Source organism: Syntrophaceae bacterium (assembly GCA_013177795.1).
GTDB lineage: Bacteria > Desulfobacterota > Syntrophia > Syntrophales > UBA2192 > UBA2192.
This window is the reverse complement of record JABLXY010000003.1, coordinates 1-54,913: the sequence shown is the minus strand read 5'-3', so window position 1 is coordinate 54,913 and position 54,913 is coordinate 1. Positions and strand designations below refer to the sequence as shown.

The 54,913-nt window shown below is 64.5% G+C and carries 57 protein-coding genes and 4 riboswitches (1 of these 61 cut by a window edge); of the genes, 19 read left to right on the top strand and 38 right to left on the bottom strand.

All coding sequences use genetic code 11. The features are described from left to right. The 4 genes in view from aroD to aroF are tightly spaced (each overlapping or abutting the next) and all read right to left on the bottom strand, a layout consistent with a single transcriptional unit that may run on beyond the window. Positions 1-615, bottom strand: partial view of a type I 3-dehydroquinate dehydratase gene (gene aroD, locus HPY67_10160; protein NPV05081.1) — the 5' portion only. The gene continues 66 nt to the left of window position 1, outside the view; only the first 615 of its 681 coding nucleotides appear in the window; the start codon lies at positions 613-615; its stop codon lies off the left edge, out of view. Next, entirely contained in the window at positions 612-1,691 is a 1,080-nt protein-coding gene (pheA, locus tag HPY67_10155; protein ID NPV05080.1) for a prephenate dehydratase, read from the bottom strand. The genes aroD and pheA overlap by 4 nt, the downstream gene beginning before the upstream one ends. Then, positions 1,688-2,782, bottom strand: a complete 1,095-nt coding sequence (gene aroB / locus HPY67_10150; GenBank protein ID NPV05079.1) for a 3-dehydroquinate synthase — start codon at positions 2,780-2,782, stop codon at positions 1,688-1,690. The genes pheA and aroB overlap by 4 nt, the downstream gene beginning before the upstream one ends. Beyond that, entirely contained in the window at positions 2,779-3,804 is a 1,026-nt protein-coding gene (gene aroF, locus HPY67_10145) for a 3-deoxy-7-phosphoheptulonate synthase (protein NPV05078.1), read from the bottom strand. Before aroF ends, aroB begins: the two co-directional genes overlap by 4 nt. A 354-nt stretch (positions 3,805-4,158) precedes the next feature. Further along, positions 4,159-4,345, top strand: a riboswitch (cobalamin riboswitch). 96 nt (positions 4,346-4,441) lie between these two features. Here aroF and cobU point away from each other — a divergent pair. From cobU to trpD, 10 genes are all read left to right on the top strand, one after another. Continuing rightward, entirely contained in the window at positions 4,442-4,987 is a 546-nt protein-coding gene (cobU, locus tag HPY67_10140) for a bifunctional adenosylcobinamide kinase/adenosylcobinamide-phosphate guanylyltransferase (GenBank protein NPV05077.1), read from the top strand. A 31-nt stretch (positions 4,988-5,018) separates the two neighbouring features. After that, a riboswitch (cobalamin riboswitch) is annotated at positions 5,019-5,143 on the top strand. Between the two features lie 49 nt (positions 5,144-5,192). Further along, positions 5,193-7,238: a TonB-dependent receptor gene (locus HPY67_10135; protein ID NPV05076.1), complete on the top strand. Its 2,046-nt coding sequence runs from the start codon at positions 5,193-5,195 to the stop codon at positions 7,236-7,238. Between the two features lie 22 nt (positions 7,239-7,260). Then, the gene (locus HPY67_10130) at positions 7,261-8,106 is read left to right on the top strand and encodes an ABC transporter substrate-binding protein (GenBank protein ID NPV05075.1); all 846 of its coding nucleotides are present in this window, start codon (positions 7,261-7,263) and stop codon (positions 8,104-8,106) included. Between the two features lie 265 nt (positions 8,107-8,371). Then, positions 8,372-8,493, top strand: a riboswitch (cobalamin riboswitch). Between the two features lie 32 nt (positions 8,494-8,525). Next, positions 8,526-9,632, top strand: a complete 1,107-nt coding sequence (locus tag HPY67_10125; GenBank protein NPV05074.1) for an iron ABC transporter permease — start codon at positions 8,526-8,528, stop codon at positions 9,630-9,632. A 3-nt stretch (positions 9,633-9,635) separates the two neighbouring features. After that, positions 9,636-10,445 carry a heme ABC transporter ATP-binding protein gene (locus HPY67_10120; GenBank protein NPV05073.1) on the top strand — a complete coding sequence of 270 codons (810 nt, stop codon included), beginning with the start codon at positions 9,636-9,638 and terminating at the stop codon, positions 10,443-10,445. Positions 10,446-10,486: 41 nt separating this feature from the next. Beyond that, entirely contained in the window at positions 10,487-11,218 is a 732-nt protein-coding gene (locus HPY67_10115; GenBank protein NPV05072.1) for a TonB family protein, read from the top strand. Between the two features lie 63 nt (positions 11,219-11,281). Beyond that, complete coding sequence (cobT, locus tag HPY67_10110; protein NPV05071.1) at positions 11,282-12,346, top strand: nicotinate-nucleotide--dimethylbenzimidazole phosphoribosyltransferase; 1,065 nt, start codon at positions 11,282-11,284, stop codon at positions 12,344-12,346. Further along, entirely contained in the window at positions 12,343-13,095 is a 753-nt protein-coding gene (cobS, locus tag HPY67_10105; GenBank protein ID NPV05070.1) for an adenosylcobinamide-GDP ribazoletransferase, read from the top strand. The genes cobT and cobS overlap by 4 nt, the downstream gene beginning before the upstream one ends. Before the next feature lie 105 nt (positions 13,096-13,200). After that, a riboswitch (cobalamin riboswitch) is annotated at positions 13,201-13,427 on the top strand. 66 nt (positions 13,428-13,493) lie between these two features. Then, positions 13,494-14,507 carry an alcohol dehydrogenase catalytic domain-containing protein gene (locus HPY67_10100; GenBank protein ID NPV05069.1) on the top strand — a complete coding sequence of 338 codons (1,014 nt, stop codon included), beginning with the start codon at positions 13,494-13,496 and terminating at the stop codon, positions 14,505-14,507. A gap of 25 nt (positions 14,508-14,532) precedes the next feature. Next, positions 14,533-15,648: an anthranilate phosphoribosyltransferase gene (gene trpD / locus HPY67_10095; protein NPV05068.1), complete on the top strand. Its 1,116-nt coding sequence runs from the start codon at positions 14,533-14,535 to the stop codon at positions 15,646-15,648. Here trpD and HPY67_10090 read toward each other — a convergent pair. The 6 genes from HPY67_10090 to HPY67_10065 all read right to left on the bottom strand — a co-directional run bounded on the left by HPY67_10090 (position 15,645) and on the right by HPY67_10065 (position 21,883). Beyond that, the gene (locus HPY67_10090; GenBank protein NPV05067.1) at positions 15,645-16,460 is read right to left on the bottom strand and encodes a sugar phosphate isomerase/epimerase; all 816 of its coding nucleotides are present in this window, start codon (positions 16,458-16,460) and stop codon (positions 15,645-15,647) included. The two genes, trpD and HPY67_10090, sit on opposite strands and share 4 nt — an antisense overlap. Before the next feature lie 321 nt (positions 16,461-16,781). Beyond that, the gene (locus HPY67_10085) at positions 16,782-17,033 is read right to left on the bottom strand and encodes a hypothetical protein (GenBank protein NPV05066.1); all 252 of its coding nucleotides are present in this window, start codon (positions 17,031-17,033) and stop codon (positions 16,782-16,784) included. Between the two features lie 98 nt (positions 17,034-17,131). Next, positions 17,132-17,404, bottom strand: a complete 273-nt coding sequence (locus HPY67_10080; protein NPV05065.1) for a hypothetical protein — start codon at positions 17,402-17,404, stop codon at positions 17,132-17,134. 1,337 nt (positions 17,405-18,741) lie between these two features. Beyond that, positions 18,742-19,611: a hypothetical protein gene (locus tag HPY67_10075; protein ID NPV05064.1), complete on the bottom strand. Its 870-nt coding sequence runs from the start codon at positions 19,609-19,611 to the stop codon at positions 18,742-18,744. A gap of 11 nt (positions 19,612-19,622) precedes the next feature. Beyond that, positions 19,623-20,513 carry a hypothetical protein gene (locus tag HPY67_10070; protein ID NPV05063.1) on the bottom strand — a complete coding sequence of 297 codons (891 nt, stop codon included), beginning with the start codon at positions 20,511-20,513 and terminating at the stop codon, positions 19,623-19,625. A gap of 59 nt (positions 20,514-20,572) precedes the next feature. After that, positions 20,573-21,883, bottom strand: coding sequence for a hypothetical protein (locus tag HPY67_10065; GenBank protein NPV05062.1), 1,311 nt, complete (start codon positions 21,881-21,883; stop codon positions 20,573-20,575). A 153-nt stretch (positions 21,884-22,036) separates the two neighbouring features. Here HPY67_10065 and cobD point away from each other — a divergent pair, with 153 nt between their 5' ends. Continuing rightward, positions 22,037-22,993 (top strand): cobalamin biosynthesis protein CobD, encoded by a 957-nt coding sequence (gene cobD, locus HPY67_10060; protein ID NPV05061.1) that lies wholly within the window; start codon positions 22,037-22,039, stop codon positions 22,991-22,993. 59 nt (positions 22,994-23,052) lie between these two features. Beyond that, positions 23,053-24,438: a cobyrinate a,c-diamide synthase gene (locus HPY67_10055; protein NPV05060.1), complete on the top strand. Its 1,386-nt coding sequence runs from the start codon at positions 23,053-23,055 to the stop codon at positions 24,436-24,438. 57 nt (positions 24,439-24,495) lie between these two features. Here HPY67_10055 and HPY67_10050 read toward each other — a convergent pair whose 3' ends face one another. The 3 genes from HPY67_10050 to HPY67_10040 form a co-directional block, all read right to left on the bottom strand. Next, positions 24,496-24,750, bottom strand: a complete 255-nt coding sequence (locus HPY67_10050; protein NPV05059.1) for a hypothetical protein — start codon at positions 24,748-24,750, stop codon at positions 24,496-24,498. 346 nt (positions 24,751-25,096) lie between these two features. After that, complete coding sequence (locus tag HPY67_10045) at positions 25,097-25,741, bottom strand: fibronectin type III domain-containing protein (GenBank protein ID NPV05058.1); 645 nt, start codon at positions 25,739-25,741, stop codon at positions 25,097-25,099. Between the two features lie 390 nt (positions 25,742-26,131). Continuing rightward, on the bottom strand, positions 26,132-27,271 hold the full coding sequence (locus tag HPY67_10040) for an MFS transporter (GenBank protein ID NPV05057.1): 1,140 nt from the start codon (positions 27,269-27,271) through the stop codon (positions 26,132-26,134). A gap of 144 nt (positions 27,272-27,415) precedes the next feature. Between HPY67_10040 and HPY67_10035 the strand changes: the two genes are divergently transcribed. The 4 genes from HPY67_10035 (at position 27,416) to HPY67_10020 (ending at position 28,932) form a co-directional block, all read left to right on the top strand. Next, entirely contained in the window at positions 27,416-27,901 is a 486-nt protein-coding gene (locus HPY67_10035; GenBank protein ID NPV05056.1) for a peptidylprolyl isomerase, read from the top strand. A 22-nt stretch (positions 27,902-27,923) separates the two neighbouring features. After that, positions 27,924-28,262 (top strand): DUF1523 family protein, encoded by a 339-nt coding sequence (locus HPY67_10030; protein NPV05055.1) that lies wholly within the window; start codon positions 27,924-27,926, stop codon positions 28,260-28,262. Positions 28,263-28,334: 72 nt separating this feature from the next. After that, positions 28,335-28,634, top strand: coding sequence for a hypothetical protein (locus tag HPY67_10025; GenBank protein ID NPV05054.1), 300 nt, complete (start codon positions 28,335-28,337; stop codon positions 28,632-28,634). Between the two features lie 106 nt (positions 28,635-28,740). Further along, on the top strand, positions 28,741-28,932 hold the full coding sequence (locus HPY67_10020) for a hypothetical protein (GenBank protein NPV05053.1): 192 nt from the start codon (positions 28,741-28,743) through the stop codon (positions 28,930-28,932). Positions 28,933-29,006: 74 nt separating this feature from the next. On the opposite strand, the gene HPY67_10015 is transcribed toward HPY67_10020, so the two are convergent. The 3 genes from HPY67_10015 to HPY67_10005 form a co-directional block, all read right to left on the bottom strand. Then, positions 29,007-29,975: an MBL fold metallo-hydrolase gene (locus tag HPY67_10015; GenBank protein ID NPV05052.1), complete on the bottom strand. Its 969-nt coding sequence runs from the start codon at positions 29,973-29,975 to the stop codon at positions 29,007-29,009. Between the two features lie 24 nt (positions 29,976-29,999). After that, a complete protein-coding gene (locus tag HPY67_10010; protein NPV05051.1) occupies positions 30,000-30,599 on the bottom strand; it encodes a flavodoxin family protein in 600 nt (199 codons plus the stop codon). Between the two features lie 204 nt (positions 30,600-30,803). Beyond that, complete coding sequence (locus HPY67_10005; GenBank protein ID NPV05050.1) at positions 30,804-32,258, bottom strand: IS1182 family transposase; 1,455 nt, start codon at positions 32,256-32,258, stop codon at positions 30,804-30,806. Between the two features lie 331 nt (positions 32,259-32,589). Between HPY67_10005 and HPY67_10000 the strand changes: the two genes are divergently transcribed. After that, the gene (locus HPY67_10000; protein ID NPV05049.1) at positions 32,590-33,027 is read left to right on the top strand and encodes an EamA family transporter; all 438 of its coding nucleotides are present in this window, start codon (positions 32,590-32,592) and stop codon (positions 33,025-33,027) included. Between the two features lie 23 nt (positions 33,028-33,050). Here HPY67_10000 and buk read toward each other — a convergent pair whose 3' ends face one another. The 8 genes from buk to bfr all read right to left on the bottom strand — a co-directional run bounded on the left by buk (position 33,051) and on the right by bfr (position 41,969). Then, complete coding sequence (gene buk / locus HPY67_09995; protein ID NPV05048.1) at positions 33,051-34,121, bottom strand: butyrate kinase; 1,071 nt, start codon at positions 34,119-34,121, stop codon at positions 33,051-33,053. A 3-nt stretch (positions 34,122-34,124) separates the two neighbouring features. Further along, on the bottom strand, positions 34,125-35,030 hold the full coding sequence (locus tag HPY67_09990) for a phosphate butyryltransferase (GenBank protein NPV05047.1): 906 nt from the start codon (positions 35,028-35,030) through the stop codon (positions 34,125-34,127). After that, complete coding sequence (locus HPY67_09985; protein NPV05046.1) at positions 35,027-35,956, bottom strand: phosphate butyryltransferase; 930 nt, start codon at positions 35,954-35,956, stop codon at positions 35,027-35,029. Before HPY67_09985 ends, HPY67_09990 begins: the two co-directional genes overlap by 4 nt. A 160-nt stretch (positions 35,957-36,116) precedes the next feature. Next, positions 36,117-37,256, bottom strand: coding sequence for an acyl-CoA dehydrogenase (locus HPY67_09980; GenBank protein ID NPV05045.1), 1,140 nt, complete (start codon positions 37,254-37,256; stop codon positions 36,117-36,119). 132 nt (positions 37,257-37,388) lie between these two features. Continuing rightward, positions 37,389-38,033, bottom strand: a complete 645-nt coding sequence (locus tag HPY67_09975; protein ID NPV05044.1) for a flavodoxin family protein — start codon at positions 38,031-38,033, stop codon at positions 37,389-37,391. 332 nt (positions 38,034-38,365) lie between these two features. After that, a complete protein-coding gene (locus HPY67_09970) occupies positions 38,366-39,748 on the bottom strand; it encodes a sigma-54-dependent Fis family transcriptional regulator (GenBank protein ID NPV05043.1) in 1,383 nt (460 codons plus the stop codon). Beyond that, the gene (locus HPY67_09965; protein NPV05042.1) at positions 39,733-41,346 is read right to left on the bottom strand and encodes a GAF domain-containing protein; all 1,614 of its coding nucleotides are present in this window, start codon (positions 41,344-41,346) and stop codon (positions 39,733-39,735) included. Before HPY67_09965 ends, HPY67_09970 begins: the two co-directional genes overlap by 16 nt. A gap of 158 nt (positions 41,347-41,504) precedes the next feature. Beyond that, entirely contained in the window at positions 41,505-41,969 is a 465-nt protein-coding gene (gene bfr / locus HPY67_09960; GenBank protein NPV05041.1) for a bacterioferritin, read from the bottom strand. 172 nt (positions 41,970-42,141) lie between these two features. Between bfr and HPY67_09955 the strand changes: the two genes are divergently transcribed. Continuing rightward, positions 42,142-42,561 carry a response regulator gene (locus HPY67_09955; GenBank protein ID NPV05040.1) on the top strand — a complete coding sequence of 140 codons (420 nt, stop codon included), beginning with the start codon at positions 42,142-42,144 and terminating at the stop codon, positions 42,559-42,561. A gap of 59 nt (positions 42,562-42,620) precedes the next feature. On the opposite strand, the gene HPY67_09950 is transcribed toward HPY67_09955, so the two are convergent. Together HPY67_09950 and HPY67_09945 are read right to left on the bottom strand one after the other, a co-directional pair. Next, positions 42,621-43,826 (bottom strand): low-complexity protein, encoded by a 1,206-nt coding sequence (locus tag HPY67_09950; protein ID NPV05039.1) that lies wholly within the window; start codon positions 43,824-43,826, stop codon positions 42,621-42,623. Positions 43,827-43,951: 125 nt separating this feature from the next. Further along, positions 43,952-45,466 (bottom strand): hypothetical protein, encoded by a 1,515-nt coding sequence (locus HPY67_09945; protein ID NPV05038.1) that lies wholly within the window; start codon positions 45,464-45,466, stop codon positions 43,952-43,954. A 289-nt stretch (positions 45,467-45,755) separates the two neighbouring features. On the opposite strand from HPY67_09945, the gene HPY67_09940 reads away from it, so the two are divergent. Beyond that, positions 45,756-46,109, top strand: coding sequence for a hypothetical protein (locus HPY67_09940; protein NPV05037.1), 354 nt, complete (start codon positions 45,756-45,758; stop codon positions 46,107-46,109). Between the two features lie 174 nt (positions 46,110-46,283). Here the strand turns inward: HPY67_09940 and HPY67_09935 are convergent, their stop codons facing one another. From HPY67_09935 to HPY67_09880, 12 genes are all read right to left on the bottom strand, one after another. After that, positions 46,284-47,561: a TRAP transporter large permease gene (locus HPY67_09935; GenBank protein ID NPV05036.1), complete on the bottom strand. Its 1,278-nt coding sequence runs from the start codon at positions 47,559-47,561 to the stop codon at positions 46,284-46,286. 5 nt (positions 47,562-47,566) lie between these two features. Beyond that, positions 47,567-48,058: a TRAP transporter small permease gene (locus tag HPY67_09930; GenBank protein ID NPV05035.1), complete on the bottom strand. Its 492-nt coding sequence runs from the start codon at positions 48,056-48,058 to the stop codon at positions 47,567-47,569. 66 nt (positions 48,059-48,124) lie between these two features. After that, positions 48,125-49,102 carry a DctP family TRAP transporter solute-binding subunit gene (locus HPY67_09925; GenBank protein ID NPV05034.1) on the bottom strand — a complete coding sequence of 326 codons (978 nt, stop codon included), beginning with the start codon at positions 49,100-49,102 and terminating at the stop codon, positions 48,125-48,127. Positions 49,103-49,254: 152 nt separating this feature from the next. After that, positions 49,255-49,743: a GNAT family N-acetyltransferase gene (locus tag HPY67_09920; GenBank protein NPV05033.1), complete on the bottom strand. Its 489-nt coding sequence runs from the start codon at positions 49,741-49,743 to the stop codon at positions 49,255-49,257. A gap of 9 nt (positions 49,744-49,752) precedes the next feature. Continuing rightward, on the bottom strand, positions 49,753-50,082 hold the full coding sequence (locus HPY67_09915; GenBank protein ID NPV05032.1) for a DHCW motif cupin fold protein: 330 nt from the start codon (positions 50,080-50,082) through the stop codon (positions 49,753-49,755). 61 nt (positions 50,083-50,143) lie between these two features. Further along, entirely contained in the window at positions 50,144-50,638 is a 495-nt protein-coding gene (locus tag HPY67_09910; GenBank protein NPV05031.1) for a PaaI family thioesterase, read from the bottom strand. Positions 50,639-50,693: 55 nt separating this feature from the next. Next, positions 50,694-51,827: a PDZ domain-containing protein gene (locus tag HPY67_09905; GenBank protein ID NPV05030.1), complete on the bottom strand. Its 1,134-nt coding sequence runs from the start codon at positions 51,825-51,827 to the stop codon at positions 50,694-50,696. 130 nt (positions 51,828-51,957) lie between these two features. Then, positions 51,958-52,197, bottom strand: a complete 240-nt coding sequence (locus tag HPY67_09900) for a CopG family transcriptional regulator (GenBank protein NPV05029.1) — start codon at positions 52,195-52,197, stop codon at positions 51,958-51,960. Next, a complete protein-coding gene (locus HPY67_09895) occupies positions 52,169-52,459 on the bottom strand; it encodes a BrnT family toxin (GenBank protein ID NPV05028.1) in 291 nt (96 codons plus the stop codon). Before HPY67_09895 ends, HPY67_09900 begins: the two co-directional genes overlap by 29 nt. A 165-nt stretch (positions 52,460-52,624) precedes the next feature. Then, complete coding sequence (locus HPY67_09890; protein ID NPV05027.1) at positions 52,625-53,536, bottom strand: restriction endonuclease; 912 nt, start codon at positions 53,534-53,536, stop codon at positions 52,625-52,627. Positions 53,537-53,578: 42 nt separating this feature from the next. Continuing rightward, a complete protein-coding gene (locus tag HPY67_09885; protein NPV05026.1) occupies positions 53,579-53,773 on the bottom strand; it encodes a hypothetical protein in 195 nt (64 codons plus the stop codon). A 281-nt stretch (positions 53,774-54,054) separates the two neighbouring features. Beyond that, positions 54,055-54,648, bottom strand: a complete 594-nt coding sequence (locus HPY67_09880; GenBank protein NPV05025.1) for a DUF2284 domain-containing protein — start codon at positions 54,646-54,648, stop codon at positions 54,055-54,057. Positions 54,649-54,913 lie beyond the last annotated feature (265 nt).

The window sequence follows — 54,913 nt, the reverse complement described above, 5'->3', positions numbered from 1 at the left end:
GGCTCCCTTCTCGAGGCTCGCGTAGCTCCAGCAGGACCCGAGAAGCGGGGCCGCCACCCGGCTCAGGCGCCCCTGTTCGCCCATGCAGAAGGCGACGAGGTCCTGTCCCATCTCCCGGGCCTGCGGCAGGAGCCCCAGGACCCGGAGGTTGTCCTCCGCGCGGGTCGCAAGGGTCACGATCTTCACGACGTCGGCCCCGAGGGCCCGGCAGGCCCTCAGCCTTGCGGCCAGCGCCTTTGCGGAGGGCGTGCCCGCCAGGTCGTGGTGCGACACGATGAGCCCCGTCCTTCCGCCCCGGGACCGGACCGCATCGGCAAGCCTCCCCACGGCCTTTGCGCCCGTGCGCTGCTCGACGTCCACGAATCGGGCCCCCAGCTCGACGGCCTCGTGGAGCAGCTCCAGGCGGCGGGTCTCGCAGCTCGTGAAGAAGCCGCCCTCGTCGCGCCGGCGGTTCGTCACGACGATCCGTTCCCTTCCGGCATACAGCAGCATCGGGAGCTCCGGCTTTTCGATCCGGTCGATCCGCAGCTCGACGAGCTCGGCCAGGGGCAGGGCCCGTCCCAGCAGCGACAGGGCCTCCTCGTTGGTCGCGGGCACGACGGAGATGCAGATCATGAGGGCTCCACCTCCCGGGGGTACGACCCCAGCACCTTCAAAAAGGCCGTCTTGCGCCTGAGCTTGCGCAGGCTGTCCCTCACGGCCCGGTCCTCCGCGTGCCCCTCGAGGTCGACGAAGAACAGGTACTGCCACATCCGGTCCCGCGCCGGGTGGGACTCGATGCGCAGCAGGTTGATCCCCGCCGCCGCGAAGGGCCCCAGGGCCGCGTGCAGCGCCCCGGGCCGGTGCTGCGTCGAGAAGAGGACGGAAGTCTTGTCCCGGCCCGTCGGCCCGTTGGAGCCCGTCCCGATGACGATGAAGCGCGTCGTGTTGGCCGGGTGGTCCTCGATGCCCGCCTCGACGACGGGAAGACCGTGGATTTCCGAGGCCAGGCGGCTCGCGATGGCCGCCCCCTGCCGGTCGCCGCGCGCCTGCAGCACGGCCGCCGAGGTGCTCTCCGTCTCGACGGGGACGGCCAGGGGCAGGTGCCGCGCCAGCCACTGCCGGCACTGGGCCAGCGCCTGGGGGTGAGAGTAGACCCTGCGGATCCTCCCGCGGGGCACCTTTGCCAGCAGGCAATGGGAGATGCGCAGGCAGATCTCGCCGCGGATCGAGAGGGGCGTCGAGATGAGCCGCTCGAGGGTGGTCCGCACGGGCCCCTCCACGGAGTTCTCCAGGGGGACGACACCCAGGTTGCACCGCTGTTTCTCCACCGCGTCGAAGACGGCGCCGATCGTCACCTGCGGCGCCATGCGCGTGCTCCGCCCGAAGCGCTCGAGGGCCGCCAGGTGGGCGAAGGACCCCTCCGGGCCCAGGCAGGCCACCGCGAGGGGCGCCTGCAGGGCGCGCGAGGCCGACAGGATCTCGCGCCAGATGTTCCGCAGGGCTTCCGCGGACAGCGGTCCCTCGCCCAGTGACGCGACCCCATCGAGGACCCTGCGCTCCTGCACCGGGTCGAAGACGCCGAGCCCGGCGTCGGCCTTGATCCGGCCCATCTCGACGGAGAGCCGGGCCCGGTCGTTCAGGAGCATCACGAGCCGTCGGTCCGTGTCCCGGATCCCGCGCCGGATGTGTTCGATGTCCCTTCGTTTCATGACCGCATCGCCTCGACCGTCTCCCGCACCGTGTCGAGCGGCACGCCTCCGTTGACGAAGGGCATGCCGGGTTTCTTGAGCAGGACGAAGTGGATCCGCCCGTTCACCTTCTTCTTGTCCTTCTCCATCCGTGCAAGGATCCTGCCCGCGTCGAGCTCCCGGGGGATGCGGCGCGGCAGGCCCACGCGCTCGATGGCCCCCTCGATGCGCGCCCGGTCCTCGGCGCTGAGGTAGCGCAGGCGCTCCGAGATCGCCGCCGCGGCGGCCATGCCCATCGCCACGGCCTCTCCGTGGGAGACGGCGTACCCCGATTCCGCCTCGACGGCGTGGCCGACGGTGTGGCCGAAGTTGAGGATGCGGCGCAGCCCTTTCTCCGTCTCGTCGACCTCGACGATGCCCTTCTTGATGCGGCACGACGAGGACACGACCCGCTCCAGGAGGGCGGGGTCCCGCCCCTGCAGGGCTGCGGCGTTCTCCTCGAGGGTCGCAAGCAGGTCCGGGTCCTCGATGATCCCGTACTTGACGATTTCGGCCAGGCCGCTCGTGAACTCCCTCGCCGGCAGGGTCTCGAGAAAGGACAGGTCGATGAACACGGCCTTGGGCTGGCAAAAGGTCCCGAGCAGGTTCTTCCCGTCCCCGGTGTCCACGCCGGTCTTGCCCCCGATCGAGCTGTCCACCTGCGCCAGCAGCGTCGTGGGGACCTGCACGCAGGCGATGCCCCGCATGTAGATGGAGGCGAGAAACCCCGTCACGTCCCCCACCACGCCGCCGCCCAGGGCGATGAGCCCCGAGGCCCGGTCGGCGCCCCGTTCCAGCAGCTGCGCCGCGAGCCCGAGGCAGGTCGCGACGGTCTTGGCCCCCTCGCCGGGGGGAATCGTCAGGCGCTCGGCCGCGAGCCCCGCGCCGGCCAGCGCCGACAGCACGCGCTCCCCGTGCAGCCCGTCCACGGTCTCGTCGGTGACGACGAACCATCGCCCCGCCCAGTTGCCCTTGGCGAGGATGAGCGCCATGCGGTCGAGGATGCCGCGGCCGATGTGGATGTCGTAGCTTGCGCTCAGGCGCCTGTCGAGGTTCACGCGGATCCGGTTCATGCCTCGCCCCTCACGTCACGCATGGCCTTTTCGAGAATGACCAGGCCCTCCATGAGCTGGTAGAACTTCTCGGGCTTGAGGGACTGCATCCCGTCGCAGACGGCCTTCTCGGGCTCGGGGTGGATCTCGACGATGATCCCGTCGGCGCCGACGGCCACGGCCGCCCGGGCCAGGGGAATCACGTACTTCCAGTGGCCCGCCGCGTGGCTCGGGTCCACGATCACGGGCAGGTGGGAGAGCTGCTTGAGGACGACGACGGCCGAGAGGTCCAGCGTGTTGCGCGTGGCCGTCTCGAAGGTGCGGATCCCGCGCTCACAGAGTATCACGTCGGAGTTGCCCTCGGAGAGGATGTACTCGGCCGACATGAGAAGCTCCTCGATGGTCGTCATCATGCCGCGCTTGAGAAGGGCCGGCTTGCGGGCCTGCCCGACCCGCTTCAGCAGGGCGAAGTTCTGGACGTTGCGGGCGCCGATCTGGAGGATGTCGGCGTAGGCCTCCACGAGGTCCACGTCGGCGGGGTTGACCACCTCCGTCACCACGGGGAGCCCCGTGCGCTCGCGGACCTTCTTGAGAAGCTTGAGGCCCTCTTCCTCGAGGCCCTGGAAGCTGTAGGGCGAGGTGCGGGGCTTGAAGGCGCCGCCGCGCAGGATGTGGGCGCCCGCCTTCTTTGCCACCCAGGCCGATTCCATGAGCTGCTCCTCCGTCTCGACGGCGCAGGGCCCCGCCATGACGGTGAAGGTGCCGTTGCCGATTTCCACGCCGCCCACGCGGACGACCGTGTCTTCCTCCCGGAACTCGCGGCTGGCGAGCTTGTAGGGCTTGAGGATGGGAACGACGCTTTCCACGCCCGGCAGGTGGGCGACGGACTTGATCTGCTCGCGCCCGCGGGCATCCCCCACGGCGCCGATGATCGTTTTTTCCGTCCCGCGGGACAGGTGGGCACGGTAGCCGACCGATTCAATCCACTCGACGACCCGGTCGATCTGCCCGTCCGTTGCGTTTTTCTTCATCACGATGATCATGATCCCTCACCTCCAAATGAAAAAGGCCATGATGGCTGCCGCCCTCATGGCCCGGGGAGAAGAGAAATAAAAAAAGCCATGGGCAGCGTCCTTCGATCTACCCATGGCTTTGGTTTGGCTTATTGCGTGGTGCCTAAGTCCTCCTCAGCGACGGGCAGACCTGTCCGTAATAATAGAAGCTAAACCAGAAGCCGAAATTACGGATGCTCTTGCTGCCCATGACAAAGGGTCCCGTTAAAAATTTGGCACATAAAAACACGTTCGAGTGTTTCTGTCAACTGAATTTTTTCGCCCGCACTCCCGCGCCCCCGGAATCCCCGCACGGCGCGGGCGCCCGGCAAGACTCCTTTCCGCTTGACAACACCCCCCGTTTGGTCTATCGAAGGCTTGCAGGTGAAGGGAAGACGGTGAAAGACCGTCGCGGACCCGCCGCTGTAACCGGGGATGAAAGGCCGATCGCGCCACTGTCCGCAAGGACGGGAAGGCCGGCCCGTAAGACGATCCGGAAGCCAGAAGACCTCCCTGCAGTCCGCTGCAGACCGGACCTCGTGGGAAAGGGACGGGGCTGCATCAGCCACGGGTGAAAAACGGAATCCCTGGACAGATCCTGTCCGGGGATTTTTTGTTGGGTTCTGTTATGGGCCAAGTGATCCTTGTCACCGGCGGCGGGCGAAGCGGAAAAAGCACCTTCGCCCAAAAGCTGGCCGAGTCGATGAACGGAAAAAGGACCTTTATCGCCACCTGCCCCGTCATCGACGACGAGATGGCCGAGCGGGTGCGAAAGCACCGCGAGGCCCGGGCATCGGCGTCCTGGGAGACGATCGAGGAGCCGACCGCGCTGGCTTCTGCGCTCCGGCGCGGCGGCGGCCGTGATGTCTGCCTGGTGGACTGCCTGACGCTCTGGCTCAACAACCTCCTGTACGAGGCCGGGAAAGAGGGGCGCGACCTCACCGAGGAGGAGATCGCCCGGCGCTGCGGGGAGATTCTCGGTGCCTGCCGGGAAAGGCCGGGCGCCGTCATCTTCGTCACCAACGAGGTGGGACTGGGCATCATCCCCGACAACCCCCTGGCCCGGAAATACCGCGACTTGGCCGGCCGGTGCAACCAGGTCATCGCGGCCGGAGCCGACACGGTGGTGCTGATGGTCTCGGGGATCCCGATAACGATCAAGGGACGCCTATAAGGAGGAAACCGCGCAAGTCAGCCGCCCGATCAGAGGAAGCCGGTCAAAAGCCGGCGCTGCCCCGCACCTGTAGGCGGAACGAAATCCACAGCGTGCCACTGTCCCTCGAGCGGACGGGAAGGCGTGGAGAGTAGGAGGCCGCGAGCCAGGAGACTTATCCGGCGGCTTGATAATTCACTCCCGAGGGGGAAAGGAGAATTATCGTATGAGGAGGATCATTCAGTTCGGGGTCTCTTTGCTTCTGCTCTGCGGGATGAGCACTGCCGCTTCCGGCCAGGCGGTGCCGCCCGACAGAGGGTCCGTCCGGATGGACGAGGTGGTCGTCATGGCGACCCGGGACCGGCAGGAAGTCCGCAAGGTGCCCGCCAACGTCACGGTCATCACCGCCGAGGACATCGCCAATTCCGGGGCGACGAACCTGGCCGAGGTTCTCACCGGCTTCGAGGGCGTCTACGTGCGAAGCACGAGCGGCAACGCGGCCCAGGCGGCCGTCGACATGCGCGGCTTCGGCGAGAACGGGTTCGGCCGGACGGCGGTCACGATCGACGGCAGGAAGATCAACCGGCCCGACATGGCCTCCGTCAACTGGCTGGAAATCCCCCTGGGCGAGATCGACCGGATCGAGATCTCCCGTGGGGCTGCGAGCGTCCTCTACGGCGATGCGGCCATCGCCGGGACGATCAACATCGTCACCCGGCGGGGCGAGGGGCCGCCGAAGGTGGATGTCGGGTTCATCGGCGGCAGTTTCGGCTCCCACAACGAGCGGGCGACGGCGAAGGGATCGGTTGACAGGTTCTACTATGCCGTCAACGGCGAGAACCTGCACACCGACGGATACCGGGACCGCTCCAAGTTCACCTCCAGCAGCGGCCGGGTCAATCTCGGCTACGCCTTCAGCGAGCGGTTCGACGTGTCGCTCGGCACGACCCTCAACCGGACCGACTACCAGCTGCCCGGATATCTCACCCGGGCCCAGCTCGAGCAGGACCGCCGCCAGGCACAGCCCGGGGTGCAGAACGACGACGCCCGCAACGACTCGATGAGCACGAACCTCCTCATCAAGACGGCCCTGGGAGAGTACGGCCGGTTCGATCTCAACCTGATCTGGGGCACCCGCGAGGTGACCACGAAGTGGGATTCCTTCCTGTCCTACTCGATCGTGAACATCGACACCGTCGGCGCCTCGCCGAAATACGTCCTCGACAGAAAGCTCTTCGGCCGCGACAACAAGCTCACGCTCGGCGTCGACTTCTACCGCGATCAGTTCGACAAGGACGCCTACGCCGATGCCCGGTTCGCCGCGAAGAACAACACGGCGGAGATCGAGAGAAAATCGCTGGGCGGCTACATCCGGAACGATTTCAGCGTCCTGCCGGAGTTGATCCTGACCCTCGGGGCCCGCATGGAGCGGGTCGAGATCGACGGCAAATTCACGGACCTTCTCGCCGCGGCGACCGTCTTCGACTCGGAGAAGATCCACAAGGGCGAGGCCTACGAGGCGGCGCTGACCTATCTGTTCGGCGAGCGCTCCAAGGCCTTCGTCAAGTACGGACGGGTCTTCCGGATCCCCTTCCTCGATGAGCAGGCCTCCTACTATGGCTTCGGGACGGACGCCTTCTACACGGACCTCGAGAAGGAGACGGGAAACAGCTACGAGGCGGGCGTCGTCCTGTATCCGATGAAGGACCTGAAGCTGGCGGCGACCGTCTACCGCATCGACATGGAGGACGAAATCAAGTACGTCCTCGACCCGGTCACGTTCATCGGCAGAAACGTGAACCTGGACAAGACGCGCCACGACGGCCTTGAGCTGTCGATGGCCTACGAGCTGAAGAAATGGTTCCGCCTCACGGCGAACTACACCCTGCAGGACGTCACGTTCCGCGCGGGGGCCAACGCGGGCAAGGATGTGCCCCTCGTCCCGGCGCACATGGCCAACGGCGCCCTCGAGATCTTCCTGCCCTGGAACCTGACCCTGAGGCCCGAGATCCGCTACGTCGGCAGCCAGTATCTCGGCCAGGACGACGACAACAGCTCTCCGAAGCTCGACAGCTACACGCTCTACAACCTGTACCTGACGTGGAAGCCGACCTTCGCCGGGTACCGGCTCACCGCCTTTGCCGGCGTCGAGAACATCGGGGACGAGAAATTCTCTTCCTACGCTTTCGAATCGCCCTGGCTGCCCGGGGGTGCGGCGTTCTACCCGGTCGCCGGCATCAGTTACCGGGCGGGGCTGACGCTACATTTCTAAAGGTCCCGGAGGCGAACCGGATGTGCTGAGACGTTTCTCTCTGTTCCTTCTTGTCTGGGGGGTCCTCTGCGGTACGGCGTCCGCGGCGCCGCCGCAGAGGATCGTCTCCCTCGCCCCCAACCTCACGGAGATCCTCTATGACATCGGCCTCGGCCCGCGGGTCGTCGCGGTAACGGATTACTGCGATTACCCCGCAGAGGCGCGGGGCAAGCCGAAAATCGGGGGGTTCTCGACGCCCTCGCTGGAGGCGGTGGTGGCCATGAAGCCTGACGTGGTCGTCATGACGAAGGACGGCAACCCGCCGGAATTCGGCCGCCGCCTGCAGAAGCTCGGCATCCGGACCCACCTGTTCGAGGCGCGACGTCTCGAGGAACTCCCCCAAGGCATCCGGGACATGGGCGCGGCTCTCGATGCCGCGCAGGCGGCGAACAGGCGGGCCGAACGGATCGAGAAATCGCTTCGTCAATATGAGACCCGGGCGAAGGGGAAGGCCGATCCGGCGATCCGCAGCGTCCTGTTCATCGTCCAGCCCGAGCCCCCGCTGGTCGTCGGGCCCGGGACGCTGATCGACGACATCTTCCGGCTGCTCGGCCTGCGGAACCTGGCCGCGGAGGCGGCTGTCGAATACCCGCGCTATTCCGTCGAAACGATCATCACCGGGGCCCCGGACATGATCCTCATGGGGCTCATGGGCAACGCGACCCGTGAGGAGGCCGAACGCCAGGCAAGGGGCCTGTTCAGGAAGCTCGAACACCTGGAGGCCGTCAGGAAGGGACGGGTCTGCTACACGAGCGACGTCGTCTTCCGGCTCGGGCCGAGGATCGTCGACGGCATCCGGGAGATCGCCGCCTGCACGGGCCGGCTCTAGGGCCCGGCGGGCCTCGAAATAGCGCTTGACGCGTAGGGCGGCCTTTTCTATAGTGAATTGCGGGCCGTTCGGTTCTCGAACGGTCCACGATCGGTTCGTTGAAAAGGGATGTTGAGAAAGACCGCATCCGGGCTGCTCGAGAAGCCCTGGATGCAAGGCCTCCGAATTCCCGGGGACCGGGGATGACCCGGTCGTGCAGGCCGCAGGGATGAGGGAACGCCGCAGACGGGTCTTTGTCAACAGCCCGAGCAGGGGATGGACGTGTGGAAGAGGGGTGAAAACCCCCCGCTGCCCCGCAGCCGTGATGGGAGCGAAAGCCTCATAACCACTGTCATGGGTCGGCCATGATGGGAAGGGAGGCCGGTAGATGGCCCTAAGCCGGAAGACCTGTCCATCTCGATTTCCTCGCGGGGGGAAACATGTCTTCGCCGTTTCTGATTGCTTTCCTATTCGTCCCGGTGCTGGCCGCCGTCTTCGCCGGCAGCGCAGCATCCCCCCCGGCCGTGACCGTTCCCAGGGTCCTGAAAACCTGCCTGGCCCTGACCGCCCTGGTGGTCGCCGTATCCGTTCTGTCCCTGCTGGCCGGCGCATCGGACATCAACGCCCTCCTTGCCCTGAAGGCGCTTATCCTGAAGGGGAGGGAGGGGCTCGCGTCGCTCGATGAGGCGGAGAGGACGATCCTTTTTTCCATCCGGCTGCCGCGGATCGCCTTCGCCTGCGTCATCGGCGCCTCGCTCTCCATGGCGGGGGTCGTGTTCCAGGCCCTGCTTCGAAACCCCCTGGCCGAGCCTTACATCCTGGGCATTTCGGGGGGCGCGGCGGTCGGCGCCATCCTGGGGATTTTAATCGGCGCATCGCTCGTCCCCATGGGCGTGCCCGGGCTCGCATTCCTCGGGGCGCTCCTTTCCGTCGCCGTCGTCTTCGGGATCGCCCGAACCGGCCGGACGCTCTCGTCCAACACGCTTCTTCTGGCCGGTGTCATCCTGAACGCCTTCTTCTCGTCCGTCATCATGCTGATCCTCAGCAGCACGACGCTCAGCAGCGATATCTTCTCGACGCACCGGATCCTGTTCTGGCTCATGGGGGACCTGGGGGTGGCCGAGGGCCGCGACATCCTGTTCAGCGGTATCCTGTTCCTGGGCGGATTCGGCGTGATCTACTCCTTCGCGCGGGCACTCAACCTGATGGTCCTGGGCGAGGAGACGGCGATGCAGCTCGGGGTCAACGTGGAACGGACGAAGAAAATCCTGTTCCTGGCGGCCTCGCTGGCGACGGCGGGCGCCGTCGCGGCAAGCGGCACGATCGGGTTCGTCGGTCTCATCATCCCGCATCTGATGCGGATGCTCCTGGGTTCGGATCACCGTCTGCTGATCCCCGCCTCCGCCCTCTTCGGGGCGGCGTTCATGGTATCGGCGGACACGATCGCCCGCACGGTCACAGCCCCCGCGGAGCTGCCCGTCGGCGTGATCACCGCCCTCTGCGGGGCGCCCTATTTCATTCATCTCCTGCGCAAGAGGGCGGTTTGACGCATGGCAGTCATCAGGGCCGACCACATGGGGTTTCGATACGGCAGCAACGGCTGGGTTCTCCGGGACATCAGCCTCGAGGTCCAGCAGGGCGATTTCATCGGGATCATCGGGCCCAACGGCTCGGGCAAGACCACCCTGCTGCGGTTGCTCGACGGGCTCCTGATCCCCCAGGAGGGGTGCGTCCATCTCGACGGCATCCCCGTCGGCAGGATGAAGCGCGATGCCGTGGCCCGGACCATCGCCGTCGTGCCACAGGACTCGACGATGGTGTTTCCCTTCACCGTCCACGAGGTCGTCCTGATGGGCAGGGCCCCCCACCTGAGGCGCTGGGAATTCGAGCGGGAGAGGGACCTGCAGATCGTCCGCAGGGCCATGGAGCGGACCGACACGGCCGCCCTCGCGAACCGGAGCATGAACGCCCTGAGCGGCGGCGAACGGCAGAGGGTGCTCATCGCCAGGGCCCTGGCCCAGGAGCCGAAAGTCATGCTGCTGGACGAGCCGACGGCCTTCCTGGATATCCGGCACCAGGTGGAGTTCTTCGACCTGATCAAGACCCTGAACCGCGAGCAGCGGCTCTCCGTCCTTGCCGTGACGCACGACGTCAACCTGGCCGCCCTGTACTGCGACCGGATCGTGTTGCTGCACGGCGGCGCGATCCACAGCATGGGACGGCCGGGGGAGGTCATCACGGCGGAAAACATCCGGGAGGTCTACGGCATCGAGGTGATCGTCGAGAAAAACGCCCTGACAGGCCTGCCGCAGATCACGCCCCTGAGCGAGGAATACCGCGCGGCGATGAGTGCCGCCTGATGCAGGGCGGGGGCGAAGATCGGCCTCCGAAGGATCGGGACATGGTCGGCATCCTCAACAACAGGAACTCATTCCGGTCAGCCGTGCTGGCATCGGCGATCCTGCATGCCGTCGTGATCGCGGCGGTCCTGGCCACGGCGGTCAACACGGCCCCCAGGCTGCTCACGGGCGATGGGGACGGGATTCTCCACGTCTCTCTCGTCTCCGGGCCCGGCACAGGGGGAGAGCATGCGGCCCCGGTTTCCGCCCGGCCTCCGAGGCAGGTCCCTGTCCGGGAGTTGAGCATGCCTGCCGCTGCAGTGCAGGAGACCCGCCCGGAAACCGTCACCCGCGAGGAGGGGCGGATCGAACTCGCGTCCGTCGGCATCCCGGAGGCCGGCATGCTCTCGGCAAAGGCCTCCCGCGCCGGTGCGGAGACCGCCGGCGGCGGATCTGCCGCAAGCACGGCGGCAGGGGGCAGCCCGTCCGGCGTCGGCGACAGCAAGGGGGGCGACGTGACCATCGCCTGGCCGCGCTACGGCGAAAACGCCCGTCCGCACTACCCGGAAGCGGCCCGGATGAGAGGCTACGAGGGCGTGGTCCTTCTGTCGGCGGAGGTCCGCGCCGACGGCCGCGTGGGGGAGGTGCGAATCCTGAAGTCCTGCGGGTACGACATGCTCGACCGCTCCGCCCTCGACGCCGTGCGGCGATGGAAATTCGAGCCGGGCAGGCGAATGGGGGTCCCCGTGGCCATGTGGGTCGACGTGCCCGTCCGCTTCGTCCTGAGAGACTGAGCCAAGCCCCGCCGGCTCGAACCCGCCCGATCACCCGCCGTTACAGAATGGAGACATGACGAAATGGGTCTGTTGACCGAAACCGTGCAGAGGATCTCACCCCAGGATGCCGACGCCCGAAGGCGCGCCCGCGCGCGGCTCGAGCAGCTCACGATGCCGCACTGGGCCCTGGGGCGCCTGATGAACCTCGCCGAGGACCTGGCGGGGATGACGGGCTCGCTCGATCCTCCCGTGCAGGAGAAGGCCGTGGTCGTGATGGCGGGCGATCACGGGGTCGTCGCCGAAGGGGTGAGCAAGTACCCAAGCGAGGTGACGCCCCAGATGGTCCTGAACTTCGTCCGCGGCGGCGCGGGCATCAACGCCCTCGCGCGGCAGGCGGGCGCCCGCGTCGTCGTGGTGGACATGGGGGTTGCGGCCGACCTGTCGGCCCTGGCCGCATCGGGGAAGATCCTCTCGCGGCGGGTCGGCGCAGGGACGAAGAACATCGCCCGGGGAGCCGCCATGAGCCGCCCGGAGGCGCTCGCGGCGGTGGAGGCGGGGATTGCCGTGGCCCTCGAGCTCGCGCCGTCGACGGACGTGTTCGGCACGGGCGACATGGGAATCGGGAACACGACCCCTTCCAGCGCCGTCGTGGCCGTGATGAGCGGCGCCCCCGTCCGGGAAGTCACGGGACGGGGGACGGGAATCGACGACGAGCAGCTGGAGCACAAGATCGAGGTCATCCAGCGGGCCATCGACGTGAACCGCCCGGACCCGAGGGACGGACTTGACGTGCTCTCGAAGGTGGGCGGGTTCGAAATCGGCGGCATCGCCGGCCTCATCCTGGGCTGCGCCTCGCTGCGCAGGCCCGTCCTGGTGGACGGCTTCATCTCCACGGCCGGGGCGCTGATCGCCCAGCGTCTCTGCCCCACGGCAGGCGACTACATGATCGCCGCGCACCGCAGCGTCGAGCGGGGGCATCGCGTGGCCCTGGCGGCTTTGGGGAAGGAGCCCCTTCTGGACCTGGACATGCGCCTCGGCGAAGGCACGGGCGCAGCCCTGGCGATGAACCTCGTCGAGGCGGCCGTCGCTGTTCTCACGGAGGTGGCCACGTTCGAGGAGGCGTCGGTTTCAAAGGCGGACCGGTGAAACCCCTTATTGCGGCCCTGCAGTTTCTGACGGTCATCCCCGTGCCGGCCTCATGGGGCGGCGGACAGGGTGACCTCCGGCGAAGCGTCTGGTTTTTCCCCGTCGTGGGACTCATCCTGGGAGGGCTGCTCGCCGCCCTCGATGCGGGCCTGGCAGGCCTGCTGCCCGTGCTCCCGGCCAGCGCCATCGTCGTCCTTGCGTCCATCCTGCTCACGGGCGGCTTTCACGTGGACGGGCTTGCCGACACGGCCGACGGGTTCATGAGTTCGCGGCCGAGGGAGCGCATCCTCGAAATCATGAAAGACAGCCGGACGGGACCCATGGGGGTCGCGGCCGTCGTCTCCGTCGTCATCCTCAAGGTCACCCTCCTGTCGGCCGTCACCGGTCCGCTCCGCGGCCCTGCCATCGTCCTGATGGCCGTGGCGGGGCGCACCGCCATGGTCATGGTGATGTCGCTTCTCCCCTACGCGCGACAGGAAGGCCTGGCGGGGGTTTTCACGCGGGAGCGCAGCATTCTCCGGGCGGGCTGGGGCCTTGCTTTTCTCTTCGCTGCCTGCTGGTTGCTGGCGGGGCCGGCGGGCACCCTCGCGGGGTTCGCCGCGCTTGCGGGGACGGTCCTCGCCGGCGCCGCAAGCCGGGGCAAGATCGGCGGCTTCACCGGGGATACCCTGGGGGCGACCTGCGAGATCGTGGAGATCATGCCGCTGCTTGCCGCGGCCATGTGGGTCCAGCGGGGCCTTGCGCCTTGAGGCAAGGCACCGGTTCGGCGGATCGTGTGACTGCAGCGAACCGCGCCGTGCTGCATGAAGTGGAGTCGATCGCGGTTCCTTGACAGGCTGCCCCGCCAGTGATAATCAGACCTGAAGCGTTCAGGTGCCCCCGTGAGGGGAGAATAGGGAAGGTGGTCAGAATCCACCACATTGTGGCCGGTGCTGTGGTCCCCGCATCAGTGAACGGCTGATGCCGCGGCGCTGTCACGAAGCCCCGGGTAACCGGGTGAAAAGCCACTGGCCCTGACGGGCCGGGAAGGCGAGTGGCAGCCGGGAGAGTCAGAAGACCTGCCTGAGCGCACACGGGACGGCGAAGCCAGAAGCCGCCCGGAGCACGTTGCGACGTGTTTCGGGCGGCTTTTATTTTGGAGGACCTCATGAAAGCGGCCCTGCTGCAAGAGATCGGACGGCTGGATGTCGCCGACCTTCCTGCGCCCGAACTGCCCCGGGGCGGCGTGCTCGTGCGCATCGAGGCGGCTGCGGTCTGCCGCAGCGACATCAAGATGGTCCGCCGGGGGCAGAAGGACCTGGTGCTGCCGCGCATTCTCGGCCACGAGGCCGCAGGCACGATTCTCGCCAGCGACCACCCGGACTGGAGGGCGGGGACGCCGGTCGCCCTCTACCCGGGGCGATTCTGCGGGCGCTGCCCGGCCTGCCGTTCGGGCAGGCAGACCCGTTGCCCGGAGCTTCGGATTTTCGGCTTCAACGAAGACGGGTTCTTCCGCAGCTGCGTCCCCTTCCCGGAGGAGGCCCTGCCTTCCCTGGTTCGACGTCCCGGCGGCCTCACGGCTCGGAAGGCGGCGCTGGCCGAGCCGCTCGCCTGCTGCATCAGCGCGCTGGGGCGTTTTGCCGACCTGCAGAGGGGAACGGCTCTCGTCATCGGGGCGGGCGCTGTCGGAAGCCTCTTTGCGGCCCTTCTGCTGGCTCAGGGATGGGACCGCGTCCTCGTCGCCGACCGGAACCGGCGGAGGCTCGAGCAGGGATTGCCGCCGGGCGTCACCGCCCTGCACGCCGCGGCGGACACGATCCTTTCCGTGCTGCAGCAGCTATCCATCCGCCTCGACCTCGTCGTCCCCGCCTGCCCCGATGGGCTGGCCTGGCCCCTCTGGGAAGCCATGAACCCGGGCGGCGGCGTGTCGTTCTTTTCAGGGATGGAGACGGATGCGCGCGCTGTCATCGAGTCAAACCGCATCCACTACGGGGAGTTGACCCTGGCGGGCTCCTACGGCTGCCGGCTCGACGATTTCACCCGGGCCCTGGGGCTCATCGCATCGGGCAAAATCGACCTGGAATGCCTTAAGCCTGAAGGGATCGCCCTCGACGGCATTGCGGCGGGCATGGAACGTCTCGAGGCCGGCGTGGCGAAGAAACTGTTGATCACCGAATTCTGATGTTTCCGTCCTCAGGAGGTCTGCAATGCATGAGCACGATTTGAAATCCTTCGGGGCGATCATTACGGCCGTGATGGCCCGGCGGCATCTTTCCCGGGACGAGGCGAGAACGGTCTTCGCCGAAATCCTGTTCGGGGACCAGCCCGACCTGCAGAAGGGGGCCTTTCTCGCCGCCCTCCGGATGAAGGGAGAGACGGCCGACGAGATAGCGGGCTGTTTCGAGGCGATCTACTACCTCGACACCAACCGCATCCGCGCAGGAGGCGACATCGTGGAGAACTGCGGCACGGGGATGGACACGCTCAAGACCTTCAACGTGAGCACCCTGGCCTCCATCGTGGCCGCCAGCCTCGGGGTGCGGCTTGCACGGCACGGCGCACGGGCCATCACGTCCCGCTGCGGGACCGTGGATCTCTGCGAGGCGCTGGGGGTGGACGTCGAGTGCGACGTCGACACGGTTCACCGCTCCATCGAGGCCTGCGGCCTGGGGCTCTTCAACGGGATGAGCGCACAGGTCCACCCTTCGGGTCTCGGGCGGATCCTGTCGCAGGTGCGTTTCGGCACGACCCTCAACATCGCTGCCTCGCTGGCCAACCCGGCCCTGCCCCGCATCGCCGTCCGGGGGGTCGGGGAAGCCGGGCAGATCGGGCCCACGCTCGATGTCATGGAGAGGATCGGCTACCGCAAGGCCATCCTCTGCCACGGCTGGGACGAGCGGCGCCAACAGGGAATGGATGAGCTCTCCACCCTCGGTCCTTCCGTCATCGGCGTCCTCGACGGCAATGGCGGCAGAAGCCTGTACGAGATGACCCCGGAAGATGCGGGACTGCGCTGCGGCCGCCGCGACGATCTGCGGCCGCGCGACACGGTGCAGGAGGAGGCTGTGGAGGCCGTCAGGCTGCTGGCCGGAAGGGGAAACCCTTCGAGAACGGACATCGTGGCCCTCAATGCCGGCGCGGTCCTCTGGATTGCAGGCCGTGCGGAATCGCTACGGCAGGGAACGGCGGCGGCGCTGCGTCAAATCGCAAGCGGTGCCCCCCTGCAGAAGCTCCGGGATTGGGTGCGGCGGCAAAACCGCGATGCGGAGAGCGGCCTTCGGACCCTTTCGTCCATCGCCTCGGCGGCGGGCCTGACCCTCTAGGGAAGTCTTTGCCCGTCCGGGACGTATTCCGACAGGACCCGAAGGGATTCGTCCAGGTCCGCCTGGCCGAAGACCTCCAGCGTCACGACCCTGGGAAGCCCGCAGCCGTTCAGGAAGCCCAGCAGCCGCTCAAGGACCTGCCGGTCATCGCCGCCCAGGCTTCTGTGATCCCTGCCGTCCCGGACCCCGTGGAGGTGGACGACCCGGACCCTCTTTCCGTACCGATCCAGGAATTCGTCCAGACTATGGCCATAAATCGCCAGGTGTCCCACGTCGAGGCAGACAGAAAGCCCCTTTTCCTCGATGAGCCCCCCCAGCGGGTCGAAGGCGGGACGCAGATTCTCCAGGCAGAGTCGCTCCGGCGAAATGCCCGTGTCCAACAGGCGGTCGAGCGAGTCGGACAGGCGCTCCATCCAATCGCCGGAAGGGCCGCCGGGGCCGAAGTGCTGCCACTCGCAGAATGGATGGAGGATCCAGGCGAATGGCTCCAGGACGAGGCTCTTCTCGATGACACGAGCCATGCTCGACACGTTGTCGCTCCGGACGGCATCGTCACCCGCCCCGAGGTCCAGGTCGTAGGGCAAGTGAACCGTGAGCGAAAGGGCGTCGCGGTCGGCGATGCGCCGGATCTCCCGCATCACGGCAGGACCCGGCAGGGCCTCGTCGGAAGGGTCCGTGAAAAGCATCTCGATGTCGTCGACCACGGGGGCGAGATGGAGCACGTTGGGCAGGTAGTCGTCGGGCAGGATGAAGGACGTCGTCCCCAGGCGAAACGGGAATCGGTTCTTCAGCACGGGCGGCTCAGGGTTCATGGCGTCCCATCGTCGTTGATTGCAGCTCCGCAAACGCAGCACCCCGGCACGCATCCGCCCGAGCGCAACATGATCCTAGGCCAGGACGGCCCTGCCCGTCAACAGCGGCATTTTGGCGTCTGGTCATGGACTTAAAGGCCGACATGGAGCGATAGAACTTGCCTTGAAAACCGGGCGCCCGACCGGGGCATGGCATATCAGTCATGAAAAACCCCCGCTCCGTCGCCTTGCGGAGAGGGGGTTTCCATTGGAGGACCTTCTGCGGTCTGTCTCGTCTGTTTCGTCTGTCGCGGGTTTCGTTTCCCTCGGCTCCCCGGGCCTCTAGCCCCGAGCCTTCTTCTCCCTGCCCACACGGTCCCAGGCATCCTTGTAGAGCCGACCGATGCACAGCAGAAGCGCCAGGAAGAACAGCCCCAGCATGAACGTCGGCGGCGTCCGCAGCATCTCGTCCAGCAGGTACCCCATGTACAGCGCCAGCATCGAGGCAATCACGATCGCAAACCCCCAAGAACCGATCACCAGGATGTGCGAGAAGTCGATCTGCCGAACTCTTGCCTTCGCCTGCGCTGCCATGGCCCCTGCCTCCTGTCTCGCGCTCGGGACTCGGTCCCTCTTTTGCCTTGCGCCTGCTGCTTCCTGAAGACTGACGCCTGATGCCTAGTGCCTGTCTCTTACAGCAGATTCTTGATCGCCTCGGCCACCGGGCTCGTGAAGAGCGCCACCAGCGCCGCGTACATCGCAAAGCTGCCCACCGCCTCGCTGAGGTAGAGCTTCTCGTACTTCTGCTTGAGCGATACGATCGTCATGCCGCCCACGATCAGGGCCCCCAGGTGGAAGTAGGGGAAGTTGCCCGCCCCGGCTGCCGCGTACTCGGCGAAGGCAAATCCGGCGGTGATCAGAACGACGACGGCGGAAAGAATCAGGGTGGAAAGCGTCTTTTTCATGGTCAGGTCCTCCTCGGTGTTTTTGTGTTCTTGCCCACCCATATTGGAAAGAGCGTGCCAACGTGAAAGGAAGACGGCAGATAATCTGCAACTCATTGAATCGATTACAATATCGATCATGACCCGGCGTGCTCGTCACTGCCCGGGAGGCCGGCGACAGGGGGTTTTCTTGAAAGAAACGTTCAACGGCGGTGAACAAAGCGATCAATGCGTTCCTTCGCCCGCATACAACCGGATCAAGAGCAGTATGGCGCCATAGGCATACCTCCTATGGTCCTCTCAGACGCCCTCTGCCCTTCGAAAGTCAGGCTTTCCTACCCAAGATTCAGACCGCCGCCGATTTTCCGGAAACGAAAAAACCGTATATTGGGGGTGACGAAAGGGAACAAGACATGATGACGCGGATTCAGACGACGGCACATGACAGGGTTACCAGAGACCCCCGGATCAACCTGATGGGCGAGAGGGTGGACAGGGTGTGGGAGGACCCCATCCTGACTCCCCGCAATGGCATCGTACGCTGACCCCGGGGCTTGCATAAACACTCGAGGAGGTTTGGTCATGAAGGAAAAGGGCAAGAACGCAAAGCTGGACAAGAAGTACTGGACAGACCCGATGAGCTTCCCCGTTTATGCGCCGAAGCGGGGCCGTTAGGGAAAAGGCATGGCGAGGTCGATGCGAGGGGCCGACATGAGGAAGATGCAGAAACCCGAAAGGGGGAAGGTCTACAGGCGTGGCGGCATCTGGTATGACCCCATGTGCTTTCCGGAATTCGAGGGACCGGCCGATAGACTCAAACACGAGCCGTAAAGGAGGCTGCAAGATGAAAAAGACGACGAAGGGAATCAAGAAGGACAAGAAGTTCTGGGCGGACCCCATGTGCTTTCCCGCTTTTGTCGGAAAGTAAACAGGCGGCCAGGGCCGCATTCACATATACAAGATGTTCTCCTTAATGAGGGCCCCTTCCGCGCATCGGTGGGGGCCTTCTGCTTCCCGCAGGCACAGCAGGGCAGGTCACGGACGTGAGGCTGCGGGTCTTGTTGCCTGACGCAATTCCGTTCCGGCCCGCATTCCATGCCCGAGAGGAATTCGATCTCGCTGGCCGAAGTCCAAGACATGGCCATTCTGCATGTCAAATGGGGATTTCACGTCGCGCGAGAGTCTTGACGCTTCGGACGCCGCTCTCGGAAGTGCTGTGCCCGCACAGGCCAGCCCCGAAAGCGGGCGATACAAGGTAAAAAAAGGCCACGACTGACGCAAGGCGTCTTTTCATGGCCAGAACTGCCATTCCGTCAACCCCGGCAGTACAAGGCGAAATGCCGGCGTGTTGCGGTGCATTACCTCACACGCTTGAACACGACGCCTTGCCCGACGGTTATGGTGCTCCCGTCATCCGAGATAACACCATCATTTTCCGGAAGGGCTCTGCCGTCAATAAAGCAGCGAAGCGTTCGCCCGTCGATTTTGAATGTAATACCGGTTAAGAACCAGTCCTGACCATTTGCAAGGCCTTGTCCATGGGCGACGGTATCGCCTCTGACATCCAGCGTGGTGACGAATTGTGCGCGAGCGCCCGTGTCCCCACGATTCGCCCAGAAGTAATTGGCATATCGAGCGCCGTTGATTCTGCTGAGGAACTCCGCCTGCTTCCTGGCGGCGGCCTCCTGCTGTGCCCGTCGGTCTTCGGCCGCCTTCCTTGCTGCTGCTTCCTTGTCCTTTGCGACTTTTTCCTTCCGATATTCTATCTCGTAGACCAGTTCTTTCACCTTTTCGGCATCCGGGGCATTGGGAGCGGCGATGAGATAGAATCTAAGGTTTTTCATCGCATCGTCGTAGTATCCCGCCTTGTCCTGGATGACGCCCAGGTTGTAATATCCCTCGGCAAGCCACGGCGCATGGAGCAGGGCCTTTTTGAACTCCTCGGCTGCATCCTGGAAATCCCTTGCCTCTTTTGCGCCCCTGAGCGCTGCCCTGCCGCGCGCCAGGTGTCGCTTGGCCTCCTCCGGTATCGCCGGTGCCGGCTTCATCGTCTGCACGTGCCGGATGATCCTCTCCCGCAGGGCGTAGTCGTTGGGGTTCTTCTGGAGGTCGGCGATGTACTGATTCAGGATCTGCTGAGGATTGGAGGATTGAGCATGCGCCGAAAAAGTCGCAATAACCATTAAGCCGATCATCAAGGAACACATACAGGTCTTGAGAGAAATCATGAGATCACCCCTTATCGCTGCCACAGGAATATATATTGGCGCACGTCGCCGTCGTTGTACCGAACGCGGTACGTTATCCTGTCGCCATCGTCGCTGATCACATAGGTTCTTGACACCGCCCAGACTCGAAAATGGGCCGGCCGTTCGTATATCGGCACGGTCGTCTCGCGCCCCCGGATCTCGTCGCGGACATCTTCAACATATTGTCCGCGACGGCTTGGAACATCGTAGTTCTGGGGATACAGGATTCCAAGCCTGAAAACCTTGCCGGTCACATCTATCACCATGAAGTAATTTCCGTTGTCAACAGGACTCGTGTACCTTCTGCCGTCGATCTTCCTGAGCAGATCGTCAAACGTGCTCTGCTTTGGCGCAGAGGCTGCCGCCGGGCTCGATTCTTTCGCCGCTTTGCCAGCCAACCTCTTCTTTGCTTCAATTTTGTAAATCTCGTCCTGCGCCGCTCGAGTGCGATCGCTGCCGGGATTGGTAGCCATGTACAGCTTTATGTAGGCGATGGCTTCGTCATATCGCTGTGCTGCCTCCAATGTCAGGCCAAAGTCGCGGTTGGCCTCGGCCCACCAGGGAGCAACGAGCAGAGCGCCCCTGAACTCCGCAATAGCTTCATTAAAGTCCTCAACCTTCTTCGCCTCATCGGAAAGCGCCTTGGCCATCACATAGTGTCGCCGCGCCTCCTCCGGTATCGCCGGCGCCGGCTTCATCGTCTGCACGTGCCTGATGATCTTCTCCCTGAGGGCGTAGTCGCTGGGGTTCTTCTGGAGGTCGGCGATGTATTGGTTGAGAGCCTGCTGGGAAGACTGGGCCTGAGCCGTCGCGGCCCCCATAAAAAGGACGGCAAGCACCGGCAGTACTGCAAAGAAAAGTAAACGGTTCGTACGGATCATCGTGCACTCCTTTGTGGTTCCCCGTCGCCGGGGTGAGCAGGGGGATTGGCCGTTTGCGGTTACCTGGCTGCCCGGGGCGCCCCCGCGCAGTGTTTCGCCATGTCCCTGTCGAGTTCCCTGATGCGGTTCTGGCTTCGCTGGTACTGGTTTTTCATGACATCGAGGTTCTTTCTTGCCCGGTCGTACTCGTCCTTGCTGAGCTTGCCCCTGGCGGCGAGAACCCCGATGTCGACGGAGAGCAGCGCCCCCTTGAAGGCAAAGGCGCCGAGGGGGCCGCCGGCGCTCTCGGAGAGCGTCTCCCCGAGCTGCTCCGCGATCCCGCTGTCCACGAAGAGCTTGTTTGCGCGGACTATGTATGCCGTGAGGGAGTCCATCTTCTTCTGCAGGTCCGTCCCGGCGCTGTACCCCTCCCGGGCGGCCTGCTGCAGCTTCTGTAGGTCCTCCGCCGATGAGCTGACGGAGTGGAGGGCCCTGAGCAGGTTGTCCCTTGTTTTCTTATCGGCCCCGACGGCCTTCAGGGCTTCCACCTGGGTGCGAAGCCCGTGCGTGGACGTGAGAAGGTTCTGCGTGTATCCCTTGATTTCGTCCTTGAGCCTCTCGCGGGCCATGGCCTTGGCCTCGTCGGAGACGTCGGCCATGTCCTGCCTGGCCGCCCGGACCTGCGCCTCCGTCCGCCGGATCGAGTCGAGCTGCACCGGGAGGCCCTCGGCGATGCGCCGGCGCGTCGCGTCGGCCTTCTCGCACTCGGCCGCGGACCACGCGACCTCCTTTTTCGCCGGGCCTTTCAGCTTGCTCCGATCGACCGTGGCGGGCTTGTTCGGGTCGAGGTGCCGAAGGTCGACGACGTTGGGGTCCGAATCGCCCATGCCCTTGAGGCCGAGGCCCTGCTTTACGCCGTCGACGCCTTTCAGCCCGAGATCGCCGGATGTGCCCGCACCCTTGAGGCCCAGTTCCCCTGCGCCCATGCCCTTCATGCTGTTCAGGGCCTCGCGCTTGTTCCGCTCGAATTCCTCCTGTTTGCGCCGGGCCTCTTCCTCCTCCCGCCTGCGCTGCTCTTCGATCTCCCGCTGCCTCTGACGGTCGGCCTCCAGCTGGCGCTGGTACTCGGCCTCGTAGTCGTATGAGGGCTGAGGGGTGTAGGCAGGTGAGCCGGACCCCTGTGCGCCCCCGCAGCCCCAGTTCGGCCCGGGATTGCAGCTCGGCCCCCTGGGCGAGTAGGTGCCGCAACAGCCCTCGCACCACTGCTTGTACTGCCGCGCCCAGGCACTGCCGAAGCCCCTCGGCGGCGATGAGCAATCCGCAAAACAAAGCTCGGGAATGGCAAAGATGAGGACAGCCGACAGGGATGCCAGGAATTTCAGCGGTTTCATGATACCTCCCCTTCCCGATCCGATGCAAAAACCGGGCAATAATAAGCTCTTACGAAGAATAATTCCAGCCTCTGACAGCAGGGCGTCACGGCCCCGCCTGCATGCGGCTTGAACCTTTCGAAATGACCAAAATTCCTGTATATTACGCGCGACATGAGCCTCGAGATCCAGATCCTGATCGCCCTGTTCCTCGACCTGCTGTTCGGGGATCCCCGCGGGCTTCCCCACCCGGCGAGGATGATGCGGCGATTTGCCCTCGCCCTGGAACCCTCGATACGAGGGATGCTCAAGTCGCCCCGGGAGGCGGGGCTGCTGACAGCCGTAATGGTCCTCGGCCTTGCGGGCCTTGCGGCCTGGGGGCTCCTGAGACTCGCGGCGTTGCTGCACCCCTGGGCGCACACGGCGCTTTCGATCTGGGTTTTCTACACGGCCCTCTCCGCGAGATTCCTGGCGGACCAGGCCTCGGAGGTCTACCGCGCCCTCGAGGTGGGCAATCTGCCCCTGGCGCGCAAGCGCGTCTCCGAGATGGTGCGGCGCGACACGGACCGCATGGACCGCGAGGAGGTCACGCGGGCCGCCATCGAGAGCGTCGCACGCCACGGCGTCGACGGGGTCATGGCCCCGCTGATCTGCGCCTTCCTCTTCGGCCCCCTGGGCGTCATCCTCTACAAGGCCATCGACGCCCTCGACTCGGCCTTCGGACACAAGAACGAGCAATACTATGATTTCGGGCGGTTCTCCGCCTGGCTCGACCGGCTGGCAAACTGGCTGCCGGCCCGGGTAACGGTCCTGTTCATGGCGCTCGCGGCGATGCTTCTCGGGATGAGGCCCCTGGCCGCCCTGCGGGTGAGCCGGCGCGACGGGGCGGTCCAGGACAACCTCAATGCAGCGCTTCCCGAGGCGGCCATGGCGGGGGCGCTGGGGGTACAGCTGGGCGGGCCGGTGTTCCGCGGGGGTTCCTTCGATCCCCAGCCCTTCATGGGGGACCCGCTGCAGAGGCTGGAGCCGAATCACATCCGGCAGGCAAACGCCATGCTCTTCGCCATGACAATCCTGGCCGCGACGGTCTTCGCCCTGGCGCACAAGGGGCTTTCCGCGTTGCTGAAATAAGGCGAGGCGTGGGGCCATTTGCCTTCAGCCTTTAGCCATCTTTATACACAGGTGACACCATGATCGACTGCCCCCGGATTGTCATCGGCGGGACGGAAAGCGGCGTGGGGAAAACGTCGCTCACCCTCGCCCTCGTGGCGGCGCTTCGCCGCCGGGGAACGAGGGTCCAGACCTTCAAGGTCGGGCCCGATTTCCTGGATCCGTCCTACCTTGCCGTCGCCTCGGGACGGCCCTGCTACAACCTCGACGGCTGGATGATGGGACGCGACTACGTGGAGAGGCTCGTGGCTCGCGCCACGGCCGATGCCGACATCGCCGTCATCGAGGGGGTCATGGGGCTTTTCGACGGGGCCGGGCACGACAGCCTCGAGGGAAGCACGGCCGAGATCGCCGCATGGCTCAGGGCCCCCGTGATCCTGGTGGCCGACGTCTACGGAATGGCCCGGAGCCTTGCCGCCGTCGTGAAGGGCTTTGCCGCTTTCGAGCGCAAGGTTCGGGTGGCAGGCGTCATGGCCAACCACTGCGGCTCCGTGCGGCACGGGATCATGCTGGCCGAGGCGCTTCAGGCCTCGCGACTGCCGCCCATGGTGGCGGCCATTCCCCGGGGGGCGCTGCCGAAGCTGCCCGAGAGGCACCTGGGCCTCGTGACGGCGGATTCGCGCAATCTCCCGCCGCAGGTCCTGGAGGCCCTGGCCGATGCCTTCGAGCACTACTCGGAAATCGGCGAGATCGTCAACCTCGCCCGCAGCGCGCCGTTCCTCTACGTGGAGGCGCCGGAGAGAAAGGGCTTGACGGGCAGGGCCCGCCTGGGGTTGGCCCACGACGCGGCGTTTCATTTCTACTACCGGGATGTCCTCGACGAGCTGGAAGACGGGGGATGCACCCTCGTCCGGTTCTCGCCCGTCGCGGACAGGGCCCTGCCGGATGATCTCGACGGCCTCTACCTCGGCGGCGGCTACCCCGAGGAGATGGCCGCGGAGCTTTCGTCGAACGCCCCCATGCTGGCCGCAATCAGGGATTTTGCGGCCTCGGGCCGACCCGTCTACGCCGAGTGCGGCGGGCTCATGTACCTCTGCCGGGAGATGGAGACAGTCGACGGGAAACGGCACCCCATGGCGGGAGTGCTGCCGGCGGCAACGAAGATGCACCGCGGTCTGCAGGCGCTCGCGTACCTGGAGGTGACCCTGAAGGAGGACGCCCTGTGGGGTCACGCCGGTGAGACGGCCCGGGGCCACGAGTTCCACCACTCCACGCTCGCGGCAAGCCCCGTGGGCGTCGAGGGCTGGCGTTCGGTCTACCGCATGCGCAAGCCGCGCGTCGAGGTCCCCGTCGAGGAGGGGTTCCAGAGGGGCAACATCCTGGCCAGCTATGCCCACCTCCACCTGGCGAGCCGGCCGAGGGCAATCGAGCGTTTCATCGCGTCCTGCGCGCGTCGGGATGGGTAAGGAGTAAAGAGGGCGCGCCCTTCGGCGTGCCCTCTTCGCGTTCACCCGGTGAGCGGTCTATCTCTTCTTCTGGGCTTCCTTCTTCGCCTTCCACTCCGCTTCGGCCTTTTCTTCCATTTCCTCGAGGCGGGTGTAGTAATCCGGGATCTCCTCGAGGTGGTCCATGGAAATCTCGAGGGCCGTGTACTTGTCCGACGTGTGCTCCTGCTCGACCTTGATCCCCATGATCAGCTGATCGAGATCGAAGTCCGTGATCTTGTGGGCGTCGGCACGGCCGCCCTTGAGCTTCTGCTTGAAGTTCCTGATGTCGATGCCGTGTGCCTTCTGGATCGCCGCCCGGTATTCCTCGAACTTCTTCTGGTCCGCGGCGGGTGCCGCCGGGACGGCGGCCGCAAAGACGAACGTCAGGGCGACGGCAACAACCGCAGCCGTCAGGATCCTTTTCAAGGTCTCTTTGTGCATGGCCTGCCCTCCTTTCTTTCTCTTGTTTGCCGGCCCATACTGTAACCGGCTTTTGCCTGTTTTGCATCTGAAACCTTAGCACCGGCGGGAATGAGATCGGCACCTGAAAAAAAGAGGACTCTCCACATTGGAAGAGTCCTCTGTCGATCGAGGCTTCACCGGTGCGTCACGCGGGACTGCGGGATGGCCTGTCCTGTCAGATCTCCTTGCGGAACAGCAGGCTGCGGCGCGCGGCGGGCAGGGGCATCCGCCTTTCGGGCGGGCGCCTCTTGCCACGGCCGACCCCGCACAGGATTCCCAGCGACAGCACCGTGATGATGACGGCCACGGCGGCCGTCGGGTTCTTCACGGCCAGGACAAGGGGCCACAGGATGCCCCGGGTGATCTGCCTGAGCTCCTCGCTGCCGCTGATGAAATCCGCAACGGGGGGCGAGACCCGGTAGTAGAAATCCACGAATGCCCGGCCGGGGCCGTTCGTCAGCAGGCAGGAGTCCCTGAATTCCCTCAGCAGTGCGACCTCGGGGGCCATGGCGCTTCCGAACGCGGCCGTCGCGATGAAGCACCCTCCGCCGCCGCCGCCCGAGGAACCCACAGCGGGCTCAGGAACCGCGCCGCCCGGCACCGTGTACACGATCTCGTTGGAATAGCCGCTCTGATTGCCCGACGTGTCGTAAGCCGTGACTGCCATGTAGTAGGTCACGCCCTCGAGGAGTGACGAGATGGTGCACCGCGTCGCGTTCGCCACGTCCACGGAGTTCGTATAGTAGCGCGACGAAGTCCCGTAATAAAGACGATACCCCGCCACGGTCGGCTCGGGATTCGGGTCCCACGCAACGGTCACCGACGCAGCGCCTGAGGGTTCAGCAAAGAGGGGGATCAGCAAGAGGGCAATAACGACGAAAAGGTTCCGCAGGGCCAATGTTCGTTTCAAATATCTGTTTTTGTTTTGTTTTTTAACGTAACGCTTCAACGCTGTCGCTCCTGGGCGCACGGGACGTCATACGGCCCGGCCATGTAACTTGAGCAACGGATGTACCAGGAGCAAGGGATTATTTGTAAGATATTGACATGAAAGGAATATTTACTAATGGCAGGCGGTCTCAACCCTGCTGAAAACGTGAAAAAACGAAGGGTTTATCCTTCAGGGCCCTGCCTGGATATCACAGCTAGCCCTTGAAAAATGGAAAAGATTCGGTGAAGGATAAAACCTTCATGTTTTTGAGGCTCCTTTTCACCCGGAGATTCTCAGGCCCCGGGTGATCACGACGGCGCCGCCGATGGCCGCCGTCAGCGTCAGGGTGAAGGCGGCCCAGCCTGCGCCCTGGTAGATCAGCCCCGGCACGTATGAGCCCAGGGCCGCCCCCGTGTAGTAGATGGAGATGTAGAGGCCGTTGGCGACGGCCCGGTTTTCCGACGCCAGCTTGTTCATCGTCCCCATGGCCACGGCGTGGACGAAGAACATCCCCCCGCACATGACGAACATGACGGCGAAGATCCCGGCGCCGCTGGGCACGTTGGCGGCCAGCATCGCCGCGGCGAACACGACAAGCCCGATCGTCATGGCCCGCTTTTCGCCTCCGGCAAAACGGATGATCCGCGTGGCCGACGCCGACATGACCATTCCCATGAGAAATCCCGAGTACATCATGGAAATCACGAAGGCCGAATAGGAAGGGTCGATCTCCTTGAGCCGGAAGGGAAGATACGTCAGCAGGGCCATGAAGGCAAAGAAGATCGTGAAGGCCACGGCGTAGAGCCGGGCGATGTCCCCCTTGCGCAGGATCGGCATGACCGCCGAGAGGCGCACGGGCGACAGCGCGAGGCGGGAGTCTGCCTTTATTCTCGTGACGGCGGCAAAGCAGACGGCAAGCGCAAGCGCAAGCAGGTAAAACGTGTACCGCCACCCGGCATACGTCGCCACCCAGCCCGAGAGGATCCGCCCCAGGAACCCTCCCAGGATGTTGGCCGCCACGTACCACGTCATGGTGCGCTGGATGTGCTCCCGGTCCACCGTGTAGGCGAGGTAGGAGGTGATGGCCGCGAGGATCGCAGGGACGCAGGCCCCCTGGAAGAGCCGCGCGGCGAGGAGCAGGCCGTAGGACTCGGCGGCGCCGAAGGCGGCCTGCAGCAGCGCGAGGATCCCGATCGTGACCAGGAGCATCCGCTTGGCGGGCTGAGACTCCAGCAGGAGGCCGTAGAACAGGGGGGCAAAGCTCAGCGGCAGCAGGACGGCCGTCATGAGAAGCGCTCCCCCCGAGGTCGTCAGACCGAACTCCCCCGCCAGAAGCGGCAGGATGGGCTGCGGGGCATAGACCGATGCGTAGACGGCAACGGTGGTGATCAGGACGAAAAACGTCTGGCGCACAAGCATCGGCAGGTTATGCCCCCGTTTCGCCCGTCGCGCAACTTTTTTTTCAGGCCCGGCGCCGGCGGACCCCGCTTGACTTGTCCGGCGGGCTCTGTTAGCAAGGGAAGGCTTGAAATTCTCCCATGCGTAGTAAAAGGAGACCCACCGATGGCACCAAAGCAGTGGCGGACACCGCCGGCGATGCAGATCGACGAGAAAAAGAATTACCGGGTGACGCTGGAAACGACCAAAGGAACCATCGTTCTCGAGCTCTACCCCCAGCATGCCCCCAAGACGGTGAACAACTTCGTCTTCCTGACAAGGGAAGGCTTCTACGACGGCGTCGTGTTCCACCGCGTGATCGACGACTTCGTCATCCAGGGGGGCGACCCCACGGGGACCGGCCGCGGGGGCCCCGGCTACTCCTTCGAGGACGAATGCAGGGGGAACCCCTTGAAGCACGGCACGGGTTTCATCTCCATGGCCAATGCGGGACCCAACACAAACGGCAGCCAGTTCTTCATCACCCACTCGCCCCAGCCGCACCTGGACGGCAAGCACACGGTGTTCGGCAGGGTCGTCGAGGGGATGGATGTTGTCAACGCAATCCGGCAGGGCGACAGGATGGTGAAGCTCTCCGTCGCGGAGGTCTAGCCACGGCAGCAGGAGGCGCGGCATGATCGAGTTTCTCAGGAGCACGAAGTTCAAGGTCATCGTGGCTGCGGTCCTGATCGTCATCCTCGTGCCGCTATACAGCTACTTCGTCTCCGACACGGTCGTGACGCGGATCACCGACGCCCAGATGACCATGGTGGACGGCAAGTTCATGATCGCCACCGAGTACAGGCCCCTGGCCAACTACGACGCCAGGTACCGGTTCAAGTTCGACTCGGGGAACATCCAGAACGAGGCCATCCGGCTGAAGGGCAAGCAGGTCAAGATCTGGAAGTACGGCTGGCGGATCCCGCTCTTCTCGATGTACGAGAACGTGGTGAAGATCGAGGAGGTGAAATAGGCTGAGGGGACGGGGCCGAGAACGGATTTTGCAGAGACGGCTGTAAGAGACCGATTGCCCGGAGACCCGGAAATGACTGCCCCGAAGCTGAAGGATTCCTCCTCGACGGCCCTTCTCGCTCTGACCGTCCTGTTTTTCGCACCCGGCCTGCTCATCCTTTCCCCGGACGGACGGATATTCTTCTTCGGGCTTGCGGGACTCGTCTCGGCCGTTGTCGCCGTTGCGGCGCCCTCCGGGAAGAAAAGGGCGGCCGCGGTTGTCGGTCTCCTCGCCGCTGTCGTAATGGCGCTCCAGACATGGCCCGACTACCGGGCCCGCTCCGATACCTGGAAGCGGCACACGTCGGGGCAGCCGAAGCTCCAGGGGGAATAGGGTTGCAGTGCCCCGGCTAAAGTCCCGATCCTCAACGCGCGATATAGAACATGGGCCGCCGGGGATCAATCTCCGGAGGCCGATTCCTCAACCGCGGGGGTGTTGCATGAGCGTCAGACAAATCGTCGCCTGCACCGCTCTGCTCCTCGTCTTTCCCGCCCTCTCGGGCTGCTGGTACGTAGCGGCGGCCGGTGCCGGCGCCTACGGGGGATACAAGGCGAAGGAGTCGGGCTATTCGCTCCAGAGCCCGGTCACCAAGGACGGCGCCAAGAAGAGCGAGAAAAAAGAGTCCGAGTAGACGGGAATGCGCAAAACGAAGCCGGCAGGGCCGATTGCGGCCCTGCCGGTTTTTTCTACGACTCGCCTTTACGGTCACGCGGCATGATACCGTACGAGCCCGCCGCGCTCGGCCGCGCGGACGACTCCTTTGTCCAGCAGCTCCACGATGTGAACGTAGGTCTCGTTGAGGGCGAGGAACTGGTCGAACTCGGGCAGGTCCGCCCCGAAGATGTCCGCGGAAACCTCGAAGGCTGTCTTTTCCTTTCCCCGCAGGGCTTCGACGACGAGCTGTGTCCTCTCGGCGTGGTGCTCGCGGATCTCGTCGACGCGCTTAGCCAAATCGGGATAGGGCTCGCCGTGGGCGGGCCAGACCATCCGGACGGGCAGCCCGCGGATAGCGCCGAGAGAGTCCAGGAAACTCCGGAGCGGCCGATACTCGAGCCGGAAGATGTCGGGGCTCAGGTTCGGGGTGATGTCGGGCAGGATGTGATCGCCCGCGAGGAGGATGCCCTCGCCGGGGAGGTAGAAGCACATCTGCCCGGCCGTGTGGCCCGGGGCGGCGATGACCTCGATCGTCCGCCCGCCCAGCGTGAACGTGTCGCCGGGCTCGAGGTGGCGGTCCACCCGGAAGGGGACCGTCGCTTTCCGGAACACGGCCATCAGTTTCACCAGGTTGTCCATGGCCTTCTGCGGCAGGCCCTGCGGAAGAAAGAAATGGCGGGCCCGCTCGACCAGCTCCTCGTGACGATTGTTGTACTGCAGGCGCATCTCGTCGGACTGCGAGAGATACACCGAGGCCCCCGAGATTTCCTGCAGCCTGCCCGCGGTCCCGCAGTGATCGGCATGAAAGTGGGTCAGGAAGATCCGGTCAATATCCTTCGTCGTCTTCCCGAGGGCCGCCAGCGCCTCGTCGAGCACCCTGTAGGTCTCGGGGATGTTCATGCCCGTGTCGAAGAGGGCCACCCTGCCGTCGTGCAGCAGGGCGTAGACGTGCACGTGGCGGAGGCGGAAGGGCATGGGCAGGGTGATGCGGTAGAGGTCGGGCAGGATTCGGTCAATCAAGTCGATGGCTCCAAGGTCAGATCGTCAACTCGCCAGTTCGTGTCCCAGCTTCCGCGCCTTCTCGAGGATCGCCTGCGGCAGATCCTGTCTCTCGTGCAGGGCGGCCGTGCCGACAAACAGCGTTCCAACCGTCTTCGCCCCCAGGGTCTGCGCGGCCCGCTTGAGGCTCGAGAGCGACCGGGTGAACACCCTCCCGAGGGCGGCGGGCATGGCGCTCGAAGTCACGAGCACGGCCCTCAGGCCCCGGTCCTTCACCCGGAGTGCGGGCCCCGGCTTGCCCCAAGGCCAGAAGGCGTAGCAGACGAGCCGCTCGATGAAGCGCTGTGTGACCGCCGTGACACCGAAGAAATTCACGGGCGAGGCCAGCACGATGCCGTGGGCCGCCTCGATGCGGTCGAGGATGTCCGCCATTTCGTCGCGGCGGACGCAGGCGCCCCTCTGCGGCCCCTCCTGCTGCGTGCACGTGCGGCAGTTCAGGCAGAACTCGATGGGATGGTCCATGAGGCGGAGCGTTTCCGTCTCGGCCCCCCTCTCGGCGGCGGCCTTCAGGATGGCCTCCACGGTCCGCTCGATGATGCCGCCTTTTCGGTAGCTGCCGGTAATGGCGATGATCTTCTTGGCCATGGCGCTGAGTGCCGTCTGGGTTCCACGCTTTTCACCCTCACCCTGACCCTCTCCCGTCAGAGGCTGTGTCGCAACAGTCAAGAAGGGACGAGGGACGAGTTGTTTACCCGTTCTTTGACAACAAAATATCCGTAACGTCTATCCGCGCACGGTCTGTCGGGCAGGTTTTGATGGTTCAGGGCCCTTGAAGAGCGCCGTTGAGCCTCATGCCGGTGCGAAGCAGGGCCTTCCGAGGGCCCGGAGCCTCTCGATGAGCCCGTTGACCCCGAGCAGCGAGATCAGGCGAGCCACATTGAAGCAACTGGCCAGCATCGAGACCTCGGCTCGCGCCCCCTCGAGCCCCCGTAGCAGGAAGGCATCGACCTTGAGGTTGCGCTTGATGTGCCCGAAGGGATGCTCGGCCCGGGTTTTGCGCCTCTCGTAGACGGCCTGCGAGGCGGCCTCCTCGTACTGGGCCTCCAGCCTGAGCTTAACCTCTTCGTTGGGCAGCCGGATGATCTTGCGCCCCCTGCGCGCCTGGGTGCAGCTCCCGTAGTGCCGGCACGCGTGGCAGATGGCCGCGTCGGTGATCACGTAGTGCCGCTTGCCCGTGCGTTTTTCCGTCGATTCATACCGGAGCCTGTGACCTTCAGGGCAGCTGTAGTCATCTTGCTCTGGGTCATACGCAAAATGGCTTTTGCTGAACGGCTTTTCCGGCTCTTTCCTCGCCTGCCGCTGTGAAGGCACGATCACTCGGATCCCCTGGCGGTCGATCTTCTCGAGCTCCGCCGTGTCGGCATAGCCGGCATCGGCGCAGGCCGTCTCGCAGGGACTCTCCAGCAGCGCGTTGGCGGCCTCGATCTGCCGGGCGAACTGGTTGACATCACTGGTCTCTTCGACGGCATCGGCCTGCAGCAGAAGCCCCTGCTTGTCATCCACCACCAACTGGACGTTGTAGGCCGCGTGGCTGCCCTGGACGCTCTTCATCAGGGCGCAGTCCGGGTCGGTGAGGTTGACGTGCCGGTGGCTGCCTCCCTCGAAGCCCCGCAGGGCCTCCTGGACCCGGTCCTTGAGCGTGTTCGTCTGGGCAAGGTCCTTTCGCATCGCCACGTACGAGTCCATGTGCCGCTCCCGGCGGTCGATGGCCTCGCAGTCCTGCAACAGCTGCTCGATGCGCCGATCCAGATCGGCCAGCTTCTTCTCGTACCAGGCCCGGTCATGGCTGCGGTAGCGTGAGGCATTGGCCCGGATCTTTGTGCCGTCGACAAACAGCACGTTGCCCGCGATTAGGTCGAGCTTGATGCAGAGCCGGGCGCAGTGCCGGAGCACCTGCTTGAGGGCCGCCTTGTGGTTGCGCCTAAACTCCGCGATGGTCTTGTGGTCGGGCCTCAGCCCGGCCATCAGCCACACAAAGGCCAGGTTGTGGTGGCACTCCCGTTCGAGCTTGCGGGAACTGCGTACCCCGTAGGAGTAGCCGTAGACCAGCAGCTTGAGCATCGCGCGCGGATCGTAGGCGGCGTTGCCGACCTGGTTGGGGTCCACCTCGATGCCCAGTTGCGGCAGATCCAAGGCCTCCACGAAGGCATCGTAGGCCCGTACCGGGTCCTCGGGGGACACGTAGTCCTCGATGCTGGCGGGCAGCAGCCCCAGTTGCAGACGGTCGCCGGTTCGATAGGCCATGAGCGCATCTCCTTTCGCGGAGCACTCTAGCACACCGGGCCGGGGTTGGCGATCCTTCGAGGTGCGTTACGGATATTTTTTTGTCAAAGAACTCAGCCCCTACTCCCTATTGCGACACAGCCTCCCAAGGGAGAGGGAAGAAAGGGCTCTTCCGCCGATGGAGAGGGAATTGACGGAAGGGCTGCGTGACGATGGTGTAGCACAGCGGGAGCGTGAAATAAACCCTCAAGCTGAGGCGGGACTGGACCGTGCCAGAAGGCCCCTCTTGCCGGGGCCGGTGAAACGGGTTAAGTAAGGCCATCAGGGAGATCCCCGTCAAGGAGGGCAGCCCATGACCCATGCAGAGCTTGTGAACATCGGCCTTCTCGTCGTCACGATGCTTCTCTGGGGTACGACGCCCCTGTTGGAGAAGATCGGTCTCCGCGAGGTCGACCCCACCATCGGCGTCTTCATCCGCAGCGCCGCCGTGACGATCGTCCTGGCGGCATTCCTGCTGGTGACGGGCCGCTTCCAGGAGTTTGCGAAGGTCTCGATGAAAAACTACACCATCTTCGCCGCGACGGGGATCATGGCAGGCCTTCTGGCCATGTGGACCTACTTTTACGTGCTGCGCACCGGGATGATCTCCCAGGTGGTCCCCATCACGGCATCCTATCCGATCCTGACGGCCGCCCTCGGCATTCTCGTCCTCGGCGAGGCGGCGACCCCCCAGCGGATCCTGGGGATCGCCCTCGCGGTGATCGGCATTATCCTGGTCAAGCAGAGCTGAGCGGGACACATCGCCACAGCAGCTCAGGGCTGGTATGTTCGAGGGGTCTCCTCGCCGCGCAGGATCCGCAGGGCGCCCTCGGCCATGGCCTCCATCTCGTCCTCCCCGGGAAAGATGCAGACCGGGGCGATGAACTGCACCTGCTTCCCGACCCACCCGGTGAGCATCCCCGAGTGGGCAAGCCCCCCGGTCAGGACGACGGCGTCGACCTCGCCCGCCAGGACGGCCGCCATGGCGCCGATGTCCTTGGCGACCTGGTAGGCCATGGCCCGGTAGATCAGCTCGGCCTTCGCGTCGCCGGCCTTCACGGCCGCCTCGACCTTCACGGCGTCTGTCGTCCCCAGGTAGGCCGCAAGCCCCCCCTGGCCCACGAGCCTTTTCGACAGGTCCTTCGGGCCCATGCGGCCGGCCAGGTCGAGCAGGTCCTGCGTCGGCAGGGCCCCGGCCCGCTCGGGCGAGAAGGGCCCCTCGGTCAGGCCGTGCGTGCAGTCGATCACCCGGCCCCGGTTGTGGGCCCCGATGGTGATTCCCCCGCCCAGGTGGGCGACGACGAGGTTGACCTCCTCGTAGCGTTTCCCGAGCTTCGCGGCTGCCCTGCGCGCCGCGGCCTTCTGGTTCAGGGCGTGAAAGGCGCTCTTGCGCTCGATCTCGGGCAGGCCCGACACGCGGGCCAGGGGCTGGAACTCGTCGGTGCTCGGCGGGTCGATCACGACGGCGGGAATGCCGTACTGCCGCGCAAGGCCCATCGCCATCGACGGCCCCAGGGCAGAGGGGTGCTTGCCGTAGCGGCCCTCCATGAGGTCCTCGCACATGGCCTCGTCGATGGCGTAGGCGCCCGCCGGGGCGGGGCGTCCCAGCCCGCCGCGGCTGATGACGAGATCGACCGATTTCATGTCGATGCCGTTCTTCTCGATGAATGCCCGAAGGCCCGCCTCGCGCAGGGGAAGCTGCTCCCGGAGGTCCTTGAAGCCGGCAAGCTCCGCGGCGCTGTAGGTGAGGGTTTCCTGCACGAGGCGCTCCGCGTCCCGGTAGAAGGCCACCTTGGTGGACGTGGAGCCGACGTTGACGGCAAGGATGTGTCGCGTCTTTTCCATGGCCTACAACCTCCCGCAGAGAAGGACGGCAAGATCGATTTCCGTCGCGCGGTTTTCCGCCGGAACGAAGGGCAGGTTCAGCACGACGGGCCGGCTCACCCCCATGAGGGCGCAGGCCATGGGGGTCTTGCCGATGAAGACGGAGAGCTCGGCCATGAGGAACCCCGCCTCGACGTTGGGCATGAGGTAGATGTCGCCCTGCCCCGTCACGGGGCTGTGCACCCCCTTGCGGGTGGCTGCCCTGCGGCTCACGGCGCAGTCGATGTCCAGCGGCCCCTCGAGGGTGACGTCGCCAAACTGCCCGCGCTCGGCCATCTTCGAGAGGATCGCCGCGTCCATCGTGGAGGGGATGGCGGGGTTGACCTGCTCGATGGCGGAGAGCGCCGCGATCTTCGGCGAGGCAAGCCCCAGCACGCCGGCGAGCTTGATGACGTTTTCCGTGATGGTGATCTTCTCGGCGATCGAGGGGAAGCTGTTCACGTAGGTGTCCGTTGCCATGGTCACCCGGTCCACCCCCGGGGGGTCGAAGACGGAGACCACGCTTGCCACCCGTTCCTTCAGCAGCCCCTTGTCCCGGTCCAGGATCGCCTCGAAGAACCGCTTCGGGCCCATGCCCCCCCGCATGAGGATCTCCGCCGCGTCCTTTTTCACCATGTCGATCGCCAGGGTGAGGGCCTTCGTATCGTCGGGCTCCTCGATGATCTCGATGCGGGCCGCGGGGATCTTCTCCCGGCCGAGCCATGACGCGGCGGCCTTGCCGTCCCCGACGAGAACGGGAAAGACCAGTCCGTCCGCCATGGCGGCCGAGAGGGTGGAGAGGTCCGTCGCGGCCGTGACCGGTGCGACGACGAGCCGCTTTTTGCCCCTTGCCTTTGCCTCCCTGCGGATCTGCTCGAAGCTCGTCATCATGATGCCCCACCTCCCTTGATCTGTTCGGCCACGGTGACCCCGGCGGCGATCTCGCCGAGGATGGAATCGCGGAAGTCCGACCGCGAGGGGATGATGACGGGGCCCCGGGAGCTCATCACGAGGGAGCGCCGACGGACGTTCTTCAGGGCGAAGTCGAGCTTCACGAGGATGTTGCCCGTGGCGAGGTTCGGGACGAGCATGATGTGCGGGAAGTCCGTCCTGCCGATCCGGATGTCGCCCAGGCGGAAATCCGCCTTGCCGGGCGAGAAGATGTCGATGAAGGACGTGGCCTCCATCACCTCGCAGGCGCCCAGCTCGCCCGCGGCGGCCGCCTTCTTGAGGGCCAGGAAGTCCTGGTACGAGGGGATGTCGCCGTTGAGCTCCCGCTTGCCCGAGAGCACGCAGATCTTCGGCTTCGGGTAGCCCAGCAGGTGGAAGAAAAAGACGGCATTGCGGACGATCTCGGCCTTGGCCCGGTAGTCGGGCGTGATGTTCACGCCCGTGTCGGTGAAGCAGGTGAGGTGCTCGAGGCCCTCGATGTCCCACATCGAGATGACGCTGACGACCTTGCCCTTGCCTACCTTCGACTCTTCGCGGATGATGGCGCGGTAGATATAGGCCGTGGGGATCTGGCCCTTTCCGGCGATGTCCACCTCGCCGGAGAAGAGCATGCGGATGCCGAGGTCGGCGATGGTCTGGCGGTTCTTCTCGTAGATCTTCTCCGCCCCGCTGATGTCGTACTGCACCTGGTCGGCCAGCCGCTCCATCTTCTCGCGGTCGCCGATGAGCACCGGCCGGGTGTATCCCATCGAGGCGCTGTCGCGGACGGCCAGCATGAACTCCTCGTCCTCGGGGGCCAGCACCACGAGCCGTTTCGGCCCCTTCTCGGACGCCAGCCTGTCCATGTCGGCAAAGGATCGGATCATCTCAACCTCCTTGAAGCACAGGGTCCAGGGATAGTATCCAGGATATGCCTGTCGCATCCTTTATTGAATGAATCCCCCTGCCCCGATTCCACCCTCCCCTTCGTCCCCTCCCGTCGAGGGAGGGGAAACGAAAGTGAGGTTCTTGGTGTGTTGCCTTTCATCAGCGCAGCACGCTTGCCGAGATGACCATCCGCTGGGCCTCGGAGGTGCCCTCGTAGATCTCGGCGATCTTGGCGTCGCGCATGAGCCGCTCCACCTTTGCACCCTTGATGTAACCGGAGCCGCCGTGGATCTGCACCGCCTTGACGGTGTGGTGCATGGCCCTCTCCGTCGCGAAGAGCTTTGCCATTGCCGCTTCCCGGCCGAAGGGCTGCCCTTGGTCCTTCAGCGAAGCGGCATGCCGGGCCAGGAGCCGCGCGGCGGCCAGATCCGTTGCCATGTCGGCGATCATGAAGGCCACCGCCTGGTGGCGCGCGATGGGGTTTCCGAACTGCACCCTCTCCTTCGCGTACCGGATGGATTCGTCCAGGGCCGCCTGGAGCATGCCGACGGCCTGGGCGGCGATCCCGATGCGGCCGTGGTCGAACCCCGTCATGGCCATGGGGAGTCCCGCGCCCTCTTTCCCCAGCAGGTTCTCCGCGGGAACGCGGCACTGTTTGAAAACGACCTCCGAGGTCTGGGACGAGCGCATCCCCATCTTGTCGAAGTGCCTGCCCGGCACAAGTCCCGGCGTTCCTTTCGGGACGATGAAGGCGCTCATGCCCCTGCGCCCCGCCGATCGGTCGGTCCAGCAGAACAAGATGTACGTGTCGGCGAGAGGACCGTTGGAGACGAAGGTCTTCGTGCCGTCGATCACGTAGGCATCCCCGTCGCGGACGGCGGTCGTCGTGACGGCCATGACGTCGGTGCCGGCCTGGGGCTCCGTCAGCATGAAGGCCCCCATGTGCTCGCCCCTGGCCAGGGGGACGAGGTATCTTTCCTTCTGCCCCGGCGTTGCGTTGAGGGCCAGCGTCGTGCCGATGATGCCGGCGTGGAACGACACGGTGAACCCCGTGGAGGAGCAGGCCCGGGCGACCTCTTCCACGACGAGGGTGTGGGTCACGAAGTCGGCGCCGGCGCCGCCGTACTCGGCGGGCAGGGGAATCCCCATCCAGCCCCCCTGCCCGAGCTTGCGGAACAGCTCGGCCGGGTGGCGGCTGTTCTCGTCAATCTCGGCGGCGATGGGCTCGATGTGCTTCTCGGCAAACTCGCGGATGTTCTTTCGGATGAGTTCCTGTTCCTCGGTCAGCCTGAAATCCATGTGACATTCCCCCTCTCCGACTCCGGAGAGTATTGGTCATTCCGGGCACGACCCGGAATCCAATTCGTCCGTGGATTGCCGCCTGCGCAGCCGTGACGCCTGCGTCGACGGTTTCCGTCGCGTGAGCAGCGCTTATCCCCCCAGACGGCCCCCCGCCGCCCGGATCACCTCGCGCATGTACAGGCCCGTCGCGTGGAGCCCTTCCCGATCGTACTTCACGCCGAGCTTATCCCTCCTGTAGGCAAAGCTCTCGTCCCTCTGCCCCGAGACGACGCCCACACCGTACATGGCCCCCGCGGCATGACAGGAAGGCGCCTGCATCTCGTGGACGAGGAACGCCCCGTGGAGGCTCACCAGCGTCGTTTCCATGCCGAGGTTCCGGCACCAGCCGACGGCCAGGGCCGCACCGACCTTTCCTCTCAGGGCGAGGTGCCCGCATTTGCCGAAGGTGAAGCATCGCGTTCGGTCGATGAGGCAGGCCATCGTGCCGGAGAGCCTGGAAAAGTAAACCGGCGAGGCAAGAATGAGGACGTCGCAGTCGCGGATCTTCGCCAGGATGGGCGAGGCGTCATCCGCAATCGAGCAGAGCCTCTCCGGCGTCTGCTTCGTCATGCACCAGTTGCAGTGCCTGCAGTCGGCGATGGACAGGCCGGCGATTGCAACCGATTCCGCCGTGACCTCGCCGGCTTTCTCGGCCTCCCGCAGGGCATAGTCGAGAAGCCAGGCCGTGTTGCCGTTCCTGATCGGGCTCGAGTGGATTCCCAGGACCTTTATCACGAGGCGCCTGCCTCCGGTTTTCCGCCGCTCGTGCGGGTCGCCCCAGCGTTTCTCCCCGCACGAGCGAACAGCTGCGCGCAGTGACGGCCCGATCAAGAGCAAGGGCGGTGCCAGCGGGCCGGACATTTAAAACCGCATGGAAACCTGGAGGGGCGGTTGCGGCCCCCGACTCGACGCACAAGGCGGAAGTTCTTGGATATCAAAGCCTTGGAACGGGGTCGAGCCGTCGACACCCGGATCTCCGCGGCGATGGCGCACGTTGGAGTGAATGATCGGGGGAACGGGGAATGATGCGTTCGTGTTAAAAAATCTTAACAGCCCGTTCGGCCTGCTTAACACTCTTCTTTCTGGAGGAGGCCCAGCTTCTTCATCTGGTGGTAGAGCCCCACGCGCGACAGGCCGAGAAGCCTCGCGGCCTCCGTGCGGTTGCCCCCGGTTTTCTCGAGAACGGCCGTGATGGTTCTGGCCTGGAAGGCTTCCGTCAGTTTCCGCAGGTTGAAGTCTGCCGGGGTAGGTGCCGGAGCGGCTTGCCCCGGTGAAGACGGCTGAACCATCGCCGGGGGAAGATGCCCGGACAGCAGCCACTCCCCGTCCTCGAGGATCATGACCCGCTCCACGGTGTTGGACAGCTCGCGGACATTGCCCGGCCAGGCGTAGCGCTCCAGGGCAAGGCGCGCCTCGTCGGAGACGCGCTTGGGGGGCTTGTTGAACTCCCGGCTGTAGATCCCGATGAAGTGCTCGACCAGGGGAAGGATGTCCTCCGGCCGGTCCTTCAGGGGCGGCAGGAAGATGTTGATCACGTTGAGGCGCCAGTAGAGATCCTGTCTGAAGGTGCCGTCGTCGAGGGCCTTCCTGAGGTCTCTGTTCGTCGCCGCGATAATGCGGATGTCGGTGACGATCTTCTTCGTCCCCCCGATGCGCCGGAAGCACTTCTCCTCGATCACCTGGAGCATCTTGGCCTGCAGGCCGGGCTGCATCTCGCCGATCTCGTCGAGAAAGAGGGTTCCCCCCTGGGCCACCTCGACGAGCCCCTTCTTGAGCTTCTTCGCGTCAGTAAAAGCGCCGGCCTCGTGGCCGAAGAGTTCGCTCTCCAGCAGGGTGGCGGGGATCGAGGCGCAGTTGATCTCGACGAAGGGCTGGTGGGCCCGCAGGCTGTTGTAGTGCAGGCACTTGGCGATGAGGCTCTTGCCCGTCCCGCTGGCCCCCTCGATGAGGATGGTCGAGGCGTCGCTGTTGGCGGCCCGCGTCGTCATCTCGAGGACCTTCTGCAGGGCCGTGCTGCGGCCGATGATGTTGTGGTAGCCATAGCGCTCCTTGTTGCGGTAGATGGTCTGCTGGATCTCCTGCCGCAGGGAGCGGATCTCCATGGCCATCTTGATGATGGACGCGAGGACCTTGGGCGTCACGGGCTTGCGGATGAAATCGAAGGCCCCGAGCTCGAGGGCCCTCTTCGTGGACTCCACGTCGCCGTAGGCGGTCATCATGAGCACGATGCTGTCGGTCTGGACCTGCCGCAGGCGCTGCAGGATGTCGAGGCCGTTCATGTCGGGCAGCCGCATGTCCAGCAGGATGAGGTCGATGTCCCCGAGCCGCGCGGCCTCCAGGCACTCCCTGCCGTCCTTCGCCAGGCGCACGCGGTACCCCTCGCCGACCAGCGCTTTCTGGAGGGTCTCCCGGATCAGCTCGTTGTCGTCGGTGATCAGGACGGTGTGCATCCATCCCTCCCCTGCACGGCGGGCAGCAGGATGTGCACCCTCGTGCCTCCCGCGAGGCCGTCCTCGACGTGGATCGAGCCCCCGTGGGCCTCGACGATCCGGTGGCAGTTGGAGAGGCCCAGGCCCGTGCCGTCGGGACGCGTCGTGAAGAAGGGGTCGAAGATCCGGTCGCGGATCTCCGGCGGGATCCCCTCCCCCGTGTCCTCGACGGTGACCTGCACGCCGCCGCGGTCCGGCAACGCCGTGCGGACCGTGAGGATGCCCGCCCCCTTCATGGACTGTATGGCGTTCAGGGCGATATTGATGACGGCCTCCCGCATCGCCTTGCAGTCCATCGACACGGGGGGCACCGGGCTCAACTGCAGGCGAAGCTCGATGCGGTTCTTGCGGCACAGGCCGGAGAGGAAATCGGCCACGTCCCCGATCAGCCGGTTGATGTCCGCAGGCTCCGGGTGCATCTCGCGGGGCTGGGCCAGGCTCAGCAGCTCGCCGATGACGGTGTCGATCCGCCCGATCTCCTCCATGGATTTCTCGAGCAGCCGCCGCTGCGGGTGATCGGGCTCCATGCCGTCGCTCACCAGCTCCATCGTCGCGGCGATCCCCATCATGGGGTTGCGGATCTCGTGGGAGATGCCCGCCGCGAGTTGCCCCACCGCCGCGAGCCGGCTCATCCGCTGGATCTGCTCGCCGATCCGCTTCTTCTCCGTCTGGTCCTTGAAAAAGTAGAGGGTCCCCGCTTCCCGGCCGCCGTCGTCCTTCAGCGGCGACACGGTGACCTCCACGGAGTGCTGCCGGCCGTCGAGCCCGACGACGGAAACCTCTTTCGTCCCGCTTGCGGGGTCGCGGAACAGCCCCTCGAAGGCGCGGAAGCCGGCGTGGACGCGCAGGGCTTCCTCGAGCCGGATGGAAAGGATCCCGCCCGGGTCCGTCCCGAGGATGCGCGCCGCCTCGCCGTTGACGGCGGTGATCGTCCCCGTGCGGTCCACCGTGAGAATGCCGCTGGGCGAGCTTTCCAGGATGCTCTTGTTGAGATTGCGCTCCGCCGTGAGCTGCTCGTGGGAGCGGCTGTTCTCGATGATGATGCTCGCCTGGTTGGCGAAGATGGTGAAGGCCTCGATCTCCGACTTCGAGATCGGGGCCCCGTCGCGGGGGCGGTTCACGCCCATGCAGCCGATGATCTTCCCCTTCACGGTGAGCGGTGCGTAGACGATGCTGCCCCGCTTGAGCTTCTCCGTGATGCGGCGGTCGATGGGGGTCGCGCGGGGGTCGCCGTGGGAGTCCTCGAAGTGGACGACCTCACCGCTCTTGACGACCCGCGTCTCGATGCAGTCGTGCCGCTCCAAGTGGAAGGGCTTGCGGTAGGCCCTCTTCTCGTTCTCCTCGCCGAAGCCGCGGACCATGCGGCAGTCGAGGTGCTCCCGGTCCTCGTTGATGAGGAACAGGCAGGAGGCCGTGAAGCCGAGGTCCTTCTCGGCGCTCTCGAGGATGGAGCGCAGGATCTCGTCGAGGCCGACCTGCTGCGTCAGCAGGGTCGAGAGCCGGAAGATGGCGGCGATGGTCCGGTTCTTTGCCTCCAGCTCCTTGCTTTTCGGGCTCATCGCGCCTCCCGCAATGAACACAAAACCCCGCTCCCTTGCGGAAAGCGGGGCTTTGACCGTCGTCGCGCCAGGGGTCTCTCATCCGGGAACGAGACACGTTCCGTGGGGACAAGGGTTGCAGAATTGCCGGTCGCTCTGCGCCTGCGCTGCGCGGGGCCTCACACCTGGGTGGTGAGGAAGATCTGCAGCGACATCTGCTGGATCTGGTCCTGCATCTCCTCGATCTGGTCGATGTGCTTGTCCTCGTCGGCGAGGATCTTCTCGAGGATCTGCCGGGTGGCGAAGTCCTTGACCTCGCCGGCCAGAACGATGGCCTCGTTGTAGGCCTTGACCGCCATCATCTCGAGGCCCCGGTCGCCGGCCAGCTGCTTGGGCACGTCGGCGCCGATCGTCATCTTGTTGAGCTTGCTCACCGTGGGGGTCCCTTCGAGGAAGAGGATGCGCCCGATGAGCGTCTCGGCGTGCTTCATCTCGTCGATGGCGCGCTTCTCGAAGGCCTCGTGGAGCTTCTTGTATCCCCAGGCCTCGGCCATCTCGGAATGGACCATGTACTGGTTGATGGCGGTCAGTTCGTCGGCGAGCAGGGAGTTCAACGTCGCCAGCAGTTTCGGGTCACCTTTCATATCTGTCCTCCTTCACGAAGTGGTTTGAGTGCGTTTGCGGCCCATTATAGACGAAAAATAAAGAAAAGGAACGGATATTGTGCGCTTATGTGCGAATCCCCCGTCCCGCATGCCGTGGCACGATGTTTGCTCAGAAATCGATATCGAATGCCCGGACAGGCGGCCCGCTGCCATGGAAAAGATGAAAATCCTGATCGCCGAAGACAACAGCTTCAGCCGGAAGTTCTACGACACATACATCTCGGACAAGGTCTTCGCCAAGCAGTTTGCCGTCAACGGCTTCGAGGCCCTCGAGATCTACGCGAACTGGAAGCCCGACATCCTCCTGCTCGACCTCATGATGCCCGTCATGAGCGGCCAGGAGGTCCTGCAGAACATCCGTGAGGTCCGGAAGGACCTTGCGACCACCATCATCGTTTCCTCGCTGTCCTCCCACCGGGACGATGTCGCGACCTGCGCCCGCTACGGCGTGCAGGGCTACCTCGTCAAGCCGCTCAACCCCAAGGAGATCAGCCGGACCCTGCTCGATCTCTACGTAAAGGCAAACCCTAGGAAGTCCGGGGATATCGACCGCCTCCTGCAGTCCCTCTGATCACCGCGCCGCCTGCGTGCGACCGGCATCCTTCCGGCCGCGGCTTTCAGCGGGGCCGTTCAGCGCACCCAGTGAATGCTGTCGAACACCTTGTCCGACCAAAGCTTCTGGCCTTTCAGATACTCCTTCCAGCGAAGGTCGATGAAGGCCCCGAGAGGCGATGCATTTTGGAAGTTCGCCGCGGCGAGGTGAGCGCCACGGAAGTTTGTGCCGTGCGCATGCGCGTCCGTGAGGTTCGCGCCGCCCAAGTCAGCCTCGACGAGGTGGGCCTTGTTGAGCATCGCCCCGGCAAGGTTGGCACCCGAGAGGTTCGCCCGGTTGAGCTGCGCAAAGGTCAGGTCGGCACCCGAGAGATCGGCGCCTTGAAACCGGGTCTCGGTCAGGTCGGCCTCGCTGAGGTAGGCCCCGGCAAGCCGGGCCTGTTGAAATACGGCCCGCAAGGCCTTCACCTTTCTCGCGGCAGCCTTCTCGAGTCTCGCGCCGGTAAAGTCCGTCCGGGTCAGATCCGCCCCTTCCAGCCTCGCAGACGCGAGCCGCGCCTGCCGGAGGGTCGCTTCCCTCAAGTCGGCTCCGGCAAAGTCCACACGGGACATCCCCCTGTCGTCCGTGCAATTCACGGCGTCGAGATTCGCGTAGCGCAGGTTCGCCGAGACGAATTTGACCGCAAGGGCCTCGGCGTTTCTGAGGACGGCCCGTTCCAGGTTGGCGCCCGTCAGGTCCGACTCGTTGAGATACGCCCCCTCGAGATCGGCTCTCGAAAGATCGGCGCCCCTCAGATTCGCGCCGGACAGGCGGGCGTTTCGGAGATTGGCCCCGTCAAGCCTGGCGCCTTCCAGATCGGAGCCAATGAGGATTGCGCCGGCGAGCTTTGCCCGCGACAGCGCAGCGCCGCGCAGGTTTGCCTTGTAGAACCTGGCGCCGCCGAGATCGGCGCCGGAGAGATTCGCCCCCCGCAGGTCGGCCCCGTCCAGGGAGACGTTCTTCAGGTCGGCCCCGCAGAGCTGAGCCCCCGCGAGGGCCTTCTCCTGCTTCTTCGCCCGCCCGTAAGCCGCCTCGTCGAAGCAGCTGGCCGCCTGTGCGCGCTCCGCCGGCCCTACCGGCTTGGGCTGCTGACCCCGGCCGGCATCGGGCTTGGGCACGGTGACGGTCGGGGCCGGCTGTGCAGTCCGCGGCCCCGGCGGCTGGGCCACTTGGGCCGTCGAAAAACCTGAACCCGCGACGATGAGAAGTATGCAGAGCAAGAACCCCAGAAGCGAACGAGACATTCCCGAGACACCTCCCAGAAAGAATAGAATTGAGGAAATTTAGCACACACGGAAGACAGTGGGAAACTGTTTTTACCGATGGGTGATGACGCAGGCCGCACACCGAACAAGTTGCGGAAGCCCTCTCACCGGCGGATATAACGCTCCCAGAGGGCCCGGGAGTCGACGGGCTGCATCTGCTCGTTGTACTTGGGGTTCTTCCCCTCGAAGTGGACGTAGTCGTAGGGCTTGCCCTCCCAGTACTCTCCCGTCGTCGTGTTCTTCGTGCCCCAGCTGTCGCTGCGGTAGACGGTTCCCCCCTCCATCGAGGAGATCCAGTCCTGCTGGCCCCGGATGTAGCTGGTCCGCTGGTAGTCGATGTAGTCCATGCTCTTCTGGCGCTCGTCGTAGGCGGCCTGCATCATCTGACGGATCTCCTGCGCATTGCGGGTCACCATGGCCGAGGTCTGCTGCTGCATCTCGCGCAGCCGACGGGCACCCTGGGCGACATAGTCCGCCGCCCAGCGCTCGTTGATCTTGTAGGAGCCGAGCATCTCGGCGAAATGGCCGGCCCAGGAACCGAAGCTCTCCGCCGGGGCCGTCACGGTCAGGTGGCGGAAGCTCCAGTTGGTCCCGAGACGCGAACCGAAGGAGATGCCGAAGGTGTATCCCCGGGTCGCCCGCCCCTCCCTGCTCGTGAAGCTGTAGATGAGCTCCTCGACGGTGACGGGGCCTGCCGTGAAGACCTGCCCCATCTGCCGCGCCACATCGGCGCGCGGGATGACCTTCTCGTAGCGCAGGTTCGAGGCAAGCCCGTAGCGGGCCGTGATGAACTGCCAGGCCTGGTTCGGGGCGAGGTAGGGCGAGACGAGGATGCTCGGGTGATTGACCCGCATCTGTGGCGTCACCATCTCGACGTTTCCCGAGATGAACGAGTAGCCGGCGGGGTCCCCGGCCACGAAAAGCCCCCTGCCGCTGTCCTGGCACTGCCATCCCCTGGGGAGCAGGAACGACGCTGAGCCGTCCCTCAGGCGGTAGGTCGCAAGCTGGACCTTTACGGGCGCTGCCGCCGCCGAAACCGGCGCGACGGCGCCCTTCATGACACGGATGTTGGAGAGAACGGTGAGCAGCGTGGGCCGCATTGCAGCGAGCTGTCCCGCCGGGGCCTCGATGCGGGCGCAGGTCGCCTCCGCGCCCCGCAGGGACACCCACGAGCGGAACTCGGTTTTTCCCTTCTTCGGGGGCGAGTAGGTGCCGTCGAAGACAAGCGTCGAGCCGTCCCGGGAGGCAAAGGCGCTCCGGATCTCGAGATCGCCGGCTGCGCGGCCGAGCTTTGCCGCTTCACGCTTCGCCAGGACCAGGGCGCTCTCGCCCTGCGGGGCCGAACCGATGGAGAAAAACACGGAGGACCGCCCCGAGGGGTCCGACGAGTTGACCACGAGGGACTGCCCCTCGGCGGATTCCTTCACCTTCCACCCTTTCGGCACATAGAGGACGAAGGAGGCCTTCTCCGTGACGATCTTCTGCATCCCGGGGCCCGGCGCTGCGGCCCGTGCGCCCTTGCTTGTCTGGGCAATGCCGGTGCCCGGTGTGAGCGCAGCCGCGATGAGGAGGGTAAAGAAAATTCCCGGCGTGCGGAATGCCTTTGTTTGAGTGTGCATGGCCTGCCCCCTTTCGGCATCATCTCGGCGGACTATACCAATTCAGCACATTTCACGTAACCGGACGTAAGAAAAGCACATTGCTGCAGCTGTGCCATTACGGGACGGCAACGGCCCCCTCGCAGGAGGGGCCTCATCGGCAAAGGGCAATCGACAACTGCTTGGAATAACGGCGTATTTGACTTTATCGCCCCCGCGGCACAACCGATGCTCATCCGGGTAGGCAACAAGGAACGAGATCAATGCGGAAAGAAGCAATAATCAAAAAAGTGAGGGCCGACCGATGAAGATGTTCAAGATATTTTTCGTGCTGTTCTGTCTCCTTGCCTACATGTGGGTTTTCTCCCTGCCGGCGAAGGGGCAGGATTTAGAGCCGCGGAACGTTTCGTTTTCGACCGGCGCCACGAACACGTCTCTGCCGTTCAAGGCCATGGTCGAAAGAAACAGCCCCGTCTATGCAGACAAGCAGATGACCGCGAAGATCGCCGAAGTGAAGGCGGGCCAGCAGGTGACGGTCCTGGAGATCGGCGGCCCTGCACACGACGGCCGACCCTTCATCCTCCTGGTCGCCTACACCGACCGAAACGGGGTGGAGCGCGCGGGCTGGTTCTACGGAACCCTGCACGTCCATCTTCCCCGCTGAACTTTCGGGGGGCCCGGGGCCGGCTTTCCCCGGCACTGCCCGCCCGCCTCGGGCCCCCGCCTCCTCCTGCCGGAGATGCCGCGGCCGAAGCCGGCATCCCGCGACAGCCGATGTTTTTTCCTATCGAATGCGACGTTTCGTGTCAAGGGTCGCGGAGCTGCCCGACCGGCCGCATCACCGCGCAAGAAGGGACGGCAGCACGGTGATGAACCACGGGAACACGGTCAGGACGACAAGCGTCGCCAACAGGGCCCAGAGGTAGGGCAGGCATGCCTTCATCACACGCTCGATGGGCACCTTGGAGATGGCACTCGCCACGAAGAGATCGAGGCCCACGGGCGGGGTGATGCAGCCGATCGCCAGGTTGACCACCATGAGCACGCCGAAGAACAGGGGATCGATGCCCAGCGTTCGCGCCACGGGCAGGAAGATCGGCGTCAGGATCACGACCGCCGCCGAGGCGTTGACCATGGTGCCGGCGATGAGCAGCAGGATGTTCATCGCCATCAGGAACAGCAGCGGCGAGGTCGTCACGGAGACGACGAACTTCGCCACCTGATGCGGGATCTGCAGGTTGGTGATGAGCCAGCCGAAGACCGTGGCGGCCCCCACCAGGAACATGATGACCGTGGTGCCGATCACGGCCTGGAAGATGATCTGGGGGAAGTCCCTGAGCTTCAGCTCCCTGTACACGAACAGCCCGACGACGATGCCGTAGACCGCGGCGACGGCCGCCGCCTCCGTGGGGGTGAAGATGCCGCCATAGATGCCCCCGATGATGATGACCGGCGTCATCAGGGCGAAGAAGGAGTCCTTGAACGATTTCAGAACGGCGGCGAAGGAGAACGTGCCCTCCCCCGCGAGGCCCCGTTTCCGGGCGTAGTACCAGCTCACGGCCATCATGGAGAGCCCCATCATGATGCCCGGGATGAAGCCGCCGACGAACAGGTCCCCGATGGAGGTGTCGGCGATGGCGCCGTAGACCACCATGGTGATCGAAGGCGGGATGACGATGCCCACGGTGCCGCTGGAGGCCACGATGCCCGTGGCCCAGTCACGGTCGTAGCCCTTCTTCTCCAACTCGCCGATCATGGTGCTGCCCAGGGCCGCCGTCGTGGCGGCCGAGGAGCCCGAGATGGCTGCAAAGAACATCCCGGCCACGGACACGGTCTGCGCGAGGCCCCCCGTGAAGGCGCCGACGAGGGCCTGGGAGAAGCCGACCAGGCGCGAGGTCACGCCGCCCGCCGACATGAAGGCGCCCGCCAGCATGAAGAAGGGCACAGCCATGAACGAGAAGGAGTCGATGCCCGAGAACATCATCTGGGAAACCATGACAAGCGGCCGGTCCATGAAAAAGAACAGCAGGGCCGCGGCCGACAGGCACAGGGAGAAGGCCACGGGCACGCCCAGCGCGGTGAGAAGCAGGAAGAGACCGATCAGGACGTATTCCATGCCGGTCACCTCCCCCCGCCCTTCGGGGACGACCACTCCCGCACGATGCGCACCGTGTCCTTCACGAGGTAGAGCAGCATGAGAACGCTGCTCAGCGGGATCACTGCGTAGACCCAGCTCATGGGGATCTCCATGCCCGGCGACATCTGGAAGGTCATGACCCGGGTCATCTTGGCCCCCTGCGTCAGCAGGATCAGGATGAACACGTAGCCGCAGAGGTTGATGACGATCTCCAGGAGCCGGCCCGTCGCCGTGCCCTTGAAGTGGTTGGGCACGAACTGCACGGCCAGGTGGCCCGACTCGCCCATGATGAGGGCCGAGCCGATGAACACGACCCAGACGAAGAGGTAGCGCGCCAGCTCCTCGGACCACTCGGGGGTCCAGTTGAAGACGTAGCGCGAGACGACCTGCGCGAAGATGACGACGAGCATGACCGACATGGCCGCGACCGAGAACCAGTACAGGACCGACCGCAGCCCCGAGAACAGCTTATCCAGCATGGCGGGCACCCCTCGCGGGGAGGCCCGGGCCGGGACCCGGGCCTCCCGCGTACCGATTGTCCGTTACTTCTCCAGGGCCCGGACCCTGTCGATGTTGGCCTGCCCGACGGTCGGGGCGAGCTTCTTGTAGACGTCCTTGGTGGCCTCGATGAAGAGCTTGCGGTCCACCGTCGTGACCTTCATCTTGCCCGTGGCCTTGATCTTCTTCCAGAACTCGTCGTCCTCCTTTTCGGCCAGCTTGCGCTGCCAGGCGATGGCCTCGTTGGCCGCCTGCTGGATGATGGCCTGCTGCTGGGGCGTGAGCTTCCTCCAGGTGATCATGGAGATGAGCATGGGTTCCGGCGCGTAGGCATGCCCCGTCAGGGAGGCGTACTTCTGGACCTCGAAGAAGCGCTTCGTGTAGATGTGGGCGCTGGGGTTCTCCTGCCCGTCGATGGTCCCCTGCTGCAGGGCGGAGTAGAGCTCGGAGAACGCCATCGGGGTGGGGGAGGCGCCCAGGGCCTTCATCATCTCGATGTAGACCTTGTTGTTCATGACGCGCATCTTGAGGCCCTTCATGTCGGCGGGGGTCTTGATCTCGCGCACGTTGTTGGTCATGTGGCGGATGCCGTTTTCCATGTAGCCGAGCATCTTGAGGCCCTTGGGCTCGAGCGCCTTGGCGAGGTCCATGCCCACCGTGTCGAGCGCGGCGAAGGCGTGCTTGCGGTCCTTGAACAGGAACGGCATGTCGAAGAGGGCCATCTGCGGCTGGAAGGTGCCCAGTTCGGCCGTGCTCGTCAGCGTCATGTCCAGGGTGCCGTAGATGCAGCCCTCGATGAGCTCCTTCTGCGCCCCGAGCTGGGAGGAGGGGAACACCTTGACCTCGATCTCCCCGTTGGACTTCTGGGCCACGAGCTTCGCGAAGTAGTCGGCACCCTGGCCGTAGGGGTTGGAGGGCTCGGCGATGTGGCCGAGCTTCAGCACGACCTTGGCCGCCGGGGCAGGGGTTGAAAGGGCAAACACAAGCAGCAGGATGCAGAACAGGCTGAATACTCTTTTCATCGTGATCTTCTCCTTCGCGGAAATGGGGGTTGGACCTGCCGGGGCCGGCGTTGTCCCTCCGGCTCCCGGAAACCAGAAATGGCCTTATCACAACCGCCCGCCGATTGCCAACGGCCTTTGCGCGGATGCGCCGCTGCCCTCCGGGCGGCGGCTCATGCAGGCGGGCGGGCCATGAAGCTCACGCGGAACGGCAGGCGGGCAAAGTCACGCGTCTCCGTCTCGAGAAAGCCCAATCGCCGGTACCATTCCTTCAATTCGGCCTGGTCCTCGATGATGCCGATGCGGACGGTGTCACATCCCCGCTGCCGTGCCTCCGTGAGCACGTGGTTGACCAGGGCCCTGCCGAAGCCGCGCCCCCTGGAGCCCGGGAGCACCGCCAGGCGCTCCAGGTTGCACAGGCCCGGCCTCACCCGCTCGAGGGCGACGCTGCCTGCAACGCTCCCCCCGCTCTCGAGGGCATAGTACGTGACCCCCCGCTCCATGTCCTTCTCGACCCAGTCGGCCCGGCAGTTGGAGGGGTGCCGGGGGCAGTTCTGCTCGGTCAGGCCGAAGCGAACGGCCACGTCCCGGAAGGCCGCACGGATCGTCTCCGCAAGAACTGCCGTGTCGTTTTGCGTGCAGGTGCGGATTCGATACGCCATGGGGTCTGCTCAGTCTACGATGAACAGCTTCGCGCCCTTGACGGTGAAGGATCGGTGCGGCTCGGCGTTGTCGGCCACCTGGTAGCTCATGCCGGGTCTGAGGGTGAACGTGCGGCCGTCGGCCAGCTCCGTGTGCAGCTCCCCCTCGATGCAAAGAAGGATGTGTCCCTTGCGGCACCAGTGATCGGCGCGGTAGCCCGGCGAGTACTCGACGAGACGCACGCGGATATCCCCGAAGGTCCGGGTGCGCCATGCGGCGACCCCCGTCTCGCCCCTGTGCTCCGTGACCTCCACCGACGACCAGTCCGTTGTCCCGAAGGGGATGCCCGTCATCTTCATGCCGTGTCTCCGCGGAAGCCCGCTTTGCCGCCCCGGAACCGGTTCGTGGCCCGGCAGCCGGTCAGTCGATCGGCTTCGGGTACCCGGTCTGTACGGACCACTGCTGGAGCTGAATGAAAAGCTCCTCGCCTTTCGCGCAGATCTTGCCGCCCGCTGACAACGTCACGCTGACCCTGACTTTCCGGTCCCGGATTTCCATGACCCTTGCCCTCAATTCCAAGGGTTCCCCGATCGGCGTCGGCCTCAGGTAGTCCACTTTCAGCGATGCCGCGACAAAGCGCGCAATCGGCTTGTCCCCCAGGGACAACCCCTCGGCGCTCAACTTCGCCGCCGACGCCGTCGCGGCGCCGTGGCAGTCGATGAGCGAGGCGATCAGGCCCCCGTAGGCAAACCCGGGAACCCCTCCCGAATGCATGGGCTTGGGTGTATAGCGGCAGACCGCCTCCTCGCCGTCCCAGTAGCTCTTGATCTGCAGCCCCTCCGGATTGAGCCGCCCGCAGCCGAAACAGTGTGCGAACTCATCGGGGTAGTAGTCCTGTATGGCCTTGTCCGGCATCGTCCGCTCCTCCTTCGGGGCCGGCCCGGTTCCGATCTCTTCCCGACCCACCCTCTCAGCTACCCGCCTGCAGGGTCACGGACACCTCCCGCGTGGCCCCTTCCCGGACCACAGTCAGCCGGACCGTGTCGCCCACCTTGAAATCATCCAGGCGGGCGTAGAGCTTGCCGACGTTCTCGACGGCCTTGCCCTCTACGGCGGTGATGATGTCACCCGGCACGATGCCGCCATCGGCCGTGCGGCGGACGCCCTGCAGGCCGGCTTTCTCGGCGGCCGAGCCGGGGGCGACCCTCAGCACCACCACACCCGCCACGCCGAGTTGGGCCCTGACGACGCGATTGATTCCTTCGTCGACCTCGATGCCCAGGGCAGGCCGGATGTACTTCCCCTTGGCGATCAGCTGGGGCACGACGCGGTTGACCGTGTCCACGGGCACGGCGAAGCCGATGCCGGCGCTTGCGCCCGAGGGGCTGTAGATGGCCGTGTTGATGCCGATCAGGCGCCCCGCGGAATCCAGCAGGGGCCCGCCGGAGTTGCCCGGGTTGATGGCGGCGTCCGTCTGGATGAGGTGCTCGATGGTGACGCCGTTCTCCGCCGCAAGCGACCGGTCGAGGGCCGACACGATGCCCGTCGTGAGCGTCCAGTCGAGCCCGAAGGGGTTGCCGATCGCAAAGACCTTCTGACCGACTTTCAGGTCGTGGCTCGTCCCCAGGGGGACCGGCGCGGGCGCCTTGAAACCAACCCCGATGAGCAGCACGGCCAGGTCGTGGGAGCGGCTCGCCCCGACGAGTGCCGCCTTGTAGTCGCGGCCGTCGGCCAGCCGGACGCGGGCCTCCGAGGCGCCCGCGATGACGTGGTAATTCGTGACGATGTGCCCCTTGTCGTCCCAGACGAACCCCGACCCCGTGCCTCGGGGGACGGTGAAGATGTTGCGGGTCCAGAAATCCTGGACCTGCTGGCTCGTCGTGATGAAGACGACGGACTCCCTGGCCTTCTCGAAGAGCTCGATTGTGGCCTTCTCGTCGGCGGCCAGGTCCCCCCGGGCGGCCACGGTGCGCGGGGCGGCCGCCTTTTCGGACTGGAAAAGCCGGCCGAGCCAGGGCACTTCCCGCCACAGGTAAAAAACCGCCGCCACGATGAGGGCAAGCCAGAAAAGCCGGACAAGGAGGGAAGAGCGTCTCGTGCTCATGGTCAGATATCCCCTTTCAAAGTCTATACGCGACCTTTCGATCCCCAGCGCCAGAAGAAATGATGCGTGATTGCGGCTCGGTACGAAGTCCGTCGAGGCTTCGCAAATCCCGCGAACACCCTCGTCGCGCTCAAGCCGTCTTTTTGTATTGCTCCGTGTAGACGTCGATGAGCCTGCGGATCATCTTCTGGTAGGACGTACGGTGCTTCTTCGCCTCCTGCTTGAAAAAATCGACGCTCGCCTTGCTCAACGAGATCGTGATCTTCACGTTGCTTTCCTTCAACACGAGCTTCTCCGGCGGCGGCAGGAAGTCCCTGACGACTTTCACCTTGCCCATGGGCTCATCGGTGTATCTTATTTTCTTTTTCATAGATCCTTTTCCCCTTTCTCCAATACCCCGCGCCGATGATCCGGATAACGCCGCCCCTGTATGTAAATCGAACCGTCATGATGCCTTCGTTGACCCTGCCTATACAGTAGAAGCGGTCTTCGTCCCTGCTGTGGCTGACGTCCTCCACGATGACACGAAGCGGGTCGCGAAAAGCTTGCTGGGCCAGAGAGAAGGATACGCCGTGCTTACATTGATTCTCTTCATCCTTTTTCTCATCCCAATCAAAAGTCGGCTTTTCCATGGAAAGTGACTATCAGACGTGTAACCTCTATGCAATATTTATATATGGCTTTAGATGTTTACTCTGAGATGGGTATGTACGACAAGCAAGTCAAGGAGCCTTTTTTATCATTCGCTTATTCTCGCATGTCGATCTGCGGCGCATTCCCTTACCCGCATAACGCTGTCACTCCTCGACGAAATAGTCAGAATCAATCCTTTTGATCTCCAAATTCGATATCACGGCTGTTCCAATTCCGAAATCGATCATCAAATTCGCGAGGCGATTCCCGTCGATCAATATGACCTTGGGATCAATGGTCTCAACATATCGAATGGCATCTTCGGAAAATTTTCCTGTAGTAAGAAATACCCCTTTCTTCGCCCGTTTGCCATGCAGTGCCCCAACGAATTTCTGGATTTCGGGTCGGCCAACGGTACCCTCCCATTTTTTTGCCTGGAGATAGATGACATCGAGCCCCAGGCGATCTTCCTTGATAATTCCGTCGACGCCTTCATCGCCGCTGTGCCCTATGGATTGACCTGCATCACTGCGGGAGCCGCCATAGCCCATAGCGACCATGAGGTCGACAACGAGCTTTTCAAAAAACTGCGGCGAGTTGCTCTTCACTTTCTCCAGGATTTCACCTGCCAGATCATTTCTTATGCTTTGATAGGCTTTGTGGAGCGTCTCCTCTGGAGTTTCGACCGGGGATTCAGTGCCCGGCGAGGTACCATTCCCCGACTTTTCTGTTTTCGCTGTATGAAATTCGACAAACTCAGGGTATTGATTCAGAACTTTCACATCAATTTTTTCATGACCCTTCTTGAAGAGTTCACGCCCACGCTCCGTGATTCGAAAATAACCTCTCTTGGACGATTCCAAAACTTTCGCTTGGACGAAGTACGTCTTTGCCCAAGCAACTCTGTTGTCGAATTTTTTCTGAGTACCACTGGGCAAAAGTTCTTTAAGATCCTCTTCGGAAAGATTCATTTTCTGGGCAATGAGTTCTCTTGCTGTTTTCAAAGAGTGTTCATTCCCGTCTGCCGCAATTTCCAGCAGAGGCTTGAAAAAGGACTGGAAATCCGGAACCGCCATATCATCTCCTTTTTCAGGATGGCCCGGCTTATTGCCGCCCCGTCAATCTTTCTTCGACACCTTCACCATGATGCTCTTGCAGCACTCCGCATTCTTGATCAAAAACGCGTCCGGTTTTTCCTGGATCTGGTACTGGCCGTTGGCCTCGATGATCAAATCGTCCTTGGTGAGACCTTCCGTCTTGTTCACGATCATGAAGCGCCCGATGGGGATTCCGCCCTCTTTTAAAACAGCCATTTCGCCCTCCTCGTAGATTGATGTCGTTCAATGCTTCCAATAAAAGCCCTGTAAAGAGTTACGAGCAACAAACCGCAATCAGCATCGTTCTGTGAGGAAGAAGATTGTTCCCCCCTCACCCGTTCCCTCTCCCGCGAGGGGAAAGGGAATGAAAATGCATAACGCGGATTGCCATGCCTCGCGAGTATCGACCGGCAATGACGGACCCTTTTAAAATCACCCTCTGTCCCCCTTTTCCAAAGGGGGAGCGAATCCCGGTCATCTTTCCTTCATCTTGCTCATCATAGCAGGATGAGTCCCGTCCACGTCACCTTTTCCTGCACGGGGAAGCGCAGCAGGGGAAGGCCGGCGTTCTCGAGCGTGCCGATGACGTCGATGCCCATGGCTTCCATGGAGGGCCTCGCCCGGAAGGGGTGCCTGCAGTGGCCCTCGGGCTCCAGGGCGATGCAGGTCTCGCAGAGACGGCAGCACCCGCCGATGAGCCCCGCGGCGAACCGGAACCCCGCCTCGAAGCACAGCCTCTCGCCCAGGTTGATCAGTTCGTGCAGCACCCGCGCGGGGTCGAAGACCTCCTTGGCTCTCCCCTTTGCTTTCCTGTGCAGGGGGACGCTCAGCTGAACGAGCAGCGCCCTGTCATAGCGGGCGAGGGCATCCCGGAAGTCCATGACGGACGGAAGGTAGGGCGGGCACATGAGATTCTTGCCGTAGGAGTCGCAGATGGGGACCTGGCACTTGAGGCGAACGCGCTCATCGACGATCACGTCGGAGGCCTTGATGACCCGGACCTCGGAGGCGCCTTTCTTCTTGAGGGTGTCAATGACCCTGTTGAGGCCTTGCGCCGGCTTCTTTGCGGGTTGTTTCGGTGGCTGCTTCAAACGGAGACCCCCTTTGTACAGGATCGAGGAACAAGGCACGAGGTCCGTGGGGGAAAAACGGGATTGCCGCGCTTCGCACGCAATGACCGAACGGAGAAAATCTCCCCGTGTTCCCCCTCACCCTGCCCTCTCCCGCCAGAGGCTGTGTCGCAATAGGGAGTAGGGGCTGAGTTCTTTGACAAAAAAATATCCGTAACGCACCTCGAAGGATCGCCAACCCCGGCCCGGTGTGCTAGAGTGCTCCGCGAAAGGAGATGCGCTCATG

What these genes read in the sequence shown, in the direction of transcription:
- pheA (NPV05080.1), bottom strand. Translation starts at nt 1,691, where the DNA reads ATGAAACGAAGGGACATCGAACACATCCGGCGCGGGATCCGGGACACG.
- aroB (NPV05079.1), bottom strand. Translation starts at nt 2,782, where the DNA reads ATGAACCGGATCCGCGTGAACCTCGACAGGCGCCTGAGCGCAAGCTAC.
- aroF (NPV05078.1), bottom strand. Translation starts at nt 3,804, where the DNA reads ATGATCATCGTGATGAAGAAAAACGCAACGGACGGGCAGATCGACCGG.
- cobU (NPV05077.1), top strand. Translation starts at nt 4,442, where the DNA reads ATGGGCCAAGTGATCCTTGTCACCGGCGGCGGGCGAAGCGGAAAAAGC.
- HPY67_10135 (NPV05076.1), top strand. Translation starts at nt 5,193, where the DNA reads ATGAGGAGGATCATTCAGTTCGGGGTCTCTTTGCTTCTGCTCTGCGGG.
- HPY67_10125 (NPV05074.1), top strand. Translation starts at nt 8,526, where the DNA reads ATGTCTTCGCCGTTTCTGATTGCTTTCCTATTCGTCCCGGTGCTGGCC.
- HPY67_10120 (NPV05073.1), top strand. Translation starts at nt 9,636, where the DNA reads ATGGCAGTCATCAGGGCCGACCACATGGGGTTTCGATACGGCAGCAAC.
- HPY67_10115 (NPV05072.1), top strand. Translation starts at nt 10,487, where the DNA reads ATGGTCGGCATCCTCAACAACAGGAACTCATTCCGGTCAGCCGTGCTG.
- cobT (NPV05071.1), top strand. Translation starts at nt 11,282, where the DNA reads ATGGGTCTGTTGACCGAAACCGTGCAGAGGATCTCACCCCAGGATGCC.
- HPY67_10100 (NPV05069.1), top strand. Translation starts at nt 13,494, where the DNA reads ATGAAAGCGGCCCTGCTGCAAGAGATCGGACGGCTGGATGTCGCCGAC.
- trpD (NPV05068.1), top strand. Translation starts at nt 14,533, where the DNA reads ATGCATGAGCACGATTTGAAATCCTTCGGGGCGATCATTACGGCCGTG.
- HPY67_10090 (NPV05067.1), bottom strand. Translation starts at nt 16,460, where the DNA reads ATGAACCCTGAGCCGCCCGTGCTGAAGAACCGATTCCCGTTTCGCCTG.
- HPY67_10085 (NPV05066.1), bottom strand. Translation starts at nt 17,033, where the DNA reads ATGGCAGCGCAGGCGAAGGCAAGAGTTCGGCAGATCGACTTCTCGCAC.
- HPY67_10080 (NPV05065.1), bottom strand. Translation starts at nt 17,404, where the DNA reads ATGAAAAAGACGCTTTCCACCCTGATTCTTTCCGCCGTCGTCGTTCTG.
- HPY67_10075 (NPV05064.1), bottom strand. Translation starts at nt 19,611, where the DNA reads ATGATTTCTCTCAAGACCTGTATGTGTTCCTTGATGATCGGCTTAATG.
- HPY67_10070 (NPV05063.1), bottom strand. Translation starts at nt 20,513, where the DNA reads ATGATCCGTACGAACCGTTTACTTTTCTTTGCAGTACTGCCGGTGCTT.
- HPY67_10065 (NPV05062.1), bottom strand. Translation starts at nt 21,883, where the DNA reads ATGAAACCGCTGAAATTCCTGGCATCCCTGTCGGCTGTCCTCATCTTT.
- cobD (NPV05061.1), top strand. Translation starts at nt 22,037, where the DNA reads ATGAGCCTCGAGATCCAGATCCTGATCGCCCTGTTCCTCGACCTGCTG.
- HPY67_10055 (NPV05060.1), top strand. Translation starts at nt 23,053, where the DNA reads ATGATCGACTGCCCCCGGATTGTCATCGGCGGGACGGAAAGCGGCGTG.
- HPY67_10040 (NPV05057.1), bottom strand. Translation starts at nt 27,271, where the DNA reads ATGCTTGTGCGCCAGACGTTTTTCGTCCTGATCACCACCGTTGCCGTC.
- HPY67_10035 (NPV05056.1), top strand. Translation starts at nt 27,416, where the DNA reads ATGGCACCAAAGCAGTGGCGGACACCGCCGGCGATGCAGATCGACGAG.
- HPY67_10030 (NPV05055.1), top strand. Translation starts at nt 27,924, where the DNA reads ATGATCGAGTTTCTCAGGAGCACGAAGTTCAAGGTCATCGTGGCTGCG.
- HPY67_10025 (NPV05054.1), top strand. Translation starts at nt 28,335, where the DNA reads ATGACTGCCCCGAAGCTGAAGGATTCCTCCTCGACGGCCCTTCTCGCT.
- HPY67_10020 (NPV05053.1), top strand. Translation starts at nt 28,741, where the DNA reads ATGAGCGTCAGACAAATCGTCGCCTGCACCGCTCTGCTCCTCGTCTTT.
- HPY67_10010 (NPV05051.1), bottom strand. Translation starts at nt 30,599, where the DNA reads ATGGCCAAGAAGATCATCGCCATTACCGGCAGCTACCGAAAAGGCGGC.
- HPY67_10005 (NPV05050.1), bottom strand. Translation starts at nt 32,258, where the DNA reads ATGGCCTATCGAACCGGCGACCGTCTGCAACTGGGGCTGCTGCCCGCC.
- HPY67_10000 (NPV05049.1), top strand. Translation starts at nt 32,590, where the DNA reads ATGACCCATGCAGAGCTTGTGAACATCGGCCTTCTCGTCGTCACGATG.
- buk (NPV05048.1), bottom strand. Translation starts at nt 34,121, where the DNA reads ATGGAAAAGACGCGACACATCCTTGCCGTCAACGTCGGCTCCACGTCC.
- HPY67_09990 (NPV05047.1), bottom strand. Translation starts at nt 35,030, where the DNA reads ATGATGACGAGCTTCGAGCAGATCCGCAGGGAGGCAAAGGCAAGGGGC.
- HPY67_09985 (NPV05046.1), bottom strand. Translation starts at nt 35,956, where the DNA reads ATGATCCGATCCTTTGCCGACATGGACAGGCTGGCGTCCGAGAAGGGG.
- HPY67_09980 (NPV05045.1), bottom strand. Translation starts at nt 37,256, where the DNA reads ATGGATTTCAGGCTGACCGAGGAACAGGAACTCATCCGAAAGAACATC.
- HPY67_09970 (NPV05043.1), bottom strand. Translation starts at nt 39,748, where the DNA reads ATGCACACCGTCCTGATCACCGACGACAACGAGCTGATCCGGGAGACC.
- HPY67_09965 (NPV05042.1), bottom strand. Translation starts at nt 41,346, where the DNA reads ATGAGCCCGAAAAGCAAGGAGCTGGAGGCAAAGAACCGGACCATCGCC.
- bfr (NPV05041.1), bottom strand. Translation starts at nt 41,969, where the DNA reads ATGAAAGGTGACCCGAAACTGCTGGCGACGTTGAACTCCCTGCTCGCC.
- HPY67_09955 (NPV05040.1), top strand. Translation starts at nt 42,142, where the DNA reads ATGGAAAAGATGAAAATCCTGATCGCCGAAGACAACAGCTTCAGCCGG.
- HPY67_09950 (NPV05039.1), bottom strand. Translation starts at nt 43,826, where the DNA reads ATGTCTCGTTCGCTTCTGGGGTTCTTGCTCTGCATACTTCTCATCGTC.
- HPY67_09945 (NPV05038.1), bottom strand. Translation starts at nt 45,466, where the DNA reads ATGCACACTCAAACAAAGGCATTCCGCACGCCGGGAATTTTCTTTACC.
- HPY67_09940 (NPV05037.1), top strand. Translation starts at nt 45,756, where the DNA reads ATGTTCAAGATATTTTTCGTGCTGTTCTGTCTCCTTGCCTACATGTGG.
- HPY67_09935 (NPV05036.1), bottom strand. Translation starts at nt 47,561, where the DNA reads ATGGAATACGTCCTGATCGGTCTCTTCCTGCTTCTCACCGCGCTGGGC.
- HPY67_09925 (NPV05034.1), bottom strand. Translation starts at nt 49,102, where the DNA reads ATGAAAAGAGTATTCAGCCTGTTCTGCATCCTGCTGCTTGTGTTTGCC.
- HPY67_09920 (NPV05033.1), bottom strand. Translation starts at nt 49,743, where the DNA reads ATGGCGTATCGAATCCGCACCTGCACGCAAAACGACACGGCAGTTCTT.
- HPY67_09915 (NPV05032.1), bottom strand. Translation starts at nt 50,082, where the DNA reads ATGAAGATGACGGGCATCCCCTTCGGGACAACGGACTGGTCGTCGGTG.
- HPY67_09910 (NPV05031.1), bottom strand. Translation starts at nt 50,638, where the DNA reads ATGCCGGACAAGGCCATACAGGACTACTACCCCGATGAGTTCGCACAC.
- HPY67_09905 (NPV05030.1), bottom strand. Translation starts at nt 51,827, where the DNA reads ATGAGCACGAGACGCTCTTCCCTCCTTGTCCGGCTTTTCTGGCTTGCC.
- HPY67_09900 (NPV05029.1), bottom strand. Translation starts at nt 52,197, where the DNA reads ATGAAAAAGAAAATAAGATACACCGATGAGCCCATGGGCAAGGTGAAA.
- HPY67_09895 (NPV05028.1), bottom strand. Translation starts at nt 52,459, where the DNA reads ATGGAAAAGCCGACTTTTGATTGGGATGAGAAAAAGGATGAAGAGAAT.
- HPY67_09890 (NPV05027.1), bottom strand. Translation starts at nt 53,536, where the DNA reads ATGGCGGTTCCGGATTTCCAGTCCTTTTTCAAGCCTCTGCTGGAAATT.
- HPY67_09885 (NPV05026.1), bottom strand. Translation starts at nt 53,773, where the DNA reads ATGGCTGTTTTAAAAGAGGGCGGAATCCCCATCGGGCGCTTCATGATC.